The 40916-nt window shown below is 67.9% G+C and carries 39 protein-coding genes and 1 riboswitch (1 of these 40 cut by a window edge); of the genes, 15 read left to right on the top strand and 24 right to left on the bottom strand.

Annotation, left to right across the window (positions count from 1 at the left end; translation table 11 throughout):
• On the bottom strand, positions 1 to 603 hold a 603-nt coding region (locus E3T61_RS11340; RefSeq protein WP_134640952.1), incomplete at its 3' end, for a YflT domain-containing protein.
• Between the two features lie 12 nt (positions 604 to 615).
• On the bottom strand, positions 616 to 747 hold the full coding sequence (locus tag E3T61_RS22485; protein WP_255455675.1) for a hypothetical protein: 132 nt from the start codon (positions 745 to 747) through the stop codon (positions 616 to 618).
• A gap of 36 nt (positions 748 to 783) precedes the next feature.
• Between E3T61_RS22485 and E3T61_RS11335 the strand changes: the two genes are divergently transcribed.
• The 4 genes from E3T61_RS11335 (at position 784) to E3T61_RS11320 (ending at position 5496) form a co-directional block, all read left to right on the top strand.
• Complete coding sequence (locus E3T61_RS11335; protein ID WP_134640951.1) at positions 784 to 2115, top strand: magnesium transporter MgtE N-terminal domain-containing protein; 1332 nt, start codon at positions 784 to 786, stop codon at positions 2113 to 2115.
• Positions 2102 to 2719 carry a DUF1003 domain-containing protein gene (locus E3T61_RS11330; protein ID WP_134640950.1) on the top strand — a complete coding sequence of 206 codons (618 nt, stop codon included), beginning with the start codon at positions 2102 to 2104 and terminating at the stop codon, positions 2717 to 2719. The genes E3T61_RS11335 and E3T61_RS11330 overlap by 14 nt, the downstream gene beginning before the upstream one ends.
• Positions 2712 to 3866, top strand: coding sequence for a P-loop NTPase (locus tag E3T61_RS11325; protein ID WP_241992520.1), 1155 nt, complete (start codon positions 2712 to 2714; stop codon positions 3864 to 3866). Before E3T61_RS11330 ends, E3T61_RS11325 begins: the two co-directional genes overlap by 8 nt.
• Before the next feature lie 64 nt (positions 3867 to 3930).
• Positions 3931 to 5496 (top strand): succinic semialdehyde dehydrogenase, encoded by a 1566-nt coding sequence (locus E3T61_RS11320; RefSeq protein ID WP_134640949.1) that lies wholly within the window; start codon positions 3931 to 3933, stop codon positions 5494 to 5496.
• Here E3T61_RS11320 and E3T61_RS11315 read toward each other — a convergent pair whose 3' ends face one another.
• Both E3T61_RS11315 and E3T61_RS11310 read right to left on the bottom strand, forming a co-directional pair.
• Positions 5497 to 6096 carry a hypothetical protein gene (locus E3T61_RS11315; RefSeq protein WP_134640948.1) on the bottom strand — a complete coding sequence of 200 codons (600 nt, stop codon included), beginning with the start codon at positions 6094 to 6096 and terminating at the stop codon, positions 5497 to 5499.
• 118 nt (positions 6097 to 6214) lie between these two features.
• A complete protein-coding gene (locus tag E3T61_RS11310) occupies positions 6215 to 6598 on the bottom strand; it encodes a twin-arginine translocase TatA/TatE family subunit (protein WP_134640947.1) in 384 nt (127 codons plus the stop codon).
• Between the two features lie 88 nt (positions 6599 to 6686).
• Here E3T61_RS11310 and E3T61_RS11305 point away from each other — a divergent pair, with 88 nt between their 5' ends.
• Positions 6687 to 7319: an O-methyltransferase gene (locus E3T61_RS11305; RefSeq protein WP_134640946.1), complete on the top strand. Its 633-nt coding sequence runs from the start codon at positions 6687 to 6689 to the stop codon at positions 7317 to 7319.
• Between the two features lie 75 nt (positions 7320 to 7394).
• Here E3T61_RS11305 and E3T61_RS11300 read toward each other — a convergent pair whose 3' ends face one another.
• The 3 genes from E3T61_RS11300 to dapE all read right to left on the bottom strand — a co-directional run bounded on the left by E3T61_RS11300 (position 7395) and on the right by dapE (position 10003).
• On the bottom strand, positions 7395 to 7571 hold the full coding sequence (locus E3T61_RS11300) for a DUF3117 domain-containing protein (protein WP_088457918.1): 177 nt from the start codon (positions 7569 to 7571) through the stop codon (positions 7395 to 7397).
• 62 nt (positions 7572 to 7633) lie between these two features.
• Entirely contained in the window at positions 7634 to 8875 is a 1242-nt protein-coding gene (locus tag E3T61_RS11295) for a hypothetical protein (RefSeq protein ID WP_241992519.1), read from the bottom strand.
• A 3-nt stretch (positions 8876 to 8878) separates the two neighbouring features.
• Positions 8879 to 10003, bottom strand: coding sequence for a succinyl-diaminopimelate desuccinylase (gene dapE, locus E3T61_RS11290; RefSeq protein WP_134640945.1), 1125 nt, complete (start codon positions 10001 to 10003; stop codon positions 8879 to 8881).
• Positions 10004 to 10020: 17 nt separating this feature from the next.
• Between dapE and dapD the strand changes: the two genes are divergently transcribed.
• Entirely contained in the window at positions 10021 to 11019 is a 999-nt protein-coding gene (gene dapD, locus E3T61_RS11285) for a 2,3,4,5-tetrahydropyridine-2,6-dicarboxylate N-succinyltransferase (protein WP_134640944.1), read from the top strand.
• 71 nt (positions 11020 to 11090) lie between these two features.
• On the opposite strand, the gene E3T61_RS11280 is transcribed toward dapD, so the two are convergent.
• From E3T61_RS11280 to E3T61_RS11260, 5 genes are all read right to left on the bottom strand, one after another.
• The gene (locus E3T61_RS11280) at positions 11091 to 12386 is read right to left on the bottom strand and encodes a citrate synthase (protein ID WP_198418678.1); all 1296 of its coding nucleotides are present in this window, start codon (positions 12384 to 12386) and stop codon (positions 11091 to 11093) included.
• 315 nt (positions 12387 to 12701) lie between these two features.
• On the bottom strand, positions 12702 to 13091 hold the full coding sequence (locus E3T61_RS11275) for a hypothetical protein (protein ID WP_134640943.1): 390 nt from the start codon (positions 13089 to 13091) through the stop codon (positions 12702 to 12704).
• A gap of 46 nt (positions 13092 to 13137) precedes the next feature.
• A complete protein-coding gene (gene dapC, locus E3T61_RS11270; RefSeq protein WP_255455674.1) occupies positions 13138 to 14259 on the bottom strand; it encodes a succinyldiaminopimelate transaminase in 1122 nt (373 codons plus the stop codon).
• A gap of 3 nt (positions 14260 to 14262) precedes the next feature.
• Positions 14263 to 14586 (bottom strand): ferredoxin, encoded by a 324-nt coding sequence (fdxA, locus tag E3T61_RS11265; protein ID WP_066594116.1) that lies wholly within the window; start codon positions 14584 to 14586, stop codon positions 14263 to 14265.
• A 36-nt stretch (positions 14587 to 14622) separates the two neighbouring features.
• Positions 14623 to 15624, bottom strand: coding sequence for a PIG-L deacetylase family protein (locus E3T61_RS11260; RefSeq protein ID WP_134640942.1), 1002 nt, complete (start codon positions 15622 to 15624; stop codon positions 14623 to 14625).
• A 174-nt stretch (positions 15625 to 15798) separates the two neighbouring features.
• Between E3T61_RS11260 and efeU the strand changes: the two genes are divergently transcribed.
• From efeU to efeB, 3 genes are read left to right on the top strand one after another with little or no spacing between them, the layout of a single operon-like run.
• Positions 15799 to 16656: an iron uptake transporter permease EfeU gene (gene efeU, locus E3T61_RS11255; RefSeq protein ID WP_134640941.1), complete on the top strand. Its 858-nt coding sequence runs from the start codon at positions 15799 to 15801 to the stop codon at positions 16654 to 16656.
• A gap of 46 nt (positions 16657 to 16702) precedes the next feature.
• The gene (gene efeO / locus E3T61_RS11250; RefSeq protein ID WP_134640940.1) at positions 16703 to 17872 is read left to right on the top strand and encodes an iron uptake system protein EfeO; all 1170 of its coding nucleotides are present in this window, start codon (positions 16703 to 16705) and stop codon (positions 17870 to 17872) included.
• 14 nt (positions 17873 to 17886) lie between these two features.
• Positions 17887 to 19188, top strand: coding sequence for an iron uptake transporter deferrochelatase/peroxidase subunit (efeB, locus tag E3T61_RS11245; protein ID WP_134640939.1), 1302 nt, complete (start codon positions 17887 to 17889; stop codon positions 19186 to 19188).
• Positions 19189 to 19256: 68 nt separating this feature from the next.
• Here the strand turns inward: efeB and E3T61_RS11240 are convergent, their stop codons facing one another.
• The 6 genes from E3T61_RS11240 to E3T61_RS11215 form a co-directional block, all read right to left on the bottom strand.
• Positions 19257 to 19718, bottom strand: coding sequence for a hypothetical protein (locus E3T61_RS11240; protein ID WP_134640938.1), 462 nt, complete (start codon positions 19716 to 19718; stop codon positions 19257 to 19259).
• A 112-nt stretch (positions 19719 to 19830) separates the two neighbouring features.
• Entirely contained in the window at positions 19831 to 21741 is a 1911-nt protein-coding gene (gene typA, locus E3T61_RS11235; protein WP_130178190.1) for a translational GTPase TypA, read from the bottom strand.
• A 197-nt stretch (positions 21742 to 21938) separates the two neighbouring features.
• Positions 21939 to 23687, bottom strand: coding sequence for a dipeptide ABC transporter ATP-binding protein (locus E3T61_RS11230; RefSeq protein WP_134640937.1), 1749 nt, complete (start codon positions 23685 to 23687; stop codon positions 21939 to 21941).
• A complete protein-coding gene (locus tag E3T61_RS11225; protein ID WP_134640936.1) occupies positions 23684 to 24628 on the bottom strand; it encodes an ABC transporter permease in 945 nt (314 codons plus the stop codon). Before E3T61_RS11225 ends, E3T61_RS11230 begins: the two co-directional genes overlap by 4 nt.
• Positions 24618 to 25547: an ABC transporter permease gene (locus E3T61_RS11220; protein ID WP_134640935.1), complete on the bottom strand. Its 930-nt coding sequence runs from the start codon at positions 25545 to 25547 to the stop codon at positions 24618 to 24620. Before E3T61_RS11220 ends, E3T61_RS11225 begins: the two co-directional genes overlap by 11 nt.
• A gap of 115 nt (positions 25548 to 25662) precedes the next feature.
• Entirely contained in the window at positions 25663 to 27282 is a 1620-nt protein-coding gene (locus E3T61_RS11215) for a peptide ABC transporter substrate-binding protein (RefSeq protein WP_134640934.1), read from the bottom strand.
• A 302-nt stretch (positions 27283 to 27584) separates the two neighbouring features.
• On the opposite strand from E3T61_RS11215, the gene E3T61_RS11210 reads away from it, so the two are divergent.
• Both E3T61_RS11210 and E3T61_RS11205 read left to right on the top strand, forming a co-directional pair.
• A complete protein-coding gene (locus tag E3T61_RS11210; RefSeq protein ID WP_134640933.1) occupies positions 27585 to 27977 on the top strand; it encodes a thiol-disulfide oxidoreductase DCC family protein in 393 nt (130 codons plus the stop codon).
• Positions 27974 to 28789, top strand: a complete 816-nt coding sequence (locus tag E3T61_RS11205; RefSeq protein ID WP_134640932.1) for a CPBP family intramembrane glutamic endopeptidase — start codon at positions 27974 to 27976, stop codon at positions 28787 to 28789. Before E3T61_RS11210 ends, E3T61_RS11205 begins: the two co-directional genes overlap by 4 nt.
• Before the next feature lie 72 nt (positions 28790 to 28861).
• On the opposite strand, the gene gcvP is transcribed toward E3T61_RS11205, so the two are convergent.
• From gcvP to gcvT, 3 genes are all read right to left on the bottom strand, one after another.
• A complete protein-coding gene (gene gcvP / locus E3T61_RS11200) occupies positions 28862 to 31759 on the bottom strand; it encodes an aminomethyl-transferring glycine dehydrogenase (protein ID WP_134640931.1) in 2898 nt (965 codons plus the stop codon).
• Between the two features lie 62 nt (positions 31760 to 31821).
• Positions 31822 to 32193, bottom strand: coding sequence for a glycine cleavage system protein GcvH (gene gcvH, locus E3T61_RS11195; protein ID WP_134640930.1), 372 nt, complete (start codon positions 32191 to 32193; stop codon positions 31822 to 31824).
• 114 nt (positions 32194 to 32307) lie between these two features.
• The gene (gcvT, locus tag E3T61_RS11190; RefSeq protein ID WP_134640929.1) at positions 32308 to 33483 is read right to left on the bottom strand and encodes a glycine cleavage system aminomethyltransferase GcvT; all 1176 of its coding nucleotides are present in this window, start codon (positions 33481 to 33483) and stop codon (positions 32308 to 32310) included.
• A 216-nt stretch (positions 33484 to 33699) separates the two neighbouring features.
• Positions 33700 to 33798: riboswitch (glycine riboswitch) on the bottom strand.
• A gap of 185 nt (positions 33799 to 33983) precedes the next feature.
• Between gcvT and E3T61_RS11185 the strand changes: the two genes are divergently transcribed.
• Both E3T61_RS11185 and E3T61_RS11180 read left to right on the top strand, forming a co-directional pair.
• Complete coding sequence (locus tag E3T61_RS11185; protein WP_134640928.1) at positions 33984 to 34706, top strand: hypothetical protein; 723 nt, start codon at positions 33984 to 33986, stop codon at positions 34704 to 34706.
• Positions 34703 to 35539: a DUF222 domain-containing protein gene (locus E3T61_RS11180; RefSeq protein WP_241992518.1), complete on the top strand. Its 837-nt coding sequence runs from the start codon at positions 34703 to 34705 to the stop codon at positions 35537 to 35539. The genes E3T61_RS11185 and E3T61_RS11180 overlap by 4 nt, the downstream gene beginning before the upstream one ends.
• Before the next feature lie 102 nt (positions 35540 to 35641).
• On the opposite strand, the gene E3T61_RS11175 is transcribed toward E3T61_RS11180, so the two are convergent.
• A complete protein-coding gene (locus E3T61_RS11175) occupies positions 35642 to 36130 on the bottom strand; it encodes a GNAT family N-acetyltransferase (protein WP_134640926.1) in 489 nt (162 codons plus the stop codon).
• Positions 36131 to 36157: 27 nt separating this feature from the next.
• Positions 36158 to 38782, bottom strand: coding sequence for a zinc ribbon domain-containing protein (locus tag E3T61_RS11170; protein ID WP_134640925.1), 2625 nt, complete (start codon positions 38780 to 38782; stop codon positions 36158 to 36160).
• Between the two features lie 137 nt (positions 38783 to 38919).
• On the opposite strand from E3T61_RS11170, the gene E3T61_RS11165 reads away from it, so the two are divergent.
• Both E3T61_RS11165 and E3T61_RS11160 read left to right on the top strand, forming a co-directional pair.
• On the top strand, positions 38920 to 39330 hold the full coding sequence (locus E3T61_RS11165; RefSeq protein ID WP_134640924.1) for a GNAT family acetyltransferase: 411 nt from the start codon (positions 38920 to 38922) through the stop codon (positions 39328 to 39330).
• A 101-nt stretch (positions 39331 to 39431) separates the two neighbouring features.
• On the top strand, positions 39432 to 40175 hold the full coding sequence (locus E3T61_RS11160; RefSeq protein ID WP_241992517.1) for an LON peptidase substrate-binding domain-containing protein: 744 nt from the start codon (positions 39432 to 39434) through the stop codon (positions 40173 to 40175).
• Between the two features lie 39 nt (positions 40176 to 40214).
• Here E3T61_RS11160 and E3T61_RS11155 read toward each other — a convergent pair whose 3' ends face one another.
• Positions 40215 to 40916, bottom strand: partial view of an ABC transporter permease gene (locus tag E3T61_RS11155; protein ID WP_134640923.1) — the final stretch only. The gene runs 1800 nt beyond the window's last position; only the last 702 of its 2502 coding nucleotides appear in the window; its start codon lies off the right edge, out of view — the gene reads right to left on this strand; its stop codon occupies positions 40215 to 40217.

Genomic DNA, 40916 nt, shown 5'->3' with positions numbered 1-40916 from the left:
GGGCTGGCCGTACGCGGGCGGCGCGGTGGGCTGATCGGTCGGCGGGGCAACCGGCTCCGGCGCTGAGCGCGGCGGGTCGGACGGGTGCGGGGCCGCCGCGGCCGCGGGCTCGGCCTGACCGGCGAGCAGGTTGCGGGCCTTGTTCAGCAGCTCCACGTTCACGATCACCTGGTAGTTGCCGGCGATCACCTGCATGGTCGAGGTGAAGTCCTTGCGCCGGCGGTTCACGGCGTAGCTGACCAGGCCGAACAGCATGCCGAACCCGGCACCCATCAGCACGGCGGCGAACACGAACGGCAGGCCGGCGCCGTCAGGCGAGAAGATGAAGAACAACAGCCCGAAGAACACGCCGAGCCAGGCACCGGATGCCGCGCCGGCCAGCGCCACCCGGCTCCAGGTGAGCTTGCCGGTGACACGCTCGACCGTCTTGAGGTCGTTGCCCAGAATCGACAGCTCCTTCACCGGGAAATCCGCCTTGGCGAGAACATCCACGGCCAGTTGGGCTTCGTTGTAGGTCTCGTACGTGGCCACGACCTCACCCTTGGGCAGAACGGGGTACAGTGCGGCGGCGGCACGACGGCCGAATGGGCTCTGATTGGTCATGCAGCCATTCTTTCATGCCCACCGGGAATCGCCGATGAGCTTGCTGTGCATCCGTTGGGAGAATGGGCCGATGATCAGGCAAACGATCGCGCCGTCGACCGGGGTGCGGTGGAACCGGAGGTTCACGTCCGCCGCATCCGTCACGGCCGTCGTGGAGCCCGCACAAGCTAAGTTATAGGTGTGGTAAACACCAGAGTCTTCGTCGCCCGGCTGGCCGGGTGCAATGTCTTCGACCCCGCGGGCGACCGCGTGGGCAAGGTTCGCGATGTGCTCGTGGTCTACCGAAAAGACGACCCGCCCCGCGTGGTCGGCCTGATCGTCGAGATTCCCGGCAAGCGCCGGGTGTTCGTCTCGATCGGCCGGGTCACCAGCATCGGCAGCGGCCAGATCATCACGACCGGGCTGATCAACGTGCGCCGGTTCGAGCAGCGCGGCGGTGAGGTGCGCGTGATCGCCGAGATGCTCGGCCGCAGGGTCGCGTTCAACGACGGTTCCGGCGAAGCCACGATCGAAGACGTCGCGATCGAGGAGTCCGCCCAGGGCGACTGGGCGATCAGCCAGCTGTTCGTGCGTCGCCCCAAGACCAACTCCTCGCTCTTCACCAAGGGCGCGACCGCGTTCGCGACCTGGTCTGAGGTCTACGAGAAGGTCACGGCAGGCGAGGCCCAGTCGGCCGAGCAGCTCATCGCCACGTACTCGGACATGAAGCCGGCCGACCTCGCGAACACCCTGCTCGACCTGCCGCGCCAGCGCATGTTCGAGGTGGCGGAGGAGCTGCCAGACGGCCGCCTCGCCGACGTGCTCGAGGAGATGCCCGAGAGCGAGCAGGTGGGCATCCTCACCCGGCTCGGCGACGCGCGCGCCGCCGAAGTGCTCGACCACATGCAGCCCGACGACGCGGCCGACCTGATCGCCCAGCTGCCCGAGGAGCGTGGCGAACAGCTGCTCGACCTGATGGAGCCCGAGGAAGCCGACGACGTGCGGTTCCTGCTCTCCTACGCCCCCGACACCGCCGGTGGCCTGATGACCACCGAACCGATCATCGTCTCCGCCGACGCCACCGTGGCGGAGGGACTCGCGCTCATCCGCCGGCACGACCTGGCGCCGGCGCTCGGCGCGGCGATCTGCGTCACCCTGCCGCCCTACGAACCGCCCACCGGCCGGTTCCTGGGCATGGTGCACTTCCAACGGATGCTGCGCTACCCGCCGCACGAGCGGCTGGGCACGCTGCTGGACCTCGGCCTCGAGCCCGTCACCGCGGACACCTCGGCTGCCGAAGTCAGCCGCATCCTCGCCAGCTACGACCTGGTCTCTGTGCCCGTGGTCGACGAGAACCACCGACTCGTCGGGGTGGTGACGATTGACGACGTGCTCGACTACCTGCTGCCCGACGACTGGCGAAGTCACGACGGCAATGACGAGGTGCGTAAACGTGCCACGGCCAGGACCCAACTGATGACAGGAAGCATCCCGCTACCCGGTGGACGGAGGCACGACAATGGCACGAGCTAACAAGTCGGAGCTCCGCCTCGACACGCCCAAGGGCCTGCGCACCACCAACCTCGTCGGCCGCAAACGCGGCGGCCGTAGCAGCGACAGGTTCGGCCGCCTCACCGAGGCCGTGGCCCGCGGCATGGGCACGCCCTGGTTCCTGCTGGGCCTGAGCCTGTTCACGATCTTCTGGATCGCCTGGAACACGCTCTCGCCGGTGAGCCTTCGGTTCGACTCGATCGAACTCGGCTTCATCGCGCTCACCCTGGTGCTCTCGCTGCAGGCGTCCTACGCGGCCCCGCTGATCCTGCTCGCGCAGAACCGGCAGGACGACCGTGACCGGGTGCAGTTCGAACAGGATCGGCAGCGCGCCGAACGCAATCTGGCGGACACCGAGTACCTCGCCCGTGAGGTCGTGGCGCTGCGCCTGGGCATGAAGGACCTCGCCTCCAAGGACTTCCTGCGCTCCGAACTGCGCGCGCTGCTCGACAACCTCGACCAGCGTGACGAGCAGGAACGCCGGGAACGCGAGGCCGCCAGGGACCGGGACAGCCGGGAACTGGAGAGCAGCGAACGCGAAGCCAGCCCCCGCACGGCCGCGATCGAAACGCACCCGTTTGACTGAGAATCGGGTGCGCGCCGCCCTCGCCCGCGTCATCGACCCTGAGATCCGCAAGCCGATCACCGACCTGGACATGGTCTCCGGTGTCGAGATGGACGCCGACGGCGGCGCCACCGTGAACATCCGCCTCACCATCGCCGCCTGCCCGGCCGCGACCCGGATCGAAACCGATGTGCGCGAAGCCACCGAGTCCGTCGTCGGGGCGGGCCTGGCTCGCGTGGTGGTGTCGGTGATGACTGTGGAGCAGCGCCGCGCCATGACCGACAAGCTCCGCGGCGGCCAGGGCGCACGCACCCTGCAGTTCTCCCCCGAGTCGCTCACCCAGATCTACGCGATCACCAGTGGCAAGGGCGGCGTGGGCAAGTCCACCGTCACCGCCAACCTCGCCGTCGCCCTGGCCGCCAAGGGGCTGCGGGTGGGCATTGTCGACGCAGACGTGTACGGCTTCTCGATCCCCGGCCTGCTCGGCCTGATCACCCCACCGACGACACCGGGCGGCCAGCCCGGCATGGTCAAGCCCACCCAGGTGGGCGACATGATCCTGCCGCCGATCGGCTTCGACGTGAAGGTCATCTCGATCGGCATGTTCGTCGACGACACCTCGGTGGCCGTCGCCTGGCGCGGCCCGATGCTGCACCGCACCATCACCCAGTTCCTCACCGAGGTGTACTTCGGTGACCTCGACATCCTGTTGCTCGACCTGCCGCCGGGCACCGGCGACATCGCCATCTCGGTGGGCCAGCTACTGCCGCACGCCGAGGTGATCGTGGTCACCACCCCGCAGCCGGCCGCGTCCGACATCTCCGAGCGCAGCGGCGCCGTGGCCAGGCAGACCGGCCAGAAGATCTACGGCGTCATCGAGAACATGTCCGGGCTGATGCAGCCGGACGGCACTCTGCTGGAGATCTTCGGCGCCGGCGGCGGCGCCGAGGTGGCCGCCAGGCTCTCGGCCGGCCAGGACCGCCCCGTGCCCCTGCTCGGCCAGGTACCGCTGTCCGTGGCGCTTCGCACCGGCGGCGACACCGGCCTGCCCGTGGTGCTCGGTGACCCGGCCGACCCCGCCGCAGCCGCCATCCAGGCCATCGCCGGCACCCTGGCCACCAGGGGCCGCGGCCTGGCCGGGCTGAGCCTCGGCATCAGCCCGCGCTGACGCCTCCCACTGGCCGATGCTCCGTGCGAGCGGACCGTTGACAAGCATGTCTAAACTGACGGGCATGACTGCGCCGACGCTTTCCGCACTGCCCCCGACAATTTCGTTCACCACCGAACTGACCCGCGACATCCGCGCGACCACGGGCGAATCCGTCAGCGTGATCGCCCCGTTCACCGGCCAGACGCTGCACGCCCTGCCGGTGAGCAGCGTCGGCGATGTGGCGGATGCCTACTCCCGCGCCCGCCTTGCCCAGATCGGCTGGGCCCGGGCCGGTTTCGCGCACCGGCGGGCTGTGCTGCTGCGAGCCCACGACCTGCTGCTCTCCCGCCGTGAGGCTCTACTGGACACCCTGCAGACCGAGACCGGCAAGACCCGTGGCCAGGCCTTCGAGGAGATCTTCCAGGCTGCCGGGGTCACCAGGTACAACGCCGTGGCCGCTCGCCGGGTGCTCGGCGGCGAATCACGCCGGTCCGGCCTGCCGCTGATGGTCACCACCCGGGTGCGCTACCGGCCCAAGGGCGTCGCCGGCGTCATCACCCCGTGGAACTTCCCGTTGAGCCTGGCCGCGATGGATGTGGTGCCGGCGCTGGCCGCCGGCTGCGGGGTTGTGCAGAAGGCCGACAACCAGGGCGCGCTGAGCATCCTGCTGCTGCGCCGCGCCTTCATCGACGCCGGCGTGCCCGCCGACCTCTGGGCCGTCGTGACCGGTACCGGTGCCGTGATCGGGGAGGCCGTGACGGCCGGGGCCGACTACGTGTGCTTCACCGGGTCAACGCCCACCGGGCTCCGCGTGGGCGCCCAGGCCGCGAGCAGCCTCACCGGGGCGTCGCTCGAGTTGGGCGGCAAGAACCCGATGATCGTGCTCGACGACGTCGACCCGCACCGCGCCGCCGCCCAGGCCGCATACGCCTGTTTCTCCTCGCTGGGCCAGCTGTGCGTGTCGATCGAGCGCATCTACGTGCAGCGCGGGGTGCACGAGCAGTTCCTGCGCGAATTCGTCACGGTCACCCGCGCGCTGATCATCGGTTCGGCACTCGACTACAGCACGGATGTGGGCTCGCTCACGTCGCAGGCGCAACTGACGCGGGTCACTGAGCACGTCGCCGATGCGGTCGCACACGGTGCCACCGTGCAAGCCGGCGGCCGTGCCCGGCCGGATCTCGGCCCGTACTTCTTCGAACCGACCATCCTCACCGGGGTCACGCCCGGCATGCTCTGCTATGCGGGCGAGACCTTCGGCCCGGTGGTGGCGGTCTCGGTCGTCGACTCCGAGCAGGAGGCGATCCTTGCCGCCAATGACAGCGACTTCGGGCTGAACGCGTCGGTGCTCAGCGGCTCCGCCCGACGCGGCTTGCGGGTCGCCGGCTCGCTCGAGGCAGGCAGCGTCAACGTCAACGAGGGCTACCGCGGCTCGTTCTCCGCCGTGGACGCCCCGATGGGCGGGGTGAAGGACTCCGGTCTCGGTCGGCGCAACGGTCCTGAGGGGCTCAAGCGGTTCGTGAACCCGGTGACGATCTCCCGGGCCACCGGGGTGCTCAGGCTACCGGCCACCGGAGTGGAATTCGCCCGGCTGGTGACCCCGATGCTGCTGCTGGCCCGCACCCTCAAGGCGGCCAGGCGGCGTTAGCTAGTTGTTGCCGTCGTTGCCTGTCGTGTGAACGGCGTAGCCCCAGCAGCCGGCATCCGCCCAGTGGTAATAGTCGCCGCTGCCGGTGTCCCCGTACAGCGCCAGGGTGAAGCCGGCCTGCAGGGCCGGGTCGATATCGCCCACGTGGGTGAAGGACACGCCGGAGAAGCTGCCGTTCGTCTCCGTGACCACCGCCTGCCAGTCGTAGCCGGCCTCGGCCATGCACTGGGTGACGAGCCCGTAGAAGTACTCCCGCTCGGCGATGGTGGTGGGAATCGCGTCGGGGTTGGGCGTGCGCACCTCGACGACGTTGCCGTCCCCCTCGACGCCGCTGTCCACTGCGACGTCCTCAGGCTCGACAGCGGCCTGGGTCGACACTGGGGCCGGCACCGTGGTCGCCGATGCTGAGGGCGACGGCTGGGGTGCCGGAGCGGACGGCGTGGGAACCGCGCTGGTACCGGCTCCGTCCGTGCGCTCTCCTGCCGTGCTGGTGTCGGCGGACTGCCCCTGTTCGGCGGCATACGCGGTGGCTCCCACCGCGAGCAGGGCGACGGCAGCAACAACTGCCACCATCACTACGCGGTTTCGTGACGCACTCATTAGACACCCTTCCCCCCGTCGACCGGCACTGGGCACAGGGCCGACGTGACCCCAGGTTACTCCCGCCGCTCGGGCCGGCACCCCGATGGGGTCCCCCAGTCCGGGCTCGGCGTGCGGGCTAGGTGGCCTCGGAGTCGAACGGTGCCGGCCCGGTCAGGGCGCCCTCGCGAGCACGCTTCCGTTGCAGGTAGGCGCTGTCGGGATTCGGCCCGGTGCGGGCGACCACGGCAGATTGGGGCTTCAGCGGGTCGTCCTCGATCAGGGCTTCCCGGATGATGCGGCGCGGGTCATACTGACGCGGGTCGAGCTTCTTCCAGTCGACGTCGTCGAATTCCGGACCCATCTCGTCTTTCATCCGGTCTTTGGCACCGTTGGCCATGTCCCGAAGCTGGCGCACCAGCCGGCCGAGTTGGGCCGCGTAGTGCGGCAACTTCTCCGGTCCGAGCAGGAAGACGGCGATGATCCCGATAAGCAGGAGTTTCTCGAACGTCAGACCGAACATGCCCTCAGAATATCCCCCCGGCGAGGCATCCCCGAACCACGGGGCGCACGATTGTAGTCTTGACCTAATCATCTACTGGAGTTGCGGAATGTCTGACAAAGATCTGAATTGGAAATTCGCCGACGACTCGGTGGTGGAGAGCGACGCGCTGGCACGGGCCAGGCAGCAGTCCCTCGAACTCGGCATCGATGCCATCGCGCCATCAGTGGGCGCGCAGTCCGCCGTCATCGCCGCGGCGACCGGCGCCCGCAGCATCCTCGAGGTCGGCACCGGCGCGGGCGTGTCCGGCATCTGGCTGCTCACCGGCGCTCCCGGTGCCACCCTCACCTCGATCGACATCGAGGTCGATCACCTGCAGCACGCCAAGGCCAACTTCCACGAGGCGGGCATCCCCACCAACCGGGTGCGACTCATCACCGGCCGCGCCGCCGAGGTGCTGCCGCGCATGAACGAAAACTCCTACGACATCGTGTTCGTGGATGCCGACCCGCAGTCGGTCATCGAGTACGTCGAGCACGGTCTCCGCCTGGCCCGACCGGGCGGCACCGTACTGGTGGCGCACGCGCTCTGGCGCGGCCGGGTGGCCGACCCCGTGCAACGTGACGAGGTCGCCACCGGCTTCCGCACCCTGCTCAACGAGATCGCCTCATCCAAGGCCGTGATCAGCGCGCTCTCCCCCGTCGGCGACGGCCTGCTGCAGATCACCAAGCTGCGCGCGTAGCCGCATCCGGATACAGCAATCGGCTGTGCGGAAAACCGCACAGCCGATCAGCTCAAAACTTGTCTTACAGAATCACTACACGGCCGGGGCGACAACGCCGGCGAGCGCATCGTGAAGCTCTTTGGCTTCAGCGTCGTTCACAGAGACGACGAGCCGACCCCCACCTTCGAGCGGTACACGCACGATGATCAGGCGCCCCTCCTTTACAGCCTCCATTGGTCCGTCTCCGGTCCGTGGCTTCATGGCCGCCATGAACTCCCCTTCCATTCGTAGTCTGTACTCCTATTATCGACCATTCGGCCGTCAGACAGTAATTAGGGCGGTGTCCAATCGGCTCCGTCCACGCCCCAGCAGAGCAAAAGCCAGCCCCATTGGCCGCAGATCAGCACCAGTGTGACCACAACGCGGTACACGGCGTGTCGCGGCCGGGCGAGCGCACCGACCAGCGGGAACATCGGCATCAGCAACCTGAACACGCTCGATTGCGGGAAGAACACCGCCAGTAGGTAGAGCGCGTAGGACACCACCCAGAGCCGCAGGTCCACGCCGAGGCTCTTCACCGCCGGCGAGAACATCACCAGGGTGAAGGCGATCACCAGCGCGAGCACTGCGGCGATGCCCAGCGGCGCCCCGAGCCACCAGATTCCGCTCTGGAACCACGCCGCGAACGGCACCAGCTCCTGATAGCCGATGTACGCGCTCCGCCAGGCCAATTCGGTGTCGGTGTATGCGGTGATCGACCCGGTCACCAGCCAGGCGATCCCCGGCCAGGCCAGCCCCATCACCCCGCTGAACACGGCCACGGCTGACGCGGTGACCGCTTCTGGCACCGGGAACGGGTCACGGGCGCGGCTGTACCAGCGGTAGCCGACGTGCAGGGCCAGGAACAGGGCGAACGCCAGACCGCTGGGCCGGGTCAGGGCCATCACCGCGATCACGGGAACCAGCAGCAGGTACCGCCGCTGAAGCACCAGCAACAGGGCCAGGGTGAGCAGCAGCAGGTGCATCGACTCGGCGTAGCCGAACTGCAGCAGCGGCGACAGCGGGGCGACGCAGAACAGCAGCACCGAGAACAGCGCCGTCGACTGCGGCTGTACCCGCCGCATCAGCCTGAAGAACAACAGCGCCGTGCCGAGGCTGCAGACCACGGACACGAACACCGCCACCGTCGCCCAGGGCGCCCCGGTGAGCAGCATCAGTGCGCGCACCACCGCCGGGTAACCCGGCATGAACGCCCAGGCGTTCTCGCCGACGTGGCCGTCGGCGGTGACCGGCAGCACCTGCGGGTAGCCGCCGACAGCGACGATGTTGTACCAGAGGCCGTCCCACATGGTGGCGAACGCCGTGTAGCCGGGCTGGGCCGGCGTCCAGGCGTTCTGCCCCTGCACGCTGGCCAGCACCAGCACCAAAGAGGTGGTCACCAGCCTGGCGGCCAGCCAGATGACGATGACCTTCAGCCACCACGGCACCAGCCGGTACCGGGCCCGCCAGCGTGCCGGCAGGGCGCCAGAGGCGCCTCGGCGAGCAGGCAGCGCCGGTGAGCGGGTGGACGCCATGGGTCAGCCGATGGGCGCGGTCAGCCAGGCGCGCAGGGCATCCTCGCAGTCGGTGATCTGGGTCAGCGCCACTCGTTCGTCGTCGGCGTGCGCCTTGAGCGGGTCGCCGGGGCCGTAGTTGACGGCGGGGATGCCCAGGGCCGAGAACCTGGCGACATCCGTCCAGCCGTACTTCGGGCGCGGTTCGGCGCCGACGGCCTCGAGGAACTTCAGCGCGAGCGGGGCGTCCAGGCCGGGGCGGGCGCCTTCGGCGAGGTCGACCACGGTGATGTCGAAACCGGCGAACAGCTCCTCCAGGTGCGCCACGGCTTCCGAGGCGGTGCGGCTGGGTGCGAACCTGTAGTTCACGTGCACCATGCACTCATCGGGGATGACGTTCCCGGCGATGCCGCCGCTGATCCCCACGGCGTTCAGGCCCTCCCGGTAGACCAGCCCTTCAACCTCGACCTCGCGCGGTGTGTAGGCGGCGAGGATGTCGAGGATCGGGGCGGCCTTGTGGATGGCGTTCTCGCCCACCCAGGCGCGGGCGGAGTGCGCCCGCTTGCCGGAGGTGCGCACCTCGATACGCACATTGCCGTTGCAGCCGCCCTCGACCTGGCTGTTGCTCGGCTCTCCCAGGATGGCGAAGTCGCCCTGGAACAGGTCGGGTCGGTTCGCGGCGAGCCGGCCGAGGCCGTTCAGGTCGGCGTTGACCTCTTCGTGGTCGTACCACATCCAAGTCACGTCGACGCTGGTGTCCACGAGCTCGGCGGCCAGCTTGAGTTGCACGGCGACGCCGGCCTTCATGTCCACGGTGCCGCGACCCCAGAGGTAGTCCACGTCGCCCAGGGTCTCGAACCGGGTCGGCAGGTTCTCGTTCAACGGCACGGTATCGATGTGCCCGGCGATCACGACGCGATGGGCCCGGCCCAGGTTGGTGCGGGCGACGATCGTGTCGCCATCCCGGATCACCTCGAGGTGCCCGGCCCCGGCCAGCGCCGCCTCGATCGCATCGGCGAGCGGGGTCTCGTTGCCCGACACCGACTCCACATCGCACAGCACACGGGTGAGCTCGATCGACGACACGGTCAGGTCGAGGGCGGGAACGGACGGGTCTGCAGAGTGGTCTGCGGCGAGGTCTGAAGGCACCCTACTAATCTAGAGCCATGGTCACCGCGCTTCCCCCCGAACCCCTGTCAGACTCAGCACAAGACTCCGCCACGAGTGCCTGGGGGTATGGCCTGGCCACGATCGCCGGGGACGGCACCGTGCTCGACACCTGGTTCCCGGCGCCCACGCTGGGCGCGCTGCCCAAGGACCGCGACCGGTGGATCGTGCCCACCGAGCTGGAAGAGGCCGCGGGGCCGGACGCCCGCCGCAACGTGCGCCTCGAGGCCGTCACCGTGGAGATCGAGCTGCAGGCGCCGCCGGCGAGCACCTCGGATGCCTACCTCCGCCTGCACCTGCTCTCTCACCTGCTGGTCAAGCCCAACACGATCAACCTCGACGGCATCTTCTCTCACCTGCCCAACGTGGTCTGGACCAACGCCGGCCCGGTGCTGCCGGCCGACTTCGACAGGTTGCGGCCGTCGCTGCAGCGCCACGGCATCGCCGCGACGGGCCTGGACAAGTTCCCGCCGCTGCTGAACTACGTCTCGCCCGAGCGGGTGCGCATCGCCGACGCCTCCAGAGTGCGCCTGGGCGCCTACCTGTCCCCCGGCACCACCGTCATGCACGAGGGCTTCGTGAACTTCAACGCAGGCACCCTGGGCGTCTCGATGGTCGAGGGCCGGGTGTCGCAGGGAGTCGTGGTGGGCGACGGCGCCGACATCGGCGGCGGCGCATCCATCATGGGCACGCTCTCGGGCGGCGGCACCCAACGGGTCACGATCGGGCAGCGCGCTCTGCTCGGCGCCAACTCGGGCATCGGCATCTCGATCGGCGACGACTCCGTCGTCGAGGCGGGCCTGTATGTCACGGCCGGCACCAAGGTGGTGCTGCTGGATGAGGCACGAACGAACGACGGCGCCCCGCGCACGGCCAAAGCCAAGGACCTCTCCGGGGTGCCGAACCTGCTCTTCCGCCGCAACTCGCTCACCGGCGCCGTCGAGGTGCTCTCCCGAGCCGGCACCGGCATCACCCTCAACGAGGCGCTACACGCCTAACCCCTTCCGCGAACTGTGAGAAAAGCCCCAAGAATCCGAGATTCTTGGGGCTTTTCTCACAGTTCGCGAGGCTAACGCAGCGGGTAGTCGCGGGCGACCGCGCCCGTGTACAGCTGCTGGGGGCGGCCGATCTTGGTGGTCGCATCCAGGTTCATCTCGCGCCAGTGCGCGATCCAGCCCGGCAGCCGGCCGATGGCGAACAGCACGGTGAACATGCGCGGCGGGAAGCCCATTGCCTTGTAGATCACACCGGTGTAGAAGTCCACGTTGGGGTAGAGCTTGCGCTCCTTGAAGTAGTCGTCGTTGAGCGCGATGAACTCGAGCTCCTTGGCGATGTCGAGCAGGTCGTCCTTCACGCCGAGGGCTTCGAGCACGGCGTCGGCGCTCTCCTTGACCAGCTTGGCACGGGGGTCGTAGTTCTTGTAGACCCGGTGGCCGAAGCCCATCAGGCGCACGCCGGCTTCCTTGTTCTTGACCCGTTCGACGTAGCGCTGCACGCCTTCGCCGGAGGCCTTGATGTCGCTGAGCATGGTGAGCACGGCCTCGTTGGCGCCGCCGTGCAGCGGGCCGGAGAGGGCGTTGATGCCGCCGGAGACCGAGGCGAACAGGTTGGCCTCGGTGGAGCCGACCAGACGCACGGCCGACGTGGACGCGTTCTGCTCGTGGTCTTCGTGCAGCATCAGCAGGCGCTCGAGCGCCTTGCTCACGACGGGGTTGACCTCGTACGGCTCGGCGAGGGTGCCGAAGTTGAGCTTGATGAAGTTGTCCACGAAGCTCAGCGAGTTGTCGGGGTACAGGAAGGCGTGACCGATGCTCTTCTTGTGCGCGTACGCGGCCATCACCGGCAGCTTCGCGAGCAGTCGGATCATCGACAGTTCGACCTGCTCCGGGTCCTTGGGGTTCAGGGAGTCCTGGTAGTAGGTCGACAGCGCCGAGACGCCGGCCGACAGCACCGACATGGGGTGTGCGTTGTGCGGCAGGGCGTCATAGAAGCGGCGCAGGTCCTCGTGCAGCAGCGTGTGACGACGGATGCGGGTGTCGAAGCCACTGAGTTCGCTGGCGCTGGGCAGCTCACCGTAGATCAACAGCCACGCGGTCTCGAGAAAGCTGGAATTCTGCGCGATCTGCTCGATCGGATAACCACGGTAGCGGAGGATCCCGTGCTCACCGTCGATGTACGTGATCGCTGACTTCGTTGCCGCCGTGTTCACAAAACCGGAGTCGAACGTGGTGTAGCCGGTCTGCTTGGTCAGCGTCGCGATGTCGATGCTGGATGGGCCGTCTGTGCTGCCCAGAATCGGGAACTGCGCCGTGCCCCCCGGGTAGGTCAGAGTGGCCACCTGCGGGCCCGGTACGGGCCGATCGATGAACTGCGGCTCATTGGATGGTGTTCGCTGCGCGACGTCGCTCACGGCGCCTCCCTGGATTTCAAAGCCTTTCGGCTGTTGGTCTGTGGCGGTCCGCCGCAGCACGCTCGTGGTGCTTGGCAACGATAACCCGCCTACAGCCTATTCCGCCGAGGGGCATACTGTTGCATCCGCCAATATCGACCGGAGTCCATTGGCACTACACCACAGTCAGTTCCGCGGTGCAGCCGCGATGTTTTCCAGCGTACCGCCGCGCGAGGCAGCGCTAGGGCCATAGGACCCGATTGCCCGCCATCAGGCGGGCCGGCGGGGTTCCTACCGGATCGATGCCGGGCGGCTCAGACCGAAGCTGTAGGCCTCGTCGAGCAGCTCGCTCCAGGCGCCCACGCCGGCTTCGGCCGGGAGTCGCACCCACTCGCGCATGGTGCGTCTGCCCATCACGACGGGCACGCCGGCCTCCAGGGCCACCATCTCGAGCACGCGGGGTTCCGGGACCTTGGCGACCAGGTCGCCGTTGCGGCCGATGAACGCGAACACCTTCTCGTGCACCATCACGCCGTCGCCGTTGAACATGCGACCGTGGGTCACCCGCGGATGCGCGGGCAGCTCACTGATCAGGGCATGCAGGGCGACGACGCTCGCCGCGTAGGCCTCGGCTGTCCTGTCGTTTTGTGCTGCACTGTCGTGAGCGGCGCTGTCACCCATGTCCACAGCCTAGGCAGGTCCGCGCTGAGCACAACTCCTGCAGGAGTTATGCCTCAGCGGGGTGGGCCCAGGCCCGCAGCCGGGCTGCAGCGGCGTTGATGCGCTCGTCGCTGGCGGTGAGCGAGAACCGCACGTGCTCGGGATAGAAGTCGCCGTAGAACGGGCCGGGGCCGGCAAGGATGCCCAACTCGGCCAGTTGCCGGATCGACTCCCAGGCGTCGCCGCCGGCGGTCGCCCACAGGTACAGGCCCGCCTCGCTCCGGTCGATGCTGAAGCCGGCCGCGACGAGCGCGGGCAGCAGCACCTCACGGCGGGCACGGTAGCGCTCGCGCTGCACGGCGACGTGTTCGTCGTCGCCCAGGGCGGCCACCATCGCGGCCTGCAGCGGGGCGGGCAGCATCAGGCCCGCGTGCTTCCGCACGGTGAGCAGCCGGCCAAGGACCTCGTCGCTGCCGGCGGCGAATGCGCCGCGGTAGCCGGCCATGTTGGACTGCTTGCTCAGCGAGTAGATGGCCACAATGTTGTGCATGTCCCCGTCGGTGACGCGGGGGTCGAGGATGCTCGGGATCGGCTCGGCGTCCCACGGTGTGGCCCAGCCGAGTTCGGCGTAGCACTCGTCGTTGACGATCACGGCGCCCAGCTCCCGGGCGCGGGCCACCGCTCTGCTCAGAGCGTCGACGTCCAGCACCCGTCCGTCCGGGTTGCCCGGGCTGTTCAGCCAGATCAGCTTGGTCGTCTCCGGCCATTCTGCGGGGTCGTCGGAGGGGAACGCATCCGCCCCGGCCATGGCCGCACCGATCGCGTAGGTGGGGTACGCGGCACGGGGATGCACGACGGTGTCACCCTCGCCGACGCCGATCATGAACGGCAGCAGCGCCACCAGCTCCTTCGAGCCGATGGTGGGCAGCACGTTCTTCGCGCTCAACCCGGTCACGCCGCGGCGGCGGGCGTACCAGTCGATGATGGCGTGCTGCAGCGCCGGGGTGCCGGTGGTCTGCGGGTAGGCGTGCGCGTCCGTGGCGGAGGCCAGAGCGGCCTGCACGACGGACGGGGTGAGGTCGACGGGAGACCCGATGGAGAGGTCGACGATGCCGTCCGCGTGGCTCCTGGCCTGCTCGGCGAAGGGCAGCATCGCATCCCACGGGTAGTCGGGAAGTGGCTTGAGCACCTTTTAGTGCTGGACCTGGGGCGGGAGCACCGAGATCACCGGGTGGTCCTTGGCGATTACGCCCACCTTGGCGGCGCCACCGGGCGAGCCGATGTCGTCGAAGAACTCGACGTTGGCCTTGTAGTAATCGGCCCACTGTTCGGGCAGGTCGTCTTCGTAGTAGATGGCCTCGACCGGGCAGACCGGTTCACAGGCGCCACAGTCGACACATTCGTCGGGGTGGATGTAGAGGGAGCGCTCACCCTCGTAAATGCAGTCGACGGGGCATTCGTCGACGCAAGCGCGATCCTTGACGTCCACGCAGGGCAAGGCGATGACATACGTCACAGTGGCAGGATTCCCTTCACGAACTGAATAATCAGTCTACGCGTTCGGCCGACGAGCGGGAATTCGTGGCCACGCGATGACGAGGGCGGCGAACAGCGCGGGCGCCATCGTCCAGACGGTGCCGAGCACTCCGGCGGGCACCAGGACCGATCCGCCTGTACTGCGCAGCGACAGCAGGAAAACCGTGCCCAGCAGACCGATCCCCGCAGCGAGGACGACCAGCCGGTCCCGCACGACGAGACGGAGACCCAGCAGCAGGGTGCCGCTGGCGAGCAGCGCCAGGACCAGGCCGACCGGCACGGTCAGGGGGCCGACGTCGACGGTGGTCTGGTGCGCCACCGTGCCGAGCACCCCGAACAGCGAGCCGGCGGCGAAAGCCATCAGGGCGGCCAGCACACGGGAGCCGACAGTGGGCGGCTCGAGTTCCGCTGGCCCTGCCGGAGCAGTGCCGCGCGCGTAGGTTTCGGTGCCGGTGACGAGGGTCTCGGTGCCGTCACCGTGGCGCACCACCTTGTCCGTGAGCTGCCACCGGCCCGAGTACGCGGCCAGGGCGGCCAGCTTCCGGTCGAGGTGATCGGTCACGTCGATCGCGGTGAGCCGGGCACCGGGGGCGGCCGTGACGCTGCTCCTGAGGAAGACCTGGACACGGTGGGCGCCGGCCGCGTCCACAACGGCCTGGCGCAGGTCGGAGTCGACGGCAGCGGCCACGACGGCGGTGGCGTCCGCCAGGGCGAAAGCTTCGACGAGCGTCTCACGCGGCTCAGCACCTTGCTCGGTCGCAGCCAGCACCCGCCAGCGGGTGGGGTCGTTCTCTCCCAGGGCGGTGCGGGCGGCGGCGACGGCCGCGGCGCCGACGGATGCCGCACCCGAACCCGGTGCCGCCGGGGCACTCTCGCCGGGCGTTGCCGCACCGAACAGCACGGTGACCTCGGCACCGGCGGCGAGGAGCCGCGCGATGGTGCCGCCGGTCAGCAACGATTCGTCGCCGGGGGCATCGAGCACAAAGACCACCCGTTCGCCGTTTCCGGACCTAAGCATGGGTGACTCCTGAGAATACGTGGATGCGCGGATAGCAGGGCGGCACGGGCCGCTGACAAATCTTAGCTGGACACATCCGCCGAACCTACGTAGAGTGAGTGAGTAAGGTAAGCCTTACCATTGTTGTCGTATTGCCCCACTCACCACACCCACCCACAACAACCGGGAAGCTCTGTGCTTGCAAACTACCTGATCGGCCTGCGCGAAGGACTCGAAGCCGCGCTGATCGTGACGATCCTGATCGCCTACGTGGTCAAGATCGGCCGCCGCGACGTCCTCCCCCGACTGTGGGCCGGCGTCGGCCTCGCTGTCCTCCTGGCCCTCGTGCTGGGCGCCATCCTCACCTTCGGCACCTACGGCCTGAGCTTCACCGCGCAGGAGACCATCGGCGGGCTGCTCTCCATCATCGCGACGGGCCTGGTGACCTGGATGGTGTTCTGGATGCTGCGCACCGCCCGCGACCTCAAGGGGCACCTGCACGGCAGCATCGACAAACACCTGGCCGGAACCGGGCTGGGCCTGGTCCTGGTCGCCTTTCTCGCGGTCGGCCGCGAGGGCATCGAGACGGCACTGTTCATCTGGGCGGCCGTGCAGGCAACAGGCGAGACCACGCTGCCGCTGGTCGGCGCGAGCCTGGGCATCCTCACCGCCGTGGGCCTGGGCTGGCTGATCTATGCCGGCATGCTCAAGATCAACCTGAGCCGGTTCTTCACCTGGACCGGCGCCATCCTCATCATCGTCGCCGCCGGCGTCCTCTCCTATGGTGTGCACGACCTGCAAGAGGCCGGCATCCTGCCCGGGCTGAACGCGCTGGCCTTCAACGTCTCGGCCGTGATACCTCCGGACAGCTGGTACGGCACCCTGCTCAAAGGCACCCTCAACTTCTCGCCGGCCACGACCTGGCTGGAGATGTTCGCCTGGGTCGCCTACACGGTCCCCACCCTGACCCTCTTCATCCTCAAGAGCCGCCAGGCCAGGCCGGTTCCCACCGCCGCACCACGCCGGGCCGCACCTGCGGCCGTCGCCCATTAGCCCCGCTCACTCCCGAACACCCCGCACCCCTCGCCGAAGGACACCCATGCGCGCCCGCCTCCTCCCCCTCGTCGCCGCCTCAGCTGTGGGCCTCTTGGCCCTGACCGGCTGCGTCGCCAACGCCACAGACACCGGCTCGACCGGCGCGGCGCTCACCGTCGACAGCAGTGCGGATGCCTGCACGCTGTCGGCCGACGAGGCCCCGTCGGGCAACGTGAGCTTCGCCGTGACCAATTCCGGCGATCAGGTCACCGAGTTCTACCTGCTCGCCGAAGACGGCCTGCGCATCGTCGGGGAGGTCGAGAACATCGGCCCCGGCCTCAGCCGCGACCTGGTCGTGCAGCTGAAGCCCGGTCACTATGTGACAACCTGCAAGCCAGGGATGGTCGGCGCGGGCATGGACCAGAAGGCATTCACCGTCACCGATTCCGGCGACGACGTCGTGATCGATGCCGACCTGGACGCCCAGGTCGCCCTGGCCAACACCAACTACGCGGCCTACGTGCGCGACCAGATCGCCCAGCTCCTCACCGGAACCCAGGCCTTCGCCGACGCCTACCTGGCCGGCGACGACGACACCGCCCGCGCCCTGTACGCACCCACCCGGGCTCACTGGGAGCGGGTGGAGACTGTCGCAGAGTCGTTCGGTGACCTCGACCCGCAACTGGACCTGCGTGAGGCCGACCTCGAAGAGGGTCAGGACTGGACCGGTTGGCACGCCATCGAGAAGGACCTCTGGCCGGCCGAAGCAGAGGCCGGCTTCGCCGCCTACACGCCCGATCAGCGCCAGGACCTGAGCCGGCTGCTCGTCGAGGACACCACCACGCTGAACGACAAGGTGCAGGACCTGGACTTCACTCTGTCCCAGCAGACCAACGGAGCCATCGGCCTGCTCGACGAGGTCGCGACCGGCAAGGTCACCGGCGAGGAAGAGTTCTGGTCACACACCGATCTGTGGGACTTCCAGGCCAACATCGACGGTGCGACGGTGCTCTACGCCGGCGTGCGCGACATCCTGCTCGAGGAAGACGCGGATCTGGCCGCCGAGCTCGACACCGAGTTCGCCGAGCTGCAGGCGCTGCTCGACGCCCAGCGCGTGGGTGACGGCTTCACCCTCTACACCGAGCTCACCCCGGCCGAGATCAAGGCGTTCGCCGACCAGGTGAACGCCCTCGGCGAGCCGTTGAACCAGCTGACCGCTACGCTCGTGCTCTAACGAAAGAACAGCCGATGACCGACTCCCCCGACCCCACAACGGATGCGCAGGAACCCCGCGGCCTGTCCAGGCGAGGCCTGTTCGGCCTGGCCGGGGTCGGGGTGGCCGGTGTCGGGCTGGGAATCGCCGGCGACAGGGCCGCGCTGGCCGTGGCGGCGTCCTCCGCCCAGACCAGCGCCGGAGCTGTGTACCCGTTCTATCAGAAGCACCAGGCCGGCATCGTGACCCCGGCCCAGGACCGGCTGCACTTCGCCGCGTTCGACGTCGCCGACGGCACCACCAGGGCGGACCTCATCGAACTGCTCCAGGACTGGACCGTGGCGGCCGCCGCGATGACCGCGGGAGCGGACGTCGGTGACTACGGCTCCGTCAGCGGGCCGTACGACGCGCCGCCGGAGGACACCGGCGAAGCCCTCGGCCTACCGCCGGCCGGGCTGACCATCACGTTCGGCTTCGGGCCGACCCTCTTCCAGAACGCGGCCGGCGTGGACAGGTTCGGCCTGGCCGCCCGCCGGCCGGCGGACCTCGTGGAGCTGCCGCATTTCCCGGGCGACATGCTCGAGGAGACCAGGAGCGGCGGCGACCTCTGCATCCAGGCCTGCGCGAACGACCCCCAGGTGGCCGTGCACGCCATCCGTAACCTCTCCCGCATCGCCTTCGGCCGGGCGGCGATCCGCTGGTCGCAGCTCGGTTTCGGCCGCACCTCGTCCACCAGCACCAGCCAGGCCACCCCGCGCAACCTGTTCGGGTTCAAGGACGGCACCGCCAACATCAAGGCTGAGGAGCCCGCCGCGGCCACCGAGCACCTCTGGGTGGGCGCGTCGGACGGGCCGGCCTGGCTGGCCGGCGGGTCCTACCTGGTGGCCCGGCGCATCCGGATGACCATCGAGACCTGGGACCGCACCAGCCTGCGTGAGCAGGAGACCGTGATCGGCCGCGACAAGAGGGAGGGTGCGCCGCTGTCCGGCGGCACCGAGTTCACCGAACCCGACTTCACGATCGCCGGGCGGGCCGACCAGCCGCTCATCGACACCGCAGCGCACGTGCGCCTGGCGCACCCCGCCCAGAACGACGGCCTCCGCATCCTGCGCCGCGGCTACAACTTCGTCGACGGCAACGATTCACTGGGCCGTCTGGACGCCGGGCTGTTCTTCATCAGTTTCCAGCGCACCCCGGCGAGCTTCACGACCGTGCAGCTGAACCTGGCCCGCCACGATGCCCTCAACGAGTACATCCGCCACGTCGGCTCGGCCCTCTTCGTGGTGCCCCCGGGTGCCGCGGAGGGCTCCTACGTGGGCGCACCCCTCTTCGCCTGACCCGCGAACCGTGAGCTAAGCACCTAAAAACGCGAGTTTTCGGGGCTTAACTCACAGTTCGCGAGGGGTTATGCGGCGGGTGCGACCGTGTAGAGCACACCGTCGGGCGTGCCGGCGATCGTGACGGCGTAGGTAGCGCCGGTCATCGCCACTACCCCGACGTCGCCCACATTGGCCGAGGCGCTGGTGTCGGGCACGAAGCCGGCGTCCACGAGCTTCTGTTCCGCGTCGGCCAGCGGGTCGGCGGCACTGGAGGCCACGGTGACCACCCAGCCCTGATCGCCGTTGGTGGTGTTGCCGGCGCCGAACTTGATCTCCCCGTCGATGACGGGGATCTCGGCAGGCCAGCCGTCCGGCAGCGCGCCGCCCAGGCTCACATCGCCGTCGGTGGCACCCTGCACGGCGCCGTTCACGGCATCCTGCACCTGGCCGTCGGAGCAGCCGGCCAGCGCCGGCGCCACGGCCAGCATCGCCGCCACGGCCAGGGCCATCCGCAGCGGTGACGTCGTCGTCTTCAATCCAGTGGTCATGAGGTCCTCAGGTGCTTGGCGCGCGCGAGACGCGGGAGCGGGTGGCAAAAACCGCAGGCACCCCGCGCCGGAAAGCCGGAACAGGATGCCTGCGGTCAGGTGTTGCTGTGAACTAGTTCGCGTCCTGCTTCTTCAGACGCGAGACGTTGCGCTGACGAGCGGATGCGGCGAGCTCGACCTTGCGGATACGAACGACGGCGGGGGTGACCTCGACGCACTCGTCTTCGCGGGCGAATTCCAGGCACTGCTCGAGCGTGAGCTGCTTGGACGGCGTCATCGACTCGAACGTGTCGGAGGTGGACTGACGCATGTTGGTCAGCTTCTTCTCCTTGGTGATGTTCACGTCCATGTCGTCACCGCGCGAGTTCTCGCCGATGACCATGCCCTCGTAGACCTCTTCGGTCGGGTTGACGAAGAACGACATGCGCTCCTGCAGGGCGATGATGGCGAACGGCGTGACAACACCGGCACGGTCGGCCACGATCGAGCCGTTGGTGCGGGTGTTGATCGTGCCGGCCCAGGCCTCGTAGCCGTGGAAGATCGCGTTGGCGATACCGGTACCGCGGGTGTCCGTGAGGAACTCGGTGCGGAAGCCGATCAGGCCGCGCGACGGGACGATGAATTCCATGCGGACCCAGCCGGTGCCGTGGTTCGCCATGTTCTCCATGCGACCCTTACGGGCGGCGAGGAGCTGGGTGATCGCGCCGAGGTACTCTTCGGGCGAGTCGATGGTGAGGTGCTCGTACGGCTCGTGGATCTTGCCGTCGACGCGCTTGACAACCACCTGCGGCTTGCCGACGGTGAGCTCGAAGCCCTCACGACGCATCTGCTCGACCAGGATGGCGAGAGCGAGCTCGCCACGGCCCTGGACTTCCCAGGCGTCCGGACGGCCGATGTCGAGAACACGGAGCGAGACGTTACCGACGAGCTCCTTGTCGAGACGGTCCTTGACCATGCGGGCGGTGAGCTTGTGGCCCTTGACCTTGCCGATGAGCGGCGACGTGTTGGTGCCGATGGTCATCGAGATGGCGGGGTCGTCGACCGTGATGGTCGGCAGCGGGCGCACGTCGTCGGGGTCGGCGAGGGTCTCACCAATGGTGATGTCGGGGAAACCGGCGACGGCGACGATGTCACCGGGGCCGGCGCTCTCGGCCGGGTAACGGTCGAGGGCCTTGGTGATCATGAGCTCGGTCACGCGCACGTTGGAAACGGTGCCGTCGTGCTTGACCCAGGCCACGGTCTGGCCCTTCTTGATCGTGCCCTGGAAGACGCGCAGCAGCGCGAGGCGGCCGAGGAACGGCGAGGAGTCGAGGTTGGTGACCCAGGCCTGCAGGGGGTGCTCGTCGTCGTAGACGGGAGCGGGGATGTGCTGGAGGATCGCTTCGAAGAGCGGCTCGAGGTCGTCGTTGTCGGGCAGCGAGCCGTTTTCCGGCTTGGTGAGGCTGGCAGCGCCGGCGCGGCCGGAAGCGTAGACGACCGGCACGTTCAGGACCAGGTCGAGGTCCAGGTCGGGCACATCGTCGGCCATGTCGGAGGCGAGGCCGAGGAGCAGGTCCTGGCTCTCTTCGACGACCTCATCGATACGGGCGTCGGGACGGTCGGTCTTGTTGACCAGGAGGATCACGGGCAGGTGCGCCTCAAGTGCCTTACGCAGCACGAAGCGGGTCTGCGGCAGCGGGCCCTCCGAAGCGTCAACGAGGAGCACAACACCGTCGACCATGGACAGGCCGCGCTCGACCTCTCCACCGAAGTCGGCGTGGCCGGGGGTGTCGATGACGTTGATGGTGATGGGGCCGTCGGTGGCGTGGATGCCCTTGTACGAGATCGCCGTGTTCTTGGCGAGGATGGTGATGCCCTTTTCGCGCTCGAGCTCGTTGGAGTCCATCGCGCGCTCTTCGGTGTGCGAGTGCTCGGCGAACGAGTTCGTCTGCTGGAGCATCGCGTCGACCAGCGTCGTCTTGCCGTGGTCAACGTGGGCAACGATTGCAACATTCCGGAGGTTATTGCGGGTAGCAATCGCCATAAAAATAGATCCTTACGAAGAATGGATGCCGCGGAAAATCGCATGCGGCGCAGAGTGGATGAGTGGGGTCACTATGGACCCAAGGGTCTATGCTACCGTACTCAGCCGACTTCGCGTCGGGCGAGAGACCCGGCTCACCGCAAACCGCCCCCCGGCGCGGGCCGGAGGGCGGTCAGATCATGCGGAATCTTCGTGAGCTACCGGCCGAACTGGAAGTTACCGCCGGGGATGGCGGCGAGCAGTTCCTGCGTGTATGCCTGCTGCGGGTTGTCGAAGACATCGTCTGTCGACGCCGCCTCGACGATCCGGCCCTTCTGCATCACGCAGACGTTGTCGGCGACCAGGCGCACGACGGCAAGGTCGTGCGTGATGAACAGGTAGGTCAGGCCCAGCTCAGTCTGCAGCTCGGTCAGCAGGTTCAGCACCTGGCCCTGCACGAGCACGTCGAGAGCCGACACGGCCTCGTCGAGCACCAGTACATCGGGCTTGAGGGCGAGCGCACGGGCGATGGCGATGCGCTGGCGCTGGCCGCCGGAGAGTTCACTCGGGTACCGGTACCTGGACGACCAGGGCAGCGAGACCTGGTCAAGGAGTTCCTTGACCCGGGCCTGGCGTTCCTTGGCCGTGCCGACACCGTGCGCCAGAAGCGGCTCGGCGATGGTGTTGCCCACGCTGTACTGCGGGTCGAGGGAGCCGTACGGGTCCTGGAAGACGGGCTGCACGCGGCGGCGGAACTTGAGCAGCTCCTTGCCCTTGAGCCCGGCGACGTCCTGGCCGTCGAACTCGATGGATCCGCTGGTGATGCTCTCCAGCTGCAGCACGAGCTTGGCGACGGTGGACTTGCCGGAACCGGACTCCCCCACGAGCGCCGTGGTGGTGCCCTTCTGGATGCCGAAGGTGACGCCGTCGACGGCGCGAAGCGCGTCGGTGCGAAGGCCCTTCTTGCGGATCCGGTACACCTTGGAGATGTTCTCGATCGAGATCAGGTCCTTGACCGGAGCAGCGCTCTCGCGTTCGGCGGCCCGGGCGACCAGGGTGTCGTCGAGCGAACCCCCGCCGTAGATCACGGCGTCGCCGGCCGACGCGTGCTTGGCCGACTGGATGCGCCGCGAGGCGAGGCTCGGGGCCGCAGACACGAGACGCTGGGTGTACGGGTGCTGCGGGTTGGCCAGGATCTCCTGCGACGGGCCCGACTCGACAACCTTGCCCTTGTACATGACCACGAGCTGCTCCGCGCGCTCCGCGGCGAGGCCGAGGTCGTGCGTGATGAACAGCACGCTGGTGCCGTAGTCGCGGGTCAGGGTGCCCAGGTGATCGAGGATCTGGCGCTGCACGGTGACGTCGAGCGCCGAGGTGGGCTCGTCGGCGATGAGCAGCTTGGGCCTGGCGGACAGACCGATGCCGATCAGCACACGCTGGCGCATACCGCCGGAGAACTGGTGCGGGTACTGCTTGAGGCGGTCCTCAGCGTCGCTGAGTCCGGCCTCCTGCAGCACCTGGATGGTGCGGGCACGTGCTGCCTTGCCCTGCGCGAGGCCGTTGGCCTTGATCGCCTCCTCCACCTGGAAGCCGATGTTCCAGACCGGGTTGAGGTTGGACATCGGGTCCTGCGGAACGTAGCCGATCAGGTTGCCGCGCACCGCCTGGATCTCCTTGGCGCTGAGCTTGGTGAGGTCGCGGCCCTCGAAGAGCACCTCGCCGCCGGTGATCGAGCCGGCTCCGGGGAGCAGGTCGATGATCGCCTGCGCGGTGGTGGTCTTGCCCGAGCCGGACTCCCCCACGATCGCGAGGGTCTGACCGGCATAGAGGGTGATGTTCACGCCGCGCACGGCGGGGACGAGTCCCCGTTGGGTCTGGAAGCCCACTTCGAGGTCACGGATCTGCAGCAGCGGCTGCTCCTCGTTCTGGAGACCCTCTGGGGTGGTGTCTGTCAGTGTCTGGCTCATCGAAGCGCCCTCGCCTTCGGGTCAAGCGCGTCGCGCAGAATGTCGCCGAGCATCAGGAACGCGAGCACCGTGATGGACAGGGCGGCCGCGGGGTACAGGAGCACCTGCGGGTTGGTGACAAGGGATGTCTGTGCCTGGCTGATGTCGTTACCCCACGACATCACGTTCGACGGCAGCCCGATACCCAGGAACGACAGGGTCGATTCGGCCACGATGAACGTTCCGAGCGACACTGTGGCGATCACGATGACCGGGGCGATCGAGTTGGGGATCACATGGCGCAGCAGGATGCGGAACTTCGACACGCCCAGGGCGGTCGAAGCCATCACGTAGTCGGAGTTCGTGGCCGACAGCACCGCACCGCGCATGATGCGGGCGATCTGGGGCCAGGCGAAGATCGACAGCACGAACGCGACCGAGGTGGGCGTCGCGGCCGGCAGTACCGACATCAGCACGATGGCGCCGAGGATGGTGGGGATGGCGAAGAAGATGTCGCCGACACGGGAGACGATCGCGTCGAGCCAGCCGCCGTAGTAACCGGCCAGCGCACCGACGACGACGCCCAAAAGGGTGACGAGCGCGGTGGCCAGTAGGCCGACGGTGACCGAAGCCTGCGTGCCGAAGATTGTGCGCGCGTAGACATCGCAACCCTGGCGGGTGAAGCCGAACGGGTGACCGGCGACGGGGCCGCCGTTGCTGTTGGCCAGCTGGCAGTCCAGGTTCGGCGACACCGAGGTGAATAGTCCGGGGAACAGCGCGACGACGGCGATGAGCAGGATCAGCACTGAGGAGATCCAGAACATCGGTCGGCGGCGCATCGAGTCCCAGGCATCCGCCCAGGTGCTGCGAGCCTTCTGGGACTCGTCGAGACGATCGATCGGGGCTACCGGGGTGTCTTCCAGCTCCGCGACGAAGTGGGCCTGGCCACTCTTACTTGGCATAACGAATCCTTGGGTCCAGAGCTGCGTACAGCAGGTCGACGAGCAGGTTGGCGAGCACGAAGATGACCACCATGACGGCGATGAACGACACCACCGTGGTGCTCTCGCCGAGCACGATGGCCTTGTACACGGTGCCACCGACACCGTTGATGTTGAAGATTCCCTCTGTGATGATCGCGCCGACCATCAGCGAGCCGAGGTCGACTCCGAGGAACGTCACGACGGGCACAAGCGAGTTGCGCAGCACGTGCACGGTGACCACGCGGCGCCGGGACAGCCCCTTTGCGGTGGCGGTGCGCACGAAGTCGGCGTTGAGGTTGTCGGCCACGCTGGCGCGGGTGAGGCGCACGATGTAAGCGAAGGACACGCTGGCCAGGACCAGGGCAGGAAGGATGAGTTCGCCCCAGGGAGCTTCACTGCTCACTGTGGTTCTGAACCAACCTAATTGCACACCGAAGACCAGCCGCAGGAGGAACCCGAGTACGAAGGTCGGCACGCTGATCAGCAGCAGGCTCACGACGAGAGCGCTGGCGTCGAACCACTTGCCCTTGCGCAGTCCGGCGATAAGACCAACCAGGACGCCGGCGAAGGCTTCGAAGGCGAGTGCCAACATGGCCAGACGGAAGGTGATCGGGAAGGCCCCGGCCATCACGTCGCTGACAGGGCGTCCGGAGTATGTGGTGCCCAGGTCGCCCTGGAAGAAGTTGCCGATGTAGATCAGGTACTGCTGAAGCAGCGGTTTGTCCAGGTTGTATTGGGCCCGGATCTGTTCGATCACGCCGGGTGCCGGCGGACGATCGCCGTACAGCGCCGCGATCGGGTCACCGGGGAGGGAGAAGACCATGAAATAGATCAAGAATGTCGCGCCGAAGAAGACGGGGATCATTTGGAGGACGCGCCTGCCTGTGTACCACAGCATCAGGTGAGCTCCGAGAATCTTTTATGCATGAGGATCGCAATCACTGAATGAGTCTAGTCAGTGCAATGTCCGGGGCTTGACGCCCCGGACATTGCACTGCGGTTGGAACTAGGAATTAACCCTTGGTGATCTGGTAGTACAGCGGGACGGAGTCCCAGCCGAATACCACGTCGCTGACGGTGTCAGCCCACACGCCGTTGACGTTGGAGTACCACAGCGGGATAGACGGGAGGTCCTTGAGCAGGACTTCCTGAGCAGCCTGGTACTTGGCGGTGGCGTCCTCGACGGTTGAGGCCGCGGCGCCTTCCTTGAGGAGGGTGTCGAACTCTTCGCTCGAGTAGTCCTCGTAGTTCGAGCCGGCACCGGTCTGGTACAGCGGAGCGAGGAAGTTGTACATCGACGGGTAGTCGCCCTGCCAGCCGGCGCGCGTTCCACCGGTCAGTGCGTCGTTCGAGCGGTCTTCGAGCGCTGCGGCGAAGGTCGGGTACGGCTTGCCGGTTGCGGAGATGCCCAGCGTGTTGACGACACTGTTGATCACTGCATCGACCCAGGCCTGGTGGCCACCGTCGGAGTTGTAGGCGATGTCGAACGTGGTGTCGCCGTACGGTGCGATGGCGTCAGCCTCGGCCCACAGCTTGACGGCCTCGTCCGGGTTGTATTCGAGAACTTCGGCGCCGTCGAGCTGGTCGGAGTAGCCGTCGATGACCGGGGAGGTGAAGTCGGTTGCCGGGGTACGGGTGCCCTGGAAGATGACGTCGGTGATTTCCTCGCGGTTGATCGACATCGAGATGGCTGCACGACGCAGCTTGCCCTCTTCGCCGCTCCAGTGCTCGAGGTAGTAAGGCATGTTGAAGCCCTGGAAGATGGCTGCTGCCTGGTTGACCGAACGCTCGCCGAATTCGGCTTCGTAGGTTTCGAACGCGGAGTCCGGAACAGCGTCGAGCACATCGAGGTTGCCACCCTGGACATCCGCGTATGCGGCATCCTGGGTGGAGTAGAACTTGATCTCGAGGCCACCGTTGACGGGCTTGCGCACGCCGTCGTATGCCGGGTTGGTCACGAGGTTGATCTTTTCCTCGTGAACCCAGGCGCCTTCGCCATCGAGCATGTACGGGCCGTTGCCGATCGGGTTCTCACCGAAGGCAGCCATGTCGTCGTACGCGGCGCTCGGCAGCGGCATGAAGGCCGTGTAGCCGAGGCGCAGCGGCCAGTCGGCCTCGGGCGAAGCGAGCTCGACCGTGAAGGTCGTGTCGTCGACGACCTTGAGGCCGGTCAGTTCGGAGTCAACCTCGTAGTCGAAGCCGACGATGTCGTCAAAGAAGTAGGAAGCGCTCTGGGCGTTGCTGAAGAGTGCGCCGTAGTTCCAGGCATCCACGAAGGACGAAGCCGTGACGGGCTCGTCGTTGGTGAAGGTCCAGCCGTCGTTGAGCGTGACGGTCCAGTTGGTGGCGTCGTCGGACTCGATCGACTTGGCGACCTCGTTCTCGATCTCGCCGGCGGCGTTGTAGGAGACCAGGCCCGCGAAGATCGACGTGGCGATCTTGCCGCCGCCGGTCTCGGTGGTGTTGGTCGGGATCAGCGGGTTCTGCGGCTCGCTGCCGTTGGTGCTGACGATAGCGGACGCGTCGCCGGCCGCAGTGGCCTCGTCGTCGTTCGATGTCGCGCAGCCCGACAGCGCCAGGGCGCTGACCGAAATGAGCGCGAGGGCGCTGAGGCCCATGCGGGATCTCTTCAAAATTCCTCCTGTGCAAAGGGTTGGCGCCGCAGTGGTTCGTGACCATAGCGGTGCTCTAGTTATCAAAACCCTAGGTAGGTCTCGCGCCCGGTGCAAAACGTAACGGCAAACGTTACCGAGCAGAAACATAAGACGCACGATTCTTGCGCGGAGATGGAAATTTCCAGCTTTATCTGCGAATCTTGCGAGGATCTCTCACGATGCTTGGGACTTTGGTCCCCGCAGCATGTGCAAGCGATTTCATGAGAGCGGTTTCAGCTTTGCGCGTGCGCCGGGCAACCGTCAGGGCGCAAGATAGAGGGATGTCGAACCCCCTGTCCGAACGGCCCGCCACCTTGATTTTCGATGGGGATTGCGGCTTCTGCACGACCGCCGTGCGGTGGCTGGAGCGCACCATGCCCAGGGTGCCCGCGACCGTGCCATTCCAGTGGGCCGACCTCGGGGCCTTCGGGCTCACAGAGGAGGAGGCCAGGTCCAGAGTGTGGTTCGTGACCGCTGGGCGGCGCTACGGCGGTGCCGAAGCGGTCGCGGCTTTGTTGCGCGGCCAACCGCATGCGGCTTTGCGCATGCTCGGCTGGTTGGCCACGGTACCGCCGTGGTCGTGGATGGCGGACGGCGGATATCGCCTGGTAGCCCGGTACCGGTACCGGCTGCCCGGCGGCACCCCCGCGTGCCGGATGCCGGGCGCCGCATGAGCGACGCCAGGCCCGTTGGGCCGGCCGGCCCGACTTCCGCAGTCTTCCCGGCTGCGGTGCGGGTCAGGCTGCGCTGGGAGATCGCTATCGTGCTCGGGCTCTCGCTCGGCGCATCCGCGGTGTACTCGGTCGTGTCGATCATCTCCAGGCTGACCGCGGAGGTCGCCCTTGGCGACCAGTCGGCCACGATCAACGGTTCCCAGTCGACGCGGGAGTGGCTCGACCTCACCTACCAGTTCCTCGGCATCGCCTTCGCGTTGTTCCCGGTGGCCCTGGTGCTCTACCTGCTCTGGCAGCCGGGCCGCAGCTCTTTCCGGCGACTCGGCGTGGATTTCACCCAGCCGCGCCGGGACCTGCTGCGCGGCGGGGCGCTGCTGCTCATCATCGGCATCCCGGGTCTCGGTCTCTATCTGGCCGGCCGGGCGCTCGGCTTCACCGTGGCCGTGGTGCCGTCACCGCTGGACACCTTCTGGTGGACCATCCCGATCCTGGTGTTCTCCGCGCTCCGCAGTGCGCTGGTGGAGGAAGTCATCGTGGTGGGCTACCTGTTCACCCGGCTGAAGGAGCTGGGCTGGAACGCCTGGACCATCATCGTCTCGGCGGCACTGCTGCGCGGCAGCTACCACCTCTACCAGGGCATCGGCCCCTTCGTGGGCAACGCACTGATGGGTGTCGTCTTCGGCTGGTGCTACCTGCGTTGGGGCCGGGTGATGCCGCTGGTGATCGCACACTGGGTGCTCGACATCCTCTCGTTCGTCGGTTACCCCCTGGCGGTCCTCTGGTGGCCCGCCCTCCTGACCCCCGCCTCCTAGTACCGCGAACCGTGAGAAAAGCCCCGAAAACGTGACGTTTTCGGGGCTTTTCTCTCAGTTCGCGACGGGGATTTACTCGAACGCCTCCGGCGGCGGGCAGGCGCAGACCAGGTTGCGGTCGCCGTAGGCGTTGTCGATGCGGCGCACCGGCGCCCAGTACTTGTTACGGATGAGTGTGCGCACCGGGTACACGGCCGTTTCGCGGTCGTACGGGTGCGTCCACTCCCCCTCGATCACACTCTGCGCGGTATGCGGCGCGTTGTGCAGCGGGTTGTCATCGGCCGGCCAGGTGCCGGCTGCCACGGCATCCGCCTCGGCCTTGATGCCGATCATGGCCTCGATGAATCGGTCGATCTCGCCGAGGTCCTCGCTCTCGGTGGGCTCGACCATGAGGGTGCCGGCCACCGGGAAGCTCATCGTGGGCGCGTGGAAGCCGTAGTCGACGAGGCGCTTGGCCACATCGTCGACGGTGACCCCGGTGGCCGCGGTGAGCGGGCGGAGGTCGAGGATGCATTCGTGCGCGACGAGGCCGTTGTCACCGGCGTAGAGCACGGGGAAGTGGCCGCTGAGCTGCTTGGCCACATAGTTGGCCGCGAGCACCGCCGCGCCGGTGGCCTGTTTGAGGCCGTCGGCACCCATCATGCGCACGTAGGCCCAGGAGATGGGCAGGATGCTCGGGCTGCCGTAGGGCGCGGCCGAGACCGGGCCGCCGCCGTGCACGACGGTTTCGGTGCCGGTGCCGCCGAGCAGGTAGTGCTCGTCGTCCTGCGCGAGCGGGTGTCCGGGCAGGAACGGGGCGAGGTGCGCCTTGGCCGCGACAGGTCCGACGCCGGGGCCGCCGCCGCCGTGCGGGATGCAGAAGGTCTTGTGCAGGTTGAGGTGTGACACGTCGCCGCCGAAGTCGCCGAACCGGGCGAAGCCGAGCAGCGCGTTGAGGTTCGCGCCGTCCACATAGACCTGGCCGCCGGCGTCGTGCACGGCGGCGCAGATCGCGCCGACCTCGTGCTCGTAGACGCCGTGGGTGGAGGGGTAGGTGATCATCAGCGCGGCGAGGGTGCCGGCGTGCTCGGCGATCTTGGCGCGGAGATCGCCGAGGTCGACGTTGCCGAGCTCGTCGCAGGCGACGACCACGACACGCATGCCGGCCAGCACGGCGGATGCCGCATTGGTGCCGTGCGCGCTGGACGGGATGAGGCAGACCGTGCGGTCCACGTCTCCGTTGGCGAGGTGGAACCCGCGGATGGCCAGGAGCCCGGCGAGTTCGCCCTGGCTGCCGGCGTTGGGCTGCAGCGACACGGAGTCGTAACCCGTGACATCCGTCAGCCAGGTCTCGAGCTGGCGGATGAGTTCGAGGTAGCCCTCGACGTCGGCTCGCGGCGCGAACGGGTGCAGACCGCCGAATTCGGGCCAGGTGACGGCCTCCATCTCGGTGGCGGCGTTGAGCTTCATGGTGCAGGAGCCCAGCGGGATCATGCCGCGGTCCAGCGCGTAGTCGTAGTCGGCGAGGCGCTTGAGGTAGCGCATCATGCTCGTCTCGGAGCGGTGCGTGTTGAACACTGCGTGGGTGAGGTAGTCGCTGGTGCGGGCGAGGTCGTCGGGCAGGCCGGGCTGGATCACGTCGAGGTCGACGTGGCCGAAGGCGTCGCGGCCGCCGAAGAAACCGACGACGGCGGTGAGGTCGGCCGCGGTGGTGGTCTCGTCGACCGAGATGCCGATGGTCGTCGCGTCCACCTGGTGCAGGTTGTACCCGGCGGCGGCGGCCTGGGCCACGATCTCTGCGGTGCCGGTGGGCACGGACACCCGCACGGTGTCGAAGAAGGTGTCGTTGATCACATCGACGTCGAGGGCGCGGAGGGCCGCCACGAGGGCACCGGCGCGTTCGTGCACCTCGGTGGCGATCGCCTTGAGGCCGTCGGGGCCGTGGTAGACCGCGTACATTCCGGCCATCACGGCGAGCAGCACCTGGGCGGTGCAGATGTTGGAGGTGGCCTTGTCGCGGCGGATGTGCTGCTCGCGCACTTGCAGCGACAGGCGGTAGGCGGGGTGGCCGGCGGCGTCGACGCTCACGCCGACGAGGCGGCCGGGCATCTGGCGCTCCAGACCCTTGCGCACGGCGAGGTATCCGGCGTGCGGTCCGCCGAAGCCCATCGGCACGCCGAAGCGCTGGCTGGTGCCCACGGCCACGTCGGCGCCGAGCTCGCCGGGCGAGGTGATCAGGGTAAGGGCGAGCAGGTCCGCAGCAACCACGGCCAGGGCCTTGTTCTCGTGCGCGAGAGCGATCACGGCGGCGGGGTTCCAGATGCGGCCGGATGCTCCGGGGTACTGCACGAAGATGCCGAAGTAGTCGCCGAGGTCCTCCGCGGTGGTGCTCTCGTCCAGGGGCAGCACGGCCAGTTCGATGCCGAGGGCGTGCGCGCGGTTGCCCAGCAGCGCGTGGGTCTGAGGCAGCGCATCCGCGTCGACGATGAAGCGGTTCGAGGGTGACTTCGACGCCCGGCGGGCCAGCAGCATGCCCTCGACGACCGAGGTGGACTCGTCGAGCATCGACCCGTTAGCGGTGGCCATGCCGGTGAGGTCGGCGACCATGGTCTGGAAGTTGATGATGGCCTCGAGGCGGCCCTGGCTGATCTCAGGCTGGTACGGGGTGTACGCGGTGTACCAGCTGGGGTTCTCCAGCACGTTGCGCTTGATCACGGCGGGCGTGATCGTGTCGTAGTAGCCGAGGCCGATCATCGAGCGCTTCACGGTGTTCTTGTCGGCCAGGGCGCGCAGCTCCTGGATGGCCTCACGCTCGGTGGCGGCGGGCGGCAGGGTGCTGTCACCCTCGCGACGGTACTGCTCGACCTGGATGGTGGCCGGAACGGCCGCGTTGACGAGCGACTCGACGCTGGAGTGGCCGAGGACGGCCAGCATGCGGGACTGTGCGTCGGCATCCGTGCCGATGTGACGCTGGGTGAAGGGCTGCGACATGTGTGGAGAGGCTCTTTCCGGGGTCGGTCAGGTCAGGTCGGGTCTGGAGGAATCGGGTGAGGTTATTCGCCGATGATGGCGGAGTACTCGGCGTAGCTGAGCAGGGTGGGGAGGGTCTCGAAGGTCACCTTGATGAGCCAGCCCGCGCCGAGCGGGTCGCTGTTGACGAGTTCGGGGCTGTCGACGACGGCGTCGTTGATCTCGGCGACGGTGCCGTTGATGGGGGCGAAGAGTTCGCCGACCGACTTGGTCGACTCGATCTCGCCGACGACGGTGCCGGCGGCGACGGCGCTGCCCACCTCGGGCAGCTCAACGAAGACCACGTCGCCGAGCTTGTCGGCGGCGTAGGCGGTGATACCGACGGTGGCGGTGTCGCCGTCAACGAGCACCCATTCGTGCTCTGCTGTGTACTGGAGTTCGGTCTTGTCTGCCATGGGGTTTCCTCTCAAAGGGGCGATCACAGGGGGTGGATCAGTTCAGGGGCGATGCGCGGCGGCGCGACATCGGGTGTGCGGATGCCCGGGGCCGGGCATCCGCGCGCAGTTGCGCTATTTGCGGCGCTTGTAGAACGGCAGGGCGATCACCGTGGCCGGCGCACGCGTACCGCGCACGTCGATGAACACCTCGGTGTCGAGTCGGGCCAGCGCCGGCGGCAGGTATGCCATGGCGATCGGGTAACCGAGGGTGGGCGAGAGTGCGCCACTCGTGATGACACCCTCTGCTTCGGTGGCGTCGGGGCTGCGGAAGATCTGGTAGCCGGCGCGACCGGCGCGCTTGCCGGCGGAGACCAGGCCGACGAGCACGGGGGCGTCGCCGGCGGGTCCTTCCTCGCTGGCGGTGCGACCGACGAAGTCGGTTGGCTTGGCGAGGTTGACAACCCGGCCGAGGCCGGCCTGGGCGGGGTAGGTGGATGTGGTCAGCTCGTGACCGTAAAGCGGCATGCCCGCTTCGAGGCGCAGCGTGTCGCGGCTGGCGAGACCGGCCGGAACCAGGTCATGCGGGGCGCCGGCGACGACGATCGCGTCCCAGAGGGCGAGGGCGGCGGCGTTCGGCAGGTAGAGCTCGAAGCCGTCCTCGCCGGTGTAGCCGGTGCGGGCGATGAGTACCGGGGAGCCGGCAAATCCGCCGGTCATCGAGCGGTAGTAGCGGAGGCCGGCCAGATCGCCGTCAACGCTGAGACCAGCGGTGGCCTGCACGATGGCGAGGGCGTTGGGGCCCTGCACGGCGATGAGGGCGGTGTCATCGCTCTCGTCGGTGACGGTCACGTCGAACCGGGCGGCTCGGGCGGTGAGGGCGTCGAGGGCCTGGTCGTGGTTGCCGGCGTTGGCGACCACGAGGAACTCGGTCTCTCCGGTGCGATAGACGACGAGGTCGTCGATGATGCCGCCGCGGGAATTGAGCAGCAGGCTGTACTTGGCCTGCATAAGGTCAATCACCGAGAGCTGGCCGGCCAGGGCGTGGTCGAGGAACTCGCCGGCCTGCGGGCCGCTGACCCGGATCTCGGCCATGTGGGACAGGTCGAACAGACCAGCGGCCTTGCGCACGGCGTGGTGCTCGGCGAGGTCGCTGGAATAGCGCACGGGCATCTGCCAGCCGGCGAAGTCGGTGAAACTGGCGCCGGCGGCCACGTGCGCGGCGTGCAGGGGCGAGAACCGTTCGGTCGCGGCGCTGGTCGGGGCAGGCTCGTTCGAGGAGGGGGTGAGGTCAGGGCTGGCCGAGGTCATGAGTTCTCCGGTTCGTCGCCGGGCTACCTGCCCGACGAGTTGCTCCGGGGCTCGTTCGAACCCCGTTGGGAACTCCCCCTCTGTCGTCTGGCCTGAGAGCTTCGCCGGGTCGCTTGCACGACGCCGGCTTTCACCATGGGCGGGACTTGGCAGTTCTGACCGGATCCCGCGAGGCGAGGCCCGGACGCGCTGTGCTCATCCGCTTTTCAGAGTGGCCCGTTCGATGCGGTACGAGTACCTGAGAGATTGTCGGGGAGGATTGCTCCTTCGGTGTTCGCTCGTCTTGACGACGTCGAACTCTCCCGCATCGACCGTGTGGCCCGATATTCAGTTTGCTGCTTCTGAGAGTGCAGTCTATCTGACCTGCTCCCCCTCGCGAACTGTGAGTTGAGCCCCATGTTTTCGCGATTTTCGGTGCCTTTCTCACGGTTCGCGGATGAGTCGGCTGGGGTGTGCCCGCGGGGGGCGGCAGTGTCGGTGGTAGGTGAGACGATCTCACTATGAGTAACCCCGACCAGGCAACACCGCCCACTCCGGATGATGACCATTACTCTCCGGAGTCCGCTCCACCTGGCAACACCCCCGCTCCTGTCGACCCGGTGCAAGCTGGGTCGGCGGAGTCCACCGCGGCCGAACCGGCCGAGCCATACGTTCCCAATCCGACCTTGGACGAGTTGGTCTGCACGGAGCTGGCCCGCCGCACCGCACTGATCGCGGCCGAGGCCCGGGCCATCGCCCACGCGCAGGCCCGGCAGGCCGAGTTCCTCGTGGAGCTGCAGTGCTGGAGCGAGGACCCGCAAGTGTCCTCCCGGCTGCACGGCAACCCGGAAAGCATCCGGCTGGCCGACGTGAACGCGGCCACCCTGACCGAGGACCAGGCCCGCGCAGCCTTCTATGGCCGGTGGGAGGACCGGGAGGTGGCCCGCCGCACCATCGTGAGCGAAACCGCGTGCCTGCTCCGGATGCACGAACGCACCGTGGAACACCTGATGGAGCAGTCCCTCTGGCTGCTGTCAGCCCCGGCGACCTTTAACGCGCTCTCCAGCGGGGAGATCAGCTACCGGCACGCCACCGTGCTCATCGACCAGATGCGCACCCTGCCCACCGAAGACCAGGAGGCCTTCGAAGAGAAAGTCCTGCCGGACGCGAAGCGACTCCCGGTGGCCGGTTCACGGACAGGGCCCGCCGGCTCCGGGAAAGGCTGCACCCGGAATCCATCGTGACCCGCACCACCAATGCCCTCGCCGAAAGGCACAGCCGGTGGGAGGCGGCGCCGGACGGGATGGGCTGGTTGCACTGGTACGGCACCGCCCACGACACCAAAGCCGCCTACGACCGGATCAACTCCATGGCGGGGAACCTGAAGAAAGCCGGCGACCCCGCCCCTATGGACCTGGATGCGGAGGTGAATGTGGATGCGGAGGAGAAGAAACGCACCCTCGACCAGCTCCGCGCCGACATCACCCGCGCCCTGCTGCTGGACGGCATCACCCCGGACGGAATGGGCGCCGGGATCCGCGGCACCGTGATGATCACCGTGCCCGTGCTCACCCTCCTCGGCCTGGACGAGGAACCCGCCACCCTCGAAGGCTACGGGCCGATCTCCCCCGAGAACGCCCGGCAGATCGCCGGACACGCCCCCAGCTTCACCCGGCTGCTAACCCACCCCGAAACCGGGGTCGTACTCTCGCTGGGCAAAACCCAGCACAAGAACACCAAAGCCATGAAGACATGGCTGCGGGTGCGCGACGAAACCTGCCGATTCCCCGGCTGCTCAAGGCCCGCGGTGAAGTCCGACGTCACCACACCGAAGACTGGGCCGGCGGCGGGAAGACCGACTGCGACAACCTCGCCCACCTCTGCGAACCCCACCACAGACTCAAACACCTCTCCCACTGGCAGGTCACCCAGGAACCAGGCGGAATCCTGCTCTGGACCTCCCCCGGGAAACGCAGCTACCGCACCGACCCGGCCAACCCGATGGGACCACCCCGACCACAAGCACCGGTCGTGGGTCCGAAAAGCCGGAAACGGCCCGCGGAGGAAAGCTACCTGATGCCGCCCCGGCACCGGCCAACCCGGACACCGACAGCACCAGTCCCCGAGGACCCGCCGTTCTAGCAACTACGCGGTGCTAGAAACTAGGCCGTTTCAGAAACTAGAGGAGCAGTTTGAAACCCAGGTGGGACGGGGCGAAGCCGAGGCGTTCGTAGAAGCGATGAGCATCCAGGCGCGAGGCGTCGGAGGTGAGTTGCACCAGCCGGCAACCTCGGCCGCGACCGTACTCGACGGCCCAGGACAGCATCGCGCTGCCCAGGCCGTTGCCGCGCAAAGTCGCGCTCACCCGCACGGCCTCGATCTGCAGCCGGGTGGCGCCGGAACGAGCGAGCCCGGGCAACACGGTGAGCTGCTGAGTGGCCACCACGTTCCCGGCGGGATCGTCGACGACCACGAGGAACTGATCGGCCAATTGGCTGATCGCCTCGAAGGCCGCAAGGTACGGCGCGAGGTCCTCCGGCGCGGTGGATTCCTCGCTGGAGCGCAGCCGGTCGTCGGCGAGCAGGCCGACGATCGCGGCCTCGTCCCCGGCGACCGCCCGGCGCAGGGTGAATGGTCCGCCGGGTAGGTCGAAAACAGCTTCAGTCATCCGTCCAGCATGCCAGTGCCCGGCCGGTCAGTATCCGCTCGAGAACACCGGGGCGCCGTCGACCATTTCGACGATGCCGTTGATGGAGAAGTCCACGGTGGCCGTCTCCGGGACCACCTGGCCGCGATAGTCCGTGTTCGTGTAGGTCACGGTGGCCGAGCCACGGTCGTCGGTGGAGACGTACCATTCGCCGCCGTACGTGCTGCCCATGGACGTCACGGCGGGTTCGTCGATGCTCCACACGACATCGGTGATTGTGCCGTAGTCGAAGACGTAGATCGGGCAGTTGTCGGCGTACAGCGACTTCTGCGCCACACAACCGGCCAGGTATTCGGCCACCTGCTCATCGATGCTCGCCGCGAACTTGGCGGTCGGCTCGAGGCTCAGTTGTGCGCTGCTCGACGCGGTGTCAACTCCCACCTGAACCGTCTGCGGCTCGGCGGCCAGCCACTCGTCGTCCCCGGCACTGCCGATAACGTAGTCTCCGGCGAAGGCCGGGACCTCCAGGTAGCCGCTCTCCTGGACCTCGGCGCTCAGTTCGAGTGCGGTGCCGTTGACATCGATCGTTTCGATGCCGGGCGAAACCACGATCGACACCGTTGGCAGCCAGACCGGTTCCATGGTCCAGTTGTTGAAGAACAGGGCCGTCGTTCCGGACTTCTGCAGCTGGTAGGCCGCTTCGTCCTTCACACCGTCCTGGTCGACATTGGCCGTCACCACAGCGGTGTCGCCGGTGATGGTGACATCGGTGATCGTGTAACCGGTGATCCTGCCCTTGGTGGCCGTCAGGACCTTGTCGGTGAGCAGAACGCGCTCCTGAGCCGAGGCGTCGACATCGCCGAGTGCCAGCGCCGCCGATGCGTCACCGTCAACGATCGCGTCCAGATAGCTTTCGACCTGGTTCTCCGGGTTGTACACCATCTGATTGACGATCGACACGGCAATGGATGCGCCGAGGACGACAACCACGGCCCCGGCAACGGCGGCGAGCATAATTCGCACCTGACGCTTCTTCTCGGGAGTCATCGGCACAACAACGGGCGCCCCTGTGACGACGGGAGCATCGCTGACGACGGGCACATCCCGTGCGAGAGGAACGGCGCCGTCCGCTGGAGAGTCACTGGTGACCGGAACCTCGATCGCTTCCGGCACCACGTAAGTGCCAGGCACGGCGAACGGCACGCCGACCAATCCGGTGAGCTTGGCCCACCTCGCCAGAACGGGTGCGGGCAGCAGCTGCAGGAGGGCCGGAGCCGCGAACAGCGCAACGACCTCGACGAGGGCGCCGAGTGCCGCGAAGACCATGAACGTCCACCCCGCCAACCCGACGGTGCCCGAGGCGGCACCCGCGCCTTCGATCAGCGAACCGGCACCCCCGAGAAGGCCGTCCAGGCCCTCAGCACCGGCCATGTCGACACTCGTCCAGCCCGCGACGGTGCCCAGGATGGAGATCCCGATGCCGGCAATGGCGAACGACACCACCGTGGTGGCCCACGACATGGCCGCAGACAACCGCAGCTGTGCGCGTCGCAAGCGCAGCACGGTCCCCGTCACCAGGATGAGCAGCACGTTCACCACCAGGATGAGCACCGTCGCCCATGCGGGCAGTTCGGTGGGCATCCAGAGATTGGCCGGTGACCCGGTCAGCCCGCTCAACGCTGCCAGAGAACCGCCGAGCGTGACCGGTACCAGGTTCACCAGGCCCAGGCTGTCGACCACCGCGGTCGGCAACCAGAAGAATGCGGTGAGAAGCGCGTTGACGCCACCGTTCACCACCGACCAGATCAGCAGCACCACTGTGATCAACGTGGCGAGCACGCCGAAGTGCAGGCCGACCACCGGCAGGGTCGAGCGCACCGCCGCGAAGGCGGATGTGGCGGCCGGCGCCACGACCGCGGGCGTGATGCCGGCGGCCCGTCGGGCCACCCGGGCCCGGGCCAGATACGAAGCGAGGGTGCCCAGAACGAGAGCGCCGAGGAACGCGGTGATCGACGCCGAGGAGGCCCCGCCGCTTCCGGTCAGGACACCGAACCCGGTGTCGGAACCGTCACCGAGCGAGTAGGCCAGCGGCGTGACGGCCGCGATGACGACGACCAGGAGCGCCAGCACGACACCGCTGAGTCCCGAAAGCATCCACCGGATGCCGCGAGTCGGGCTCTGCGCGATCCGTTCGTCCCTGCGGGCGACGAACGCGGTCGCGATGATGAGGAAGGCGGTGACCAGCAACGGAAGCCAGAGCACCGAGACCGACGCCGAGATTCCCATGACGGTGGCGCCGACGGTGAGCGTGCCGGCAACCGCCAGACCCACGATCTGGGCGGGAGCCTGGAAGGCCAGACCCCAGTCAAGGTCGGCGTCCGCGGCGGCCACGAACACGAGCAGGGTGAAAACCAGCGTCAACAGCCAGGCTGCTGCATAGACCACTGCCGAGGCGACCGCGGCGGCGAGGAATCGCTCGCCGGGCACTCCCCGCACCAGGGATGCGAGGCGGGTGCCCACGGTCGGTCCGGTCGGCGCTGTCGGCAGCGCGGCGCCCGGAGTGCCGTCTCCACGATCCTCGCTGTCGGCGCTGTCGGTACCGTCTGCGCCGGCCGCGCTCGCTCCGGAATCGTCTCCGGAATTGAGATTCCCACCCAATGGTGAATTGTCCATGCTTCCCCCAGCTTTCGCTTGAAGCGTAGCGGAAAAAAGCTGGCCAGCCCCCAAGTCCGGCCCCGCGGCAACCCGGTGAGGAACCGCTCGGCAGGTGCCTGCGGCAGGGCCAGCAGAACGCCCGGCAGAATGGAGCGATGCAGATCAAGGATGTCTCCCCCGCCGATCTCGAGGCCGTGACCGCGCTGTGGGAGGAAGCCGGCCTCACCCGCCCGTGGAATCCCCCAGCCACCGACCTCCGTCGCGCGCTGGACGGCACGACGTCGACGGTGCTCGGCGCATTCCTCGACGGTCGACTGGTCGGCACCGTGATGGTCGGCCACGATGGCCACCGCGGCTGGGTCTATTACCTCGCTGTGGCCATGGCCGAGCGGGGCACGGGCCTCGGCCGCCGGCTGATGCAGGCGGCCGAAGCCTGGCTGGTCGAGCGCGGCGCCGTCAAGCTGCAGCTCATGGTGCGCGAGACGAATACCGCCGTCACCGGCTTCTACGACCGGCTGGGGTTCATGGATGCCGACGTGCGCGTGCTCTCCAAACGGCTCGACTGATCTGCCCGCAGGGCGGACTTGTCAGCCGGATGCCGAGTCCCCGGCCATTCCCAGCCGCCAAGGTGCTTGGTTTTCCTCCGGGAGCGTGATTCGCTGGGGTCATGTCGATACAGGGGAAACCACCCGACGAGCCTGAGATCCCGGAGACCCCGGCCGCCGGTGTGCCCGCGGGCACGTCGGGCCTGCCGATGTTCCCGCTCGGCTCCGTGCTCTTTCCGTACATGCCGTTGCAGCTGAGGGTCTTCGAGGAGCGTTACCTCATCATGCTGGCGAGCATCCTGGAATCGGAGCCGGCCGAGTTCGGCGTTGTCCTCATCGAACGCGGCCAGGAGGTGGGCGGCGGCGAACACCGGTTCAGCACCGGCACCGTCGCGCAGGTGCTCGAGCTGGTGGCGCCGGAGGGGTTCGTCGGCCTGGTTGCGCAGGGGGACCGGCGCATCGAGGTTGTCGAGTGGAGTCAGGACACCCCGTTTCCGCAGGCCGTGGTGCGTGAGCTGCCCGCCCTGGTCTGGGACGACGCCCTCACCCCGCTGCGAGTGCTCGCCGAGCAGACCGTGCGCCGCACCCTGTCCCTGGCCAGCGAATTCACCGACGACGCCTGGTCGGCCAACGTCGCCCTCTCGGAGGACCCCGTCGAGGCCGCCTGGCAGCTGGCCGGCATTGCCCCGGTCGGTCCACTGGACCAGGTCGAGATGCTGCGGTCCACCACCATGGCCGGCCTGCTGCGGTCCATCTTCGACTGCACCGAAGCGGCCGCCGACGCGTTCAGGGTGCCCGGCCCCGGCGACCTGGACGCGGACGACCTGGACGCCGACGACCTGAACCCGGACGACCCGGACGCCTGAGCGTCGGGGCACCCCGCGCCCGCCCCGCCGTCGACGCAGTTACTCGTGGGTGAGGCTCTCCACCGGCGAGCGCCGCGCCGCCGCACTGGCCGGCACGACGGTGGCCACCAAACCGGCCACCAGTGCTCCCAGCAAGACGATTCCCAATTGGGTCCACGGCAGGTGCACCGTCAACGCGAGTTTCTGCGCCTGCAGCGCCACCGCCGACAGACCGGCCCAGGCGTACAGCACGCCCAGCCCGATACCGCAGGCCGCGGCCACCACCGTGATCAGCGTCGCCTCGATTCCCAGGGTGGTCCGAAGTTGCCCCCTGGTCAGGCCGAGGGCTCGTAACAGCGCGGACTCGCGGCGCCGCTCGTGCACAGACAACGCCATTGTGTTGGCCACCCCCACACAGGCGATCACCACCGCCATCGTGAGCAGGGCCAGCACGATGAGCAGCATCACGTCGAGGATCTGCTCGTAGTACGTGCGCTCCGGCGCCCCACCGCCCACGGTGAACGCCTCGCTCACCGACAGGATGTCGCTGCTCAGCTGCTGCACCTGGCTGCTGGTGATCCCGTCACCCAACCGCAGCTGCACCTGCCCGGTGACCGGCGTCACCACCAACCCGAGCAGGTCGGTCTTGGTCAGCGTCGCTTGCTTGCGCGGCGCGGTCGCCGCGAAAGCCACCGTCAGCTCGGCGCTGCCGGCGTCTCCGGTCACCGTCACGTTCTCGCCGTCCTGCATGGCGCCGGCGTC

Origin of the sequence: Cryobacterium lactosi (assembly GCF_004403945.1) — a bacterium.
Classification (GTDB): domain Bacteria; phylum Actinomycetota; class Actinomycetes; order Actinomycetales; family Microbacteriaceae; genus Cryobacterium; species Cryobacterium lactosi.
This window is presented reverse-complemented; position numbering and strand designations above follow the sequence as displayed.

What these genes read in the sequence shown, in the direction of transcription:
- E3T61_RS11330 (WP_134640950.1), top strand. Translation starts at nt 2,102, where the DNA reads ATGGCACGAGCTAACAAGTCGGAGCTCCGCCTCGACACGCCCAAGGGC.
- E3T61_RS11320 (WP_134640949.1), top strand. Translation starts at nt 3,931, where the DNA reads ATGACTGCGCCGACGCTTTCCGCACTGCCCCCGACAATTTCGTTCACC.
- E3T61_RS11315 (WP_134640948.1), bottom strand. Translation starts at nt 6,096, where the DNA reads ATGAGTGCGTCACGAAACCGCGTAGTGATGGTGGCAGTTGTTGCTGCC.
- E3T61_RS11310 (WP_134640947.1), bottom strand. Translation starts at nt 6,598, where the DNA reads ATGTTCGGTCTGACGTTCGAGAAACTCCTGCTTATCGGGATCATCGCC.
- E3T61_RS11305 (WP_134640946.1), top strand. Translation starts at nt 6,687, where the DNA reads ATGTCTGACAAAGATCTGAATTGGAAATTCGCCGACGACTCGGTGGTG.
- E3T61_RS11300 (WP_088457918.1), bottom strand. Translation starts at nt 7,571, where the DNA reads ATGGCGGCCATGAAGCCACGGACCGGAGACGGACCAATGGAGGCTGTA.
- E3T61_RS11295 (WP_241992519.1), bottom strand. Translation starts at nt 8,875, where the DNA reads ATGGCGTCCACCCGCTCACCGGCGCTGCCTGCTCGCCGAGGCGCCTCT.
- dapD (WP_134640944.1), top strand. Translation starts at nt 10,021, where the DNA reads ATGGTCACCGCGCTTCCCCCCGAACCCCTGTCAGACTCAGCACAAGAC.
- E3T61_RS11275 (WP_134640943.1), bottom strand. Translation starts at nt 13,091, where the DNA reads ATGGGTGACAGCGCCGCTCACGACAGTGCAGCACAAAACGACAGGACA.
- E3T61_RS11260 (WP_134640942.1), bottom strand. Translation starts at nt 15,624, where the DNA reads ATGCTTAGGTCCGGAAACGGCGAACGGGTGGTCTTTGTGCTCGATGCC.
- efeO (WP_134640940.1), top strand. Translation starts at nt 16,703, where the DNA reads ATGCGCGCCCGCCTCCTCCCCCTCGTCGCCGCCTCAGCTGTGGGCCTC.
- efeB (WP_134640939.1), top strand. Translation starts at nt 17,887, where the DNA reads ATGACCGACTCCCCCGACCCCACAACGGATGCGCAGGAACCCCGCGGC.
- E3T61_RS11240 (WP_134640938.1), bottom strand. Translation starts at nt 19,718, where the DNA reads ATGACCACTGGATTGAAGACGACGACGTCACCGCTGCGGATGGCCCTG.
- typA (WP_130178190.1), bottom strand. Translation starts at nt 21,741, where the DNA reads ATGGCGATTGCTACCCGCAATAACCTCCGGAATGTTGCAATCGTTGCC.
- E3T61_RS11230 (WP_134640937.1), bottom strand. Translation starts at nt 23,687, where the DNA reads ATGAGCCAGACACTGACAGACACCACCCCAGAGGGTCTCCAGAACGAG.
- E3T61_RS11225 (WP_134640936.1), bottom strand. Translation starts at nt 24,628, where the DNA reads ATGCCAAGTAAGAGTGGCCAGGCCCACTTCGTCGCGGAGCTGGAAGAC.
- E3T61_RS11220 (WP_134640935.1), bottom strand. Translation starts at nt 25,547, where the DNA reads ATGCTGTGGTACACAGGCAGGCGCGTCCTCCAAATGATCCCCGTCTTC.
- E3T61_RS11210 (WP_134640933.1), top strand. Translation starts at nt 27,585, where the DNA reads ATGTCGAACCCCCTGTCCGAACGGCCCGCCACCTTGATTTTCGATGGG.
- E3T61_RS11205 (WP_134640932.1), top strand. Translation starts at nt 27,974, where the DNA reads ATGAGCGACGCCAGGCCCGTTGGGCCGGCCGGCCCGACTTCCGCAGTC.
- gcvP (WP_134640931.1), bottom strand. Translation starts at nt 31,759, where the DNA reads ATGTCGCAGCCCTTCACCCAGCGTCACATCGGCACGGATGCCGACGCA.
- gcvH (WP_134640930.1), bottom strand. Translation starts at nt 32,193, where the DNA reads ATGGCAGACAAGACCGAACTCCAGTACACAGCAGAGCACGAATGGGTG.
- gcvT (WP_134640929.1), bottom strand. Translation starts at nt 33,483, where the DNA reads ATGACCTCGGCCAGCCCTGACCTCACCCCCTCCTCGAACGAGCCTGCC.
- E3T61_RS11185 (WP_134640928.1), top strand. Translation starts at nt 33,984, where the DNA reads ATGAGTAACCCCGACCAGGCAACACCGCCCACTCCGGATGATGACCAT.
- E3T61_RS11175 (WP_134640926.1), bottom strand. Translation starts at nt 36,130, where the DNA reads ATGACTGAAGCTGTTTTCGACCTACCCGGCGGACCATTCACCCTGCGC.
- E3T61_RS11170 (WP_134640925.1), bottom strand. Translation starts at nt 38,782, where the DNA reads ATGGACAATTCACCATTGGGTGGGAATCTCAATTCCGGAGACGATTCC.
- E3T61_RS11165 (WP_134640924.1), top strand. Translation starts at nt 38,920, where the DNA reads ATGCAGATCAAGGATGTCTCCCCCGCCGATCTCGAGGCCGTGACCGCG.
- E3T61_RS11160 (WP_241992517.1), top strand. Translation starts at nt 39,432, where the DNA reads ATGTCGATACAGGGGAAACCACCCGACGAGCCTGAGATCCCGGAGACC.